Annotated in this window: 48 protein-coding genes and 3 pseudogenes (1 of these 51 running past the window's edge); 25 read left to right on the plus strand and 26 right to left on the minus strand. The window is 72.8% G+C overall.

All coding sequences use genetic code 11. From position 1 onward, the window contains the following. Positions 1-480 precede the first annotated feature (480 nt). The gene (locus tag ACIQVT_RS22935; RefSeq protein WP_403756880.1) at positions 481-1404 is read left to right on the plus strand and encodes a hypothetical protein; all 924 of its coding nucleotides are present in this window, start codon (positions 481-483) and stop codon (positions 1402-1404) included. On the opposite strand, the gene ACIQVT_RS22940 is transcribed toward ACIQVT_RS22935, so the two are convergent. Then, positions 1304-2650, minus strand: a complete 1347-nt coding sequence (locus ACIQVT_RS22940; protein WP_403756885.1) for a PLP-dependent aminotransferase family protein — start codon at positions 2648-2650, stop codon at positions 1304-1306. The genes ACIQVT_RS22935 and ACIQVT_RS22940 overlap by 101 nt on opposite strands. An 87-nt stretch (positions 2651-2737) precedes the next feature. Here ACIQVT_RS22940 and ACIQVT_RS22945 point away from each other — a divergent pair, with 87 nt between their 5' ends. The 5 genes and pseudogenes from ACIQVT_RS22945 (at position 2738) to metG (ending at position 10308) form a co-directional block, all read left to right on the plus strand. Continuing rightward, positions 2738-3520, plus strand: a complete 783-nt coding sequence (locus tag ACIQVT_RS22945) for an alpha/beta fold hydrolase (RefSeq protein WP_403756889.1) — start codon at positions 2738-2740, stop codon at positions 3518-3520. Positions 3521-3536: 16 nt separating this feature from the next. Continuing rightward, positions 3537-4492, plus strand: a pseudogene (locus ACIQVT_RS22950) (endonuclease/exonuclease/phosphatase family protein). Between the two features lie 34 nt (positions 4493-4526). Next, positions 4527-6470, plus strand: a complete 1944-nt coding sequence (locus ACIQVT_RS22955) for an FUSC family protein (protein WP_403756892.1) — start codon at positions 4527-4529, stop codon at positions 6468-6470. 88 nt (positions 6471-6558) lie between these two features. After that, on the plus strand, positions 6559-8448 hold the full coding sequence (locus tag ACIQVT_RS22960) for a VWA domain-containing protein (RefSeq protein ID WP_403756896.1): 1890 nt from the start codon (positions 6559-6561) through the stop codon (positions 8446-8448). Positions 8449-8586: 138 nt separating this feature from the next. Next, entirely contained in the window at positions 8587-10308 is a 1722-nt protein-coding gene (metG, locus tag ACIQVT_RS22965) for a methionine--tRNA ligase (RefSeq protein ID WP_403756899.1), read from the plus strand. Positions 10309-10377: 69 nt separating this feature from the next. Here metG and ACIQVT_RS22970 read toward each other — a convergent pair whose 3' ends face one another. After that, positions 10378-11721, minus strand: a complete 1344-nt coding sequence (locus ACIQVT_RS22970) for a polysaccharide lyase family 1 protein (RefSeq protein ID WP_403756904.1) — start codon at positions 11719-11721, stop codon at positions 10378-10380. Positions 11722-11892: 171 nt separating this feature from the next. Here ACIQVT_RS22970 and ACIQVT_RS22975 point away from each other — a divergent pair. After that, positions 11893-12558: pseudogene (locus ACIQVT_RS22975) on the plus strand (hypothetical protein); the annotation flags it as partial. A 228-nt stretch (positions 12559-12786) separates the two neighbouring features. Here ACIQVT_RS22975 and aspS read toward each other — a convergent pair. Beyond that, complete coding sequence (gene aspS / locus ACIQVT_RS22980; RefSeq protein ID WP_403756909.1) at positions 12787-14550, minus strand: aspartate--tRNA ligase; 1764 nt, start codon at positions 14548-14550, stop codon at positions 12787-12789. A gap of 174 nt (positions 14551-14724) precedes the next feature. On the opposite strand from aspS, the gene ACIQVT_RS22985 reads away from it, so the two are divergent. Continuing rightward, positions 14725-16878, plus strand: a complete 2154-nt coding sequence (locus ACIQVT_RS22985; protein ID WP_403756912.1) for a SpoIIE family protein phosphatase — start codon at positions 14725-14727, stop codon at positions 16876-16878. Here ACIQVT_RS22985 and ACIQVT_RS22990 read toward each other — a convergent pair. The 4 genes from ACIQVT_RS22990 to ACIQVT_RS23005 form a co-directional block, all read right to left on the minus strand. Then, on the minus strand, positions 16830-17894 hold the full coding sequence (locus ACIQVT_RS22990; RefSeq protein ID WP_403756916.1) for an AI-2E family transporter: 1065 nt from the start codon (positions 17892-17894) through the stop codon (positions 16830-16832). The genes ACIQVT_RS22985 and ACIQVT_RS22990 overlap by 49 nt on opposite strands. A 131-nt stretch (positions 17895-18025) precedes the next feature. Further along, positions 18026-18403, minus strand: a complete 378-nt coding sequence (locus ACIQVT_RS22995; protein ID WP_403756923.1) for a hypothetical protein — start codon at positions 18401-18403, stop codon at positions 18026-18028. Beyond that, positions 18403-19080, minus strand: coding sequence for a hypothetical protein (locus tag ACIQVT_RS23000; RefSeq protein ID WP_403756926.1), 678 nt, complete (start codon positions 19078-19080; stop codon positions 18403-18405). Before ACIQVT_RS23000 ends, ACIQVT_RS22995 begins: the two co-directional genes overlap by 1 nt. Then, positions 19071-19646, minus strand: coding sequence for an RNA polymerase sigma factor (locus tag ACIQVT_RS23005; RefSeq protein ID WP_403756932.1), 576 nt, complete (start codon positions 19644-19646; stop codon positions 19071-19073). The genes ACIQVT_RS23000 and ACIQVT_RS23005 overlap by 10 nt, the downstream gene beginning before the upstream one ends. Positions 19647-19800: 154 nt before the next feature. On the opposite strand from ACIQVT_RS23005, the gene ACIQVT_RS23010 reads away from it, so the two are divergent. From ACIQVT_RS23010 to ACIQVT_RS23030, 5 genes are all read left to right on the plus strand, one after another. Continuing rightward, positions 19801-20289: an Asp23/Gls24 family envelope stress response protein gene (locus ACIQVT_RS23010; RefSeq protein WP_403756939.1), complete on the plus strand. Its 489-nt coding sequence runs from the start codon at positions 19801-19803 to the stop codon at positions 20287-20289. A gap of 71 nt (positions 20290-20360) precedes the next feature. Continuing rightward, positions 20361-20531: a hypothetical protein gene (locus tag ACIQVT_RS23015; RefSeq protein WP_403757764.1), complete on the plus strand. Its 171-nt coding sequence runs from the start codon at positions 20361-20363 to the stop codon at positions 20529-20531. Continuing rightward, on the plus strand, positions 20528-20941 hold the full coding sequence (locus tag ACIQVT_RS23020; protein WP_403756943.1) for an Asp23/Gls24 family envelope stress response protein: 414 nt from the start codon (positions 20528-20530) through the stop codon (positions 20939-20941). Before ACIQVT_RS23015 ends, ACIQVT_RS23020 begins: the two co-directional genes overlap by 4 nt. Before the next feature lie 52 nt (positions 20942-20993). After that, complete coding sequence (locus tag ACIQVT_RS23025) at positions 20994-21683, plus strand: DUF6286 domain-containing protein (RefSeq protein WP_403756946.1); 690 nt, start codon at positions 20994-20996, stop codon at positions 21681-21683. 30 nt (positions 21684-21713) lie between these two features. Next, entirely contained in the window at positions 21714-22322 is a 609-nt protein-coding gene (locus ACIQVT_RS23030) for an alkaline shock response membrane anchor protein AmaP (protein WP_403756949.1), read from the plus strand. 153 nt (positions 22323-22475) lie between these two features. Here the strand turns inward: ACIQVT_RS23030 and ACIQVT_RS23035 are convergent, their stop codons facing one another. After that, positions 22476-23447 (minus strand): pirin family protein, encoded by a 972-nt coding sequence (locus tag ACIQVT_RS23035; protein WP_403756952.1) that lies wholly within the window; start codon positions 23445-23447, stop codon positions 22476-22478. Between the two features lie 104 nt (positions 23448-23551). Beyond that, complete coding sequence (locus ACIQVT_RS23040; protein ID WP_403756955.1) at positions 23552-24037, minus strand: SseB family protein; 486 nt, start codon at positions 24035-24037, stop codon at positions 23552-23554. Between the two features lie 287 nt (positions 24038-24324). On the opposite strand from ACIQVT_RS23040, the gene ACIQVT_RS23045 reads away from it, so the two are divergent. The 3 genes from ACIQVT_RS23045 to ACIQVT_RS23055 all read left to right on the plus strand — a co-directional run bounded on the left by ACIQVT_RS23045 (position 24325) and on the right by ACIQVT_RS23055 (position 27957). Beyond that, a complete protein-coding gene (locus tag ACIQVT_RS23045; RefSeq protein WP_403756958.1) occupies positions 24325-26151 on the plus strand; it encodes an acyl-CoA dehydrogenase in 1827 nt (608 codons plus the stop codon). A gap of 127 nt (positions 26152-26278) precedes the next feature. Then, on the plus strand, positions 26279-27577 hold the full coding sequence (locus ACIQVT_RS23050; protein ID WP_403756961.1) for a M18 family aminopeptidase: 1299 nt from the start codon (positions 26279-26281) through the stop codon (positions 27575-27577). A gap of 131 nt (positions 27578-27708) precedes the next feature. Next, complete coding sequence (locus ACIQVT_RS23055) at positions 27709-27957, plus strand: hypothetical protein (RefSeq protein WP_403756965.1); 249 nt, start codon at positions 27709-27711, stop codon at positions 27955-27957. On the opposite strand, the gene ACIQVT_RS23060 is transcribed toward ACIQVT_RS23055, so the two are convergent. The 3 genes from ACIQVT_RS23060 to ACIQVT_RS23070 form a co-directional block, all read right to left on the minus strand. Next, a complete protein-coding gene (locus ACIQVT_RS23060; RefSeq protein WP_403756968.1) occupies positions 27945-29792 on the minus strand; it encodes an NHL domain-containing thioredoxin family protein in 1848 nt (615 codons plus the stop codon). The two genes, ACIQVT_RS23055 and ACIQVT_RS23060, sit on opposite strands and share 13 nt — an antisense overlap. Positions 29793-29861: 69 nt before the next feature. Then, on the minus strand, positions 29862-30710 hold the full coding sequence (locus ACIQVT_RS23065) for a calcium-binding protein (RefSeq protein WP_403756972.1): 849 nt from the start codon (positions 30708-30710) through the stop codon (positions 29862-29864). A 208-nt stretch (positions 30711-30918) separates the two neighbouring features. Then, complete coding sequence (locus ACIQVT_RS23070; protein WP_403756976.1) at positions 30919-31305, minus strand: cupin domain-containing protein; 387 nt, start codon at positions 31303-31305, stop codon at positions 30919-30921. Positions 31306-31356: 51 nt separating this feature from the next. Between ACIQVT_RS23070 and ACIQVT_RS23075 the strand changes: the two genes are divergently transcribed. Together ACIQVT_RS23075 and ACIQVT_RS23080 are read left to right on the plus strand one after the other, a co-directional pair. Further along, positions 31357-32382 (plus strand): GlxA family transcriptional regulator, encoded by a 1026-nt coding sequence (locus ACIQVT_RS23075; protein ID WP_403756980.1) that lies wholly within the window; start codon positions 31357-31359, stop codon positions 32380-32382. Positions 32383-32446: 64 nt separating this feature from the next. After that, on the plus strand, positions 32447-32941 hold the full coding sequence (locus tag ACIQVT_RS23080) for an LURP-one-related/scramblase family protein (protein WP_403756984.1): 495 nt from the start codon (positions 32447-32449) through the stop codon (positions 32939-32941). Here the strand turns inward: ACIQVT_RS23080 and ACIQVT_RS23085 are convergent. Beyond that, a complete protein-coding gene (locus ACIQVT_RS23085; protein WP_403757715.1) occupies positions 32904-33779 on the minus strand; it encodes a carbon-nitrogen family hydrolase in 876 nt (291 codons plus the stop codon). The two genes, ACIQVT_RS23080 and ACIQVT_RS23085, sit on opposite strands and share 38 nt — an antisense overlap. A gap of 181 nt (positions 33780-33960) precedes the next feature. Between ACIQVT_RS23085 and ACIQVT_RS23090 the strand changes: the two genes are divergently transcribed. Next, positions 33961-34785: a maleylpyruvate isomerase family mycothiol-dependent enzyme gene (locus tag ACIQVT_RS23090; protein ID WP_403756987.1), complete on the plus strand. Its 825-nt coding sequence runs from the start codon at positions 33961-33963 to the stop codon at positions 34783-34785. Positions 34786-34922: 137 nt separating this feature from the next. Here ACIQVT_RS23090 and ACIQVT_RS23095 read toward each other — a convergent pair whose 3' ends face one another. Both ACIQVT_RS23095 and ACIQVT_RS23100 read right to left on the minus strand, forming a co-directional pair. Beyond that, positions 34923-36233, minus strand: coding sequence for a nitrate/nitrite transporter (locus ACIQVT_RS23095; RefSeq protein WP_403756990.1), 1311 nt, complete (start codon positions 36231-36233; stop codon positions 34923-34925). Beyond that, positions 36230-36904 (minus strand): GntR family transcriptional regulator, encoded by a 675-nt coding sequence (locus ACIQVT_RS23100; RefSeq protein ID WP_403756993.1) that lies wholly within the window; start codon positions 36902-36904, stop codon positions 36230-36232. Before ACIQVT_RS23100 ends, ACIQVT_RS23095 begins: the two co-directional genes overlap by 4 nt. 187 nt (positions 36905-37091) lie before the next feature. Here ACIQVT_RS23100 and ACIQVT_RS23105 point away from each other — a divergent pair, with 187 nt between their 5' ends. Next, a complete protein-coding gene (locus ACIQVT_RS23105) occupies positions 37092-37994 on the plus strand; it encodes a D-alanyl-D-alanine carboxypeptidase family protein (RefSeq protein ID WP_403756996.1) in 903 nt (300 codons plus the stop codon). A 161-nt stretch (positions 37995-38155) separates the two neighbouring features. Beyond that, a complete protein-coding gene (locus tag ACIQVT_RS23110) occupies positions 38156-39181 on the plus strand; it encodes a Bro-N domain-containing protein (protein ID WP_403756998.1) in 1026 nt (341 codons plus the stop codon). Between the two features lie 72 nt (positions 39182-39253). Here the strand turns inward: ACIQVT_RS23110 and ACIQVT_RS23115 are convergent, their stop codons facing one another. Genes ACIQVT_RS23115 through pdhA form a run of 3 tightly spaced genes read right to left on the minus strand, consistent with a single transcriptional unit; the run spans position 39254 to position 42837 of the window. Then, positions 39254-40639: a dihydrolipoamide acetyltransferase family protein gene (locus ACIQVT_RS23115; protein ID WP_403757001.1), complete on the minus strand. Its 1386-nt coding sequence runs from the start codon at positions 40637-40639 to the stop codon at positions 39254-39256. A gap of 10 nt (positions 40640-40649) precedes the next feature. Then, positions 40650-41627 (minus strand): alpha-ketoacid dehydrogenase subunit beta, encoded by a 978-nt coding sequence (locus ACIQVT_RS23120; protein ID WP_403757005.1) that lies wholly within the window; start codon positions 41625-41627, stop codon positions 40650-40652. A gap of 1 nt (position 41628) precedes the next feature. Further along, positions 41629-42837: a pyruvate dehydrogenase (acetyl-transferring) E1 component subunit alpha gene (gene pdhA, locus ACIQVT_RS23125; RefSeq protein WP_403757008.1), complete on the minus strand. Its 1209-nt coding sequence runs from the start codon at positions 42835-42837 to the stop codon at positions 41629-41631. Between the two features lie 563 nt (positions 42838-43400). Here pdhA and ACIQVT_RS23130 point away from each other — a divergent pair. Next, entirely contained in the window at positions 43401-44417 is a 1017-nt protein-coding gene (locus ACIQVT_RS23130; protein WP_403757011.1) for a phosphotransferase, read from the plus strand. 67 nt (positions 44418-44484) lie between these two features. Here ACIQVT_RS23130 and ACIQVT_RS23135 read toward each other — a convergent pair whose 3' ends face one another. Next, positions 44485-46122 carry a protein kinase gene (locus tag ACIQVT_RS23135; protein WP_403757014.1) on the minus strand — a complete coding sequence of 546 codons (1638 nt, stop codon included), beginning with the start codon at positions 46120-46122 and terminating at the stop codon, positions 44485-44487. 342 nt (positions 46123-46464) lie between these two features. Between ACIQVT_RS23135 and ACIQVT_RS23140 the strand changes: the two genes are divergently transcribed. Continuing rightward, positions 46465-48108 carry a protein kinase gene (locus tag ACIQVT_RS23140; protein ID WP_403757017.1) on the plus strand — a complete coding sequence of 548 codons (1644 nt, stop codon included), beginning with the start codon at positions 46465-46467 and terminating at the stop codon, positions 48106-48108. A gap of 117 nt (positions 48109-48225) precedes the next feature. Here ACIQVT_RS23140 and ACIQVT_RS23145 read toward each other — a convergent pair whose 3' ends face one another. Continuing rightward, positions 48226-48771 (minus strand): bacterial proteasome activator family protein, encoded by a 546-nt coding sequence (locus ACIQVT_RS23145; protein ID WP_403757020.1) that lies wholly within the window; start codon positions 48769-48771, stop codon positions 48226-48228. Positions 48772-48944: 173 nt separating this feature from the next. Here ACIQVT_RS23145 and ACIQVT_RS23150 point away from each other — a divergent pair, with 173 nt between their 5' ends. Continuing rightward, positions 48945-49667, plus strand: coding sequence for a hypothetical protein (locus tag ACIQVT_RS23150; protein ID WP_403757022.1), 723 nt, complete (start codon positions 48945-48947; stop codon positions 49665-49667). A 61-nt stretch (positions 49668-49728) separates the two neighbouring features. Here the strand turns inward: ACIQVT_RS23150 and ACIQVT_RS23155 are convergent, their stop codons facing one another. Beyond that, positions 49729-50709, minus strand: a complete 981-nt coding sequence (locus tag ACIQVT_RS23155) for an NAD(P)H-quinone oxidoreductase (RefSeq protein WP_403757026.1) — start codon at positions 50707-50709, stop codon at positions 49729-49731. A gap of 29 nt (positions 50710-50738) precedes the next feature. Continuing rightward, positions 50739-51434, minus strand: a pseudogene (locus ACIQVT_RS23160) (potassium channel family protein); the annotation flags it as partial. 21 nt (positions 51435-51455) lie between these two features. Between ACIQVT_RS23160 and ACIQVT_RS23165 the strand changes: the two are divergent. Beyond that, complete coding sequence (locus ACIQVT_RS23165; RefSeq protein ID WP_403757029.1) at positions 51456-53135, plus strand: recombinase family protein; 1680 nt, start codon at positions 51456-51458, stop codon at positions 53133-53135. A 147-nt stretch (positions 53136-53282) separates the two neighbouring features. Here the strand turns inward: ACIQVT_RS23165 and ACIQVT_RS23170 are convergent, their stop codons facing one another. The 4 genes from ACIQVT_RS23170 to ACIQVT_RS23185 form a co-directional block, all read right to left on the minus strand. Further along, positions 53283-54644 carry a replication initiator gene (locus tag ACIQVT_RS23170; RefSeq protein WP_403757720.1) on the minus strand — a complete coding sequence of 454 codons (1362 nt, stop codon included), beginning with the start codon at positions 54642-54644 and terminating at the stop codon, positions 53283-53285. Between the two features lie 298 nt (positions 54645-54942). Next, positions 54943-55140, minus strand: coding sequence for a hypothetical protein (locus ACIQVT_RS23175; protein ID WP_336113256.1), 198 nt, complete (start codon positions 55138-55140; stop codon positions 54943-54945). Next, positions 55137-56438, minus strand: coding sequence for an FtsK/SpoIIIE domain-containing protein (locus ACIQVT_RS23180; protein ID WP_403757032.1), 1302 nt, complete (start codon positions 56436-56438; stop codon positions 55137-55139). The genes ACIQVT_RS23175 and ACIQVT_RS23180 overlap by 4 nt, the downstream gene beginning before the upstream one ends. Continuing rightward, positions 56438-56667, minus strand: partial view of a hypothetical protein gene (locus ACIQVT_RS23185; protein ID WP_403757035.1) — the 3' portion only. The gene runs 115 nt beyond the window's last position; the window shows 230 of its 345 coding nt (coding positions 116-345); the start codon falls outside the window, past its right edge; its stop codon occupies positions 56438-56440. The genes ACIQVT_RS23180 and ACIQVT_RS23185 overlap by 1 nt, the downstream gene beginning before the upstream one ends.

A 56667-nucleotide genomic window follows, 5' to 3' on the forward strand; every position in this document is an offset into this window, starting at 1 on the left:
GGGGGGGTGGCCTTTTGGGGGGGGGGGGGGTTTTCCCCCTGGTTTTTCTCGGTTTACCCCCCCCCGGGGGGGGGGGGGGGGGGGGGCTGCGGGTGGGGGGGGGGGGGGGGGGGCCCGGGCGGGCGGGCGGGCCCCCCCCACTCCCCTGTGTCCCCCCTCACCGGACGGGCGTCCCGGGCCCGGCCGGCCTCACGACCCTGAGAAGCCGTACGGGCGGGAGCCGCCGGTGGTCCGGTACCGGCCGCGGTGGCCGTGCGGCTCCGGCACACGCGGACGGGCGTGGCGGATGCGGCGGGACCGTGGGCCGGCCGCCCGGCGCCGGGCGGCATGTACGCGTCGCACTCTCCTCCCAGGAAACACCCGTCCGGGCGAACCCTCCACCGCAGAGCGGGAGTCCCGGTTCCGCCGGACGGGTCGCGTCCGCACCCGAACGCAGTCGTCCGGCTCGCGCGCCACCGCCGGGGGCCGTTCGCTGGGAACGTGCCCCCACCCCTCCGGGCCGTCCTGTCGGCCGTGCTGATCGCCCTGTCGGCGCTCCTCGCGCCGTGCGGCGTGACGGCGGCCTGGGCTGCGTACGGGCTCGCCGACACCGGCCGGTACGTCACCGCCATGGCGCCGCTGGCCACCGACCCGGCGGTGCGCGAGGCCGTCGCGGACACGGTGGGCGACGGCCTCCTGCGCGCGGCGGACCAGCACCTGGACGTCCCCCCGGTGCCCGGCCCGGTACGCCCGTTCGTGCGCGACGCGGTGCGCTCCTTCACCCTGACCGGGGCCTACCGGGCGGCCTGGGACACCGGCAACCAGGTCACGCACGACGCCGTCCTGGACGCCCTGCGCGGGGCGGACGACCACGACGTCACCGTCGACCTGGCGCCCGTCACCGCCCAGGTCAAACGCCGGCTCACCGAGGAGCACATGCCGCTCGCCGAGCGCATCCCGGTGGAGCACACCGCGCTCGCCGTACTGCCGGCGGGCGAACTGACCGCTCTGCGCAAGGGGTTCCACGTGCTCGAGGTCGCCGGGTTCTGGCTGCCGGTCGCGGCCGTCGTCTTCGCCGCCGGCGGGATCGCCCTCGCCGTCCGCCGCCGTCGGGCCGTCACCGCGACCGCGCTGGGCACGGCCCTCGGCGGCGCCCTGCTCGCCGGCTGCCTCGCCGTCGGCCGCAGCCTGACCCTGGCCCGCCTGCCCGCCGACGTGCGCCGTCCGGCCGCGGGCGCCGTCTACGACGCCCTGACCGGCACCCTGCGCACCGCGGCCTGGCTGCTGCTCGGCCTCGGGCTCACGGTGGCCCTCACCGCCTGGCTCAGCCGCCGCCTGCGGCTGACGCGTCCCGCGCGACGCCGGCCAGGGTCGTCAGCGCCCGCGCCAACTCAGCCTCCGGCACCGAGGCGAGCCCGAGTCTGACGGCGTCCGGGGTGCGGCCGGCGCCCACCGCGAACGCCGTACCCGGGGTGACGGCGATGCCGTGCGCCCGCGCGGCGGCCGTGAAGGTCTCGGCACGCCACGGCGGGGGCAGCTCCCACCAGACGAAACAGGCGGCCGGGTCGGAGCGGACGGAGAAACCGGCCAGCCGCTCGGTGGCCAGCCGCCCGCGCCGCCGCGCGTCGCGCTGCTTGGCGGCCACCAGCCGGTCCACGGTCCCGTCGCCGAGCCACCGTACGGCCGCCTCCAGCGCGAACCCGCCCGCGCTCCAGCCGCCGGAGCGGACGGCGCGCGCGACCGCGTCGACCCGGTCGTCCGGTACGACGGTGAAACCCACGGTGAGTCCGGGCGCGACCCGCTTGGACAGGCTGTCGACGAGGTGGACGTGGTCCGGGGCGAGCGCGGCGAGCGGCGGGGCCCCGCCCGGGTGCAGGAAGGACCAGATCCGGTCCTCGACCACCGGTATCCCCAGACCGCGGACGGTCTCGGCGAGCTCCCGCAGCCGCCCGGGGCCCGTCGTCCGCGAGGTCGGGTTGTGCAGGGTGGGCTGGAGGTACAGCGCGGACAGCGGCGTCGCGCGGTGCGTGCCGGCGACCGCCCCGGGCAGCGGCCCCTCCTCGTCCGTGGCGAGCGGCACGAGGGTGAGGGCGAGGCGCGCCGCGATCTCCTTGACCAGCGGGTACGTCAGCGGCTCCACGCCGACCCGGCCGCCGGGCCGGACCAGCGAGGCGAGGGTGGCGGCGATCGCCTGGCGGGCGTTGCCGGTGAACAGGATCCGCTCCGGGCGGGCCCGCAGCCCGGTCCGGGCCAGCAGCGCGGCGACCGCGTCCCGGGCCTCCGGGGTGCCCACGGCGGCGGCCGGCCGCAGAGCCCGGCCGAGCGCGTCCGGCCGCAGCAGGGGCGCGAGGGCCGGCGCCAGCAGCTCCGACTGGCCGGGCACGGACGGGTAGGTGAGTTCCAGGTCGACGGAGGGGGACCCGACGGCCTCGGTCAGGGCGTGTCCGGGCTGCCGGTCCGGCGGGGCGGCCCGCACGAACGTGCCCCGCCCGACCTCGCCCACCACCAGTCCCCGGCGCACGAGTTCGGCGTACACCCGGCCCGCCGTCGACGGGGCGATGCCGCGGCGGCGCGCGAACGCCCGCTGCGGCGGCAGCCGTTGGCCCGGCCGCAGCCGGCCGCCCGTGATGTCCCGCGCGACCAGGTCGGCGATGCGCCGGTAGTCGTCCACAAGTCCCCCCGTCCGTCGGCCCCCGGCATTGCACCGAGGGCAATGATCTCATTGCACCGAGTCACGGCCCGGCCCTAGGGTCGGGACATGCCTCCCTTCCTCGTCCACGAGGACCAAGGTCCCGCGTCGTCCTCCCGGGTTCCCCTCGTCCTGATCCACGGACACCCCTTCGACCGCTCGATGTGGCAGCCGCAGCTGGCCGCGTTCGCCGCCGGCCGCCGGGTGATCGCCCCCGACCTGCGCGGCTACGGCGCCTCCCCCGTCACCCCCGGCCGGGTCCCGCTCTCCCGGCACGCCCAGGACATCGCCGGTCTCCTGGACCACCTCGGTGTGGACACCTTCGCCCTCGCCGGCCTGTCCATGGGCGGCCAGATCGTCATGGAGTGCGCCGGCCGGTTCGGCGACCGGATCCGCGGCCTGGTCCTCGCCGACACCTCCGCCGCCGCCGAGACCCCCGACGGCAAGCGGGCCCGCGAGGCCATGGCCGACCGGCTGCTCGCCGAGGGCATGCGGGGCTACGCCGAGGAGGTGCTGGAGAAGATGGTCGCCCCCTACGCCCGCCCCGAGGTCAAGGCGCACGTCCACCGCATGATGACGGCCACCTCCCCCGAGGGCGCCGCGGCGGCCCTGCGCGGCCGGGCCGAACGCCCCGACTACCGTGCCCTGCTGGCCGGGACGGCCGTGCCCGCCCTCGTCGTCGTCGGCGCCGACGACACCTACACGCCCGTCCCCGTCGCCGAGGACCTGCACGCCACGCTGCCCGACTCCGCCCTGCACGTCGTCGAGGGCGCCGCCCACCTGCCCAACCTGGAACGGCCCGAGGAGTTCAACCGGGCCCTGGCCGCCTTCCTGGCCCGCCTCGACGGGTGACCGTAGGCTCGGTCCCGTGACCCAGCACCGCGGCCGCGGACCCGGCGCCTGGTGTGCCGGTCTGCTGCTCGCGGGGGTGAGCGCGGTCGTCGGCTGCCGGATCGCCGACACCGACGGCATCCCCCCGTGCCCCAGCTGCTCGCCTTCCTGCCCTGGCTGCTCGCGCCCGCCGGACTGGCCCTGCTGTGCGCGCTGCTCACCCGCTGGTGGACGGGGCTGGTGTGGGCGCTCGCCGTCCTCGGCGCGCTCGCCTGGTACCGGGAGCCGTACGGCAGGACCGGCGAGCCCGGCGGCCCGGCCCTCGCCACCCTCCGCGTGCTGACCGCCGACGTCGAGTTCGGCCACGCCACCCCGGCCCTCGTCCGCGCCGTACGCGACCGGCACCCGGACATCGTCTTCGTCCAGGAGTGCGACGCCGGCTGCCGGACCGCGCTGGCACACGGCACCGGCACCCGCTACCCCTACCACCGGGCCGTCGAGGCGGACGGCTCCCGCGGCTCCCTCATCCTCAGCCGCCACCCGCTGACCCCGGCCCCCGGCGTCCACGGCACCCTGGGCATGCCCGGCGCGGTCGCCGACGTCCGCGGCCACGCCGTACGCCTCCAGCTCGCCCACCCGGTGCCACCGCTGCCGGGCCGGACCGGCCCGTGGCGCCGCGAACTCGGCCGGCTCCGCGCCTTCGCCGCCGCCGACCCCGGCACCCCCACCGTCCTCGCCGGCGACTTCAACGCCTCCCAGGACCACGCGGCCTTCCGGCACGTGCTGGACGCCGGCCTGACCGACGCCGCCCGCCTCACCGGACACGCCCGCGTCCCCAGCTGGCCGTCGCGCACCGCCTCCGTCATCGGCGCCCAGATCGACCACGCCCTGGTCAGCAGGGACTTCACCGCCACCGGCGCCCGCTTCCTGCCCCTCGCCGGCAGCGACCACCGCGCCCTCGTCGTGGACCTCACCCTGCACCGGCGCACCTGAACCGGAAGCGGACCGACCGGCCATAATGGGGCCCATGCCCCGAGAGTTCCCCATCGGCCTCACCCCTCCCGACTGGCTGGTCAGGAACCTCAGGCCCCAGCAGGCACCCCTCAACCTGCCCGCCCTCGCCCGCGCCGCCCTCGGCATGTCCCTCCCCCTCGCCGTGGGCCTCGCCGCCGGCCGGCCCGACTACGGCGCCCTGGCCTCCATGGGCGCCCTCTCCGGTGTCATCGGCGACACCGCCGACGCCTACCGCATGCGCATCCTCAACATCGCCGTCCCGCAGTTCTTCGGCGCGGCCGGCGTGGCCCTGGGCGCGCTGGCGCACGGCTACGGCTGGTACGCGGTCGCCGTCGTCACCGGCGTCGCCCTGGTCTCCGGCATGATCTCCACGATCGGCGCGGTCGCCTCCGTCTCCGGGCTGCTCCTCCTGCTGAACTGCGTGGTCGGCGCGGGCCTCCCGTTGCCCTCCCCCTGGTGGGTGGCCCCGGCCCTGATGACCGGTGGCGGCCTGCTGATCCTCCTCCTCGCCCTGCTGGCCTGGCCGCTGCGCGCCGGCGTCCCCGAACGCGCCGCGGTCGCCGCCGCCTATCGCGACGTCGCCGCCCTCCTCACCGCCGCCGGCACGGACCGTACCGAGGAGTACGAGGAGGCCCGCCGCACCGTCACCCAGTCCCTGAACCAGTCCTACGACCTGATCCTGGCCCGGCGCGCCCGCCAGCACGGCCGCAGCCCCGAACCGACCCGGCTCCTCGTCCAGTTGAACGCGATCGTCCCGCTGATCGAAGCCGCCCCCGCCGCCCACCTGGCGGGCCGCCCCCTGCCCCCGGAGATCCCCGCGGCCCTGCACCGGCTGGCGGACGCCGTCGAGACGGACCGGACACCCCCCGCCCCCCTCACCCTGCCCGTGCCCCTCACGGAGACGGCCCGCGCGGTCGACCACGCGCTGCGCCACACCGCCGAGGTCGTCGCCGCCCCCGACGTCGACCCGCGGGGCACCGACGACCGCCTCGGCCGCCCCGCCTCCCTGCGCGTCCGCACGGCACGCGCGGCACGCGACGTCGTCCTGTCCGCCAACTCCTGGCGCTACGGCCTACGCCTCGCCCTCTGCATCGGCATCGCCCAGGCCCTGGTCTCCCTCGTCCCCGTGCCCCGCTCCTACTGGGTCGCCCTGACCATCACCTTCGTCCTCAAGCCCGACTTCGGTTCGGTCTTCTCCCGCGCCCTGCTGCGCGCCCTCGGCACCGTGGCCGGCCTGGTCGTCGCCGCGGTCGTCCTCGCGGAAGTGCCCTTCGGCCGGTGGGACGTCGTGGCGCTCTTCCTCCTTGCCCCCCTGATCCCCGCCCTCACCCCCCGGGGCTACGGCTACCAGACCGCGGCCATCACCCCCGTGATCCTGCTCCTCTCCGACATCCTCAACCACCAGGGCACGGCCCTGCTGCTGCCCCGGCTGACCGACTCCCTGCTGGGCTGCGCCATCGCCCTGGTCGCCGGCTACCTCCTGTGGCCCGAGAGCTGGCACACCCGCGTCGGTGACCGCCTGGCCGACGCGGTCGCCGACACGGCCGCCTACGTCGAGGCGGCCTTCGGTCCCGCCCCCGACCCCGCCGCCCGCGCCCGCATGCGCCGGCGCCTCTACCGCGACCTGTCCGTCATCCGTACCGAGTTCCAGCGGGCCCTGACCGAACCCCCGCCCACCGGACGGCGCGCCGCCGCGTGGTGGCCGCTGGTCGTCGCCGTCGAACGCGTCGTGGACGCCACGACGGCGGCCCGCGTCCGCGTCCGGCACGGCGCCGCGGCCCCCTCGACCGTCGAGATCGCGCAGGTCACGCGGCAACTGCGCGAGCTGTCCGAGGGAGTACGCCGCGCGGAGACCCTGACCCCCGTCCGCACCGACCTCACCGGTCCCGCGGGCAGCGTCCTCGAACCCCTGCGCCAGGAGCTGGCCGCGGCCCGCTCCATCGCCTCCCCGCACTGACGCGAACCGGCCATCCGGGGCCGCTAACCTTACGTGTCCGTCCTGGCCAGTGATTGACGGGCTACAACTCACGCGAAGGGTTGCGCACATGGGCATTCTCACTCTCCTGCGGAACGCGTTCGGCCGCTCACGCAAGGCACGAGCCACCGAGGCGGAGGGTGCGGACCGGTCCCCCGAGCGCACCCCCGACCCCGCCGTCCCGGCCCCCGCCGACGAACACGAACTCGTGGCGGCGGCCTTCGACAAGGTGAAGGCCACCACCCCGGCACCCCCCGAACCGACGTCGGCCCCGGCCCCCACGGCGGTCACCGCGGGCACGGAGACGGCTCCGGCCAGGGATGCGGTCGTGGAGACGGCCCCGGCCGAGGCGGGGGTGCTGGACCTGGCCCCGGACGAGGAGGCGGTCCTGGACCTGACTCCGGGCGAGCCTGCGGTCACGGAGACGGCCCCGGCCGAGGCTGCGGCTCAGGAGACGCCCCCGGCCGAGGACGTGGTCGTGGAGACGACCCCGGCCGAGGAGGAAACGCGGGACACGGCCCCGGCCGGGGCTGCCGCCGAAGAGGTGCCCGCGGCCGAGGCCGGCACGGAGTCCGCCGAGCAGTCGGCCGAGCAGCCGGCGCCGACCGGGACCGAGCCTGAACCGCAGCCGGATGCCGAGCCGGCGAAGGCCGAGGCCGAGACGGCTCCCGAGCCCGAGCCCGAGACGGCTCCCGAGCCCGAGTCGAAGCCCGAGCCGGAGCCGGAGCCCCAGCCCGAGTCGAAGCCCGAGCCCGAGTCGGAGCCGGAGCCCGAGTCGGAGCCGGAGCCGGAGCCCGAGTCGGAGCCGGAAGTCGAGCCCTCGGCTGAGACCGAGCCCGAGTCGGAGCCGGAAGTCGAGCCCTCGGCTGGGACCGCGGCCGAGGACGCGGTCGGGGAGACGGCCCCTGCCGCAGAGGATGCGCAGGACAGCGCCCCGGCCCAGGCCCCCGCGGAGTCCGCCGAGCAGCCGGCCGAGCAGCCCGCCACGACCGAAGCCGAGCCGGAGCCCGCCCCGGAACCGGAGCCCGAGCCGGAGCCCGCCCCCGCCCCCGCCCCGGAGCCGAGCGAGAGCGAAAGCCCCGTCGAGCCGACGACGGCCGAGGCCGACCCCGTGGGAGAGCCGGAAGCGACGGCGACCGCGCCCGCCGGGACCACGACCGCGCAGGCCGCCTCCGGCGAGGCAGCCTCGCCGGAGGCACCCGCACCCGCACCCGCACCCGACGAGACCCGCGCGGGTGGTGCGGGTGTGATCACGGACGCCGAAGGCGAAGCCGAGACGACCCCCCAGCCCCACCCCGCCGTCCCCCTCGCCAGGCTCAGGCGCGCCGCCCCCGCGCTGACCACCGCTTACAAGGCCGCGACGGCCGCCCTCGCGAAGACCGGCCTCACCGGCACCCGGGCCACGCTCTACCTCGTGCTGGACCGCTCGGCGAGCATGCGTCCGTACTACAAGGACGGCTCCGCCCAGGCCCTGGCCGACCAGACGCTCGCGCTCGCCGCGCACCTGGACCCGGAGGCCACGGTCCACGTCGTCTTCTTCTCCACGGAGGTGGGCGGCACCACGGACCTCACCCTCACCCCGGACCACGAGACGCGGATCGACGACGTGCACGCGGGCCTCGGCCGCATGGGCCGTACCAGCTACCACGCCGCCGTGGACGCCGTACTCGCCCACTACGACGAGAACGCCGCCCCGGGCACCCCGGCCCTGGTCGTGTTCCAGACGGACGGCGCCCCGGACGCGAAGACCCCGGCGACCCAGTCCCTCACGCGGGCCGCGTCCGGCCACCCGGCCGTCTTCTTCTCCTTCGTGGCCTTCGGCGAGCACGACAACAAGGCGTTCGACTACCTGCGGAAGCTGAAGACCGGCAACACGTCGTTCTTCCACGCCGGCCCCACCCCCCGCGAGCTGACGGACACCGAGCTGTACGAGGGAGTACTGACCACCTGGCGCCCGTGACCGCCCGGTCACCGGCCACGCCGCCCCCGTGTCATCGGGCCGCCCCTTCCCACCCCGCAGAACGGGAAGCGGGCGGCCCACCCGTCTCGGCTACGATTTCAAGGTTCGTACAATCCCCCGACCTGGGAGCAGCCCGCGATGGCTCGACACCTCATCACCAGCGCCCTTCCGTACATCAACGGGATCAAGCACCTGGGCAACATGGTGGGGTCCATGCTCCCGGCGGACGTGTACGCCCGGTACCTCCGCCAGCGCGGGCACGACGTCCTGTACATCTGCGCGACCGACGAGCACGGCACCCCCGCCGAGCTGGCCGCGAAGGAGCGGGGCGTGCCGGTGGGCGAGTTCTGCGCGCAGGCGCACGACGCGCAGAAGGCGGTCTACGACGGGTTCGCGCTCGCGTTCGACTACTTCGGCCGCAGCTCCAGCCCGCAGAACGTGGAGATCACCCAGCACTTCGCGCGGAAGCTGAACGAGAACGGCTTCATCGAGGAGCGGGCGATCCGCCAGGTGTACTCCCCGGCCGACGGCCGCTTCCTCCCGGACCGCTATGTCGAGGGCACCTGCCCGCACTGCGGCTACGACAAGGCGCGCGGCGACCAGTGCGAGAACTGCACCCGTGTCCTGGACCCGACCGACCTGATCGAGCCGCGCTCGGCGATCTCCGGTTCCACGGACCTGGAGGTGCGCGAGACGAAGCACCTGTTCCTGCTCCAGTCCAAGCTCCAGCACGAGGTCGAGGCGTGGGTCGCCCGGCACGAGGACGACTGGCCGCAGCTCGCCTCCTCCATCGCCCGCAAGTGGCTGACCGAGGGCCTGCACGACCGCGCGATCACCCGTGACCTGGACTGGGGCGTCCCCGTGCCGGCGGACACCTGGCCGGAGCTGGCGGCCGAGGGCAAGGTGTTCTACGTCTGGTTCGACGCCCCGATCGAGTACATCGGCGCGACGAAGGAGTGGGCGGACGCCGCCCCCGCCGGGGAGACCCGGGACTGGAAGTCGTGGTGGTACGAGGCGGACGACACCGTCCGCTACACCGAGTTCATGGCGAAGGACAACGTCCCCTTCCACACCGTGATGTTCCCGGCCACCGAGCTGGGCGTGCGCGAGCCGTGGAAGAAGGTCGACTACGTCAAGGCGTTCAACTGGCTGACGTACTACGGCGGGAAGTTCTCCACGTCGCAGAAGCGGGGTGTCTTCACCGACCAGGCGCTGGACATCCTGCCCGCCGACTACTGGCGCTACTTCCTGATCGCCAACGCCCCCGAGTCGGACGACTCGTCCTTCACCTGGGAGCACTTCACCGCCACGGTGAACAAGGATCTGGCCGACACCCTCGGCAACTTCGTCAACCGCGTGCTGTCCTTCTCCCGGAAGCGTTTCGGTGACGACGTCCCGGCCGGTGGCGCCCCCGGCGCGGCGGAGGAGCGGCTCGGCGAGGAGATCGCCCGGCTGCTCGCCGAGTACGAGGAGCAGATGGAGGCCCTCCAGTTCCGCAAGGCGGCCGCGGCGCTGCGCGCCCTGTGGTCGGCGGGCAACTCCTACCTGGAGGAGAAGGCTCCCTGGCTGGAGATCAAGACGGACAAGGACGCCGCGGCCCTGACCCTGCGCACGGCGATGAACCTCATCCACCTGTACGCGGTGGTGTCGGAGCCGCTGATCCCGGCCAGCGCGGCGGTGATGCGCAAGGCCTTCGACCTGCCGGACGACACCGCCGCGTGGGTCACCGCCGACGAGGCGAAGGCCCTGGCCGCCGTCCCGGCCGGCACCTCCTTCACCGTCCCGCCGGTCCTGTTCGCCAAGCTGACGGACGAGGACCTGGCGACGTACAAGGAGCGTTTCGGCGGCGACGAGGGCTGATCGCGCCGCGCCGAGGCCCGCGGAGGGCGCCGAGCCGCCGGCTCGGCGCCCTCTCGCACGTCGTGCGGGTTACTTCAGCACGCCCGCCCCCGTCGTGGTCGCCAGTTCCGTCGGGAGGTTCTTCGCCGAGGTCTCCAGGCCCGCGGTGAGCGTCGGGGTCCAGTTCACGGTCGTGCGGATCTTCTTCGACGACGCGGCGTTGTGCGCGGCGACCAGGTCGGTGGCCGTGCCGTTGACGAGGTTGCCGCTGCCCGCGACCGAGCCGGTGCCGTCGCCGCTGAGGAGCCCCGCGACCTTGCCGCCGGCCGGGACCGTCCAGTAGTTGGCCTCGGCGACGACCTGGGCCTTCGCGCGGGAGTTGATGCTGTACAGGGGCGCGTAGCCGTCGACGGTCGTCGTGTCGTACACGTTGTCGTAGACGTGGATCTGGCCTATGCGGGCGAGCGGGGCGCGCTGCACGATGCCCTTCCACACGTTGTGGTGGAGGGAGACCCGCAGCTTGCCGGTGCTGTCCTTGTCGCTGGAGCCGATGAGCATCGTCTTGTCGTGGTCGGTGAACCGGTTGCGCTCGACGGTCACCAGGTCGGAGCCGTTGGTGATGTCGAGGGCGCCGTCGTGGATCTGGTACTCGCGGCCGAAGTACTTGGGGTTGGCCCGGTCGAGGTGGGGCGCGTCGGTGAACGTGTTGTGGTCCGCCCAGACGTGCGTGGCGCCGCGCAGGGTGACCGAGTCGTACTGCGAGTTCCAGTTGCCGTCGTCGCCGTCGGTCGGGTCCCACTGCGGGAAGCAGTCCTCGGTGGCGGAGAAGGCCAGGTTGCGGATGATGACGTTGTCGACGCCCTTCACCTGGAGGCTGCCGCCGGTGATCCCGGCGCCGGTGCCGGGCACGCCCACGATCGTGGTGTCGGCGGGCACCTTGAGGACGATGTTCTTCGCCTGCTTGTCCTGGGCGGCCGCACGGGCCTTCTCCTGGGTGCCGGCGGGCAGCTTGCCGCGGCCGTAGGTGGCGGGGTCGTACGCCTTGAGGTAGGCCGACAGCGAGTAGCCGGTGCCGGCGGCGTAGTCGGCGCAGGTCAGCTTCTTGCCGCTGTCGTCGGTGTTGGCGTCGATGGTGCCCTTGACCTTGATGACGCGGGGCGTGGTGTCGGACGCGGAGCCGAGCGCCTTCACGAGCTGGGCGCGGGTACTGACGGTGAAGGTGTGCGCGGCGTCGGCCTTCGCGCCGCCGGTGGTCCCCGTGCCGGCGGCGGCCCAGCCGTCCTCGGCGGGGAGCGTCCGGTGGTACAGGTCGACGGCGTCGGCGTTCGCGGTCATCACGAACACCCCGGCGCCGACACCGGCGGCCACGACGGCGGCGGACACGGCGAGGGTGCGCCGTCCGCGGAGGGACCGGCGGTGGGAGGGAGCTGCCACGGAGGAGTCCTTACGGGTGTGCTGAAGGAGTCTTACGTTCCCTCAGTGGCCGCCGCGCGGCGGAAGGTTGCCGCCGAGCGCCGCACTTCTTTCGGGTGATCCGCGGCTTCCGGCGGCCCCGCGGTGCCGGAAGCCGCGTGTGGGTGCCGGGAAGCCGGAAATGATCTCTCCGTGGACATCCCCGAACCCCATCACCGCCTCCTCGCGGACGTCGTCCCGGCGGGCGGGCCGTACCGGCTGGTGCTCGCCGGCGGATACGCGCTCCAGGCGCACGGGCTGCTGCGGCGCCCGCACGCCGATCTCGACCTGGCCACGGAGGGTCCCGGGGCCATGGCGGACATCGCCGCCGCCGTGGTCGCGGCGCTGGAGGCGCGGGGACGGCAGGTGCGGACCGGCGCGGGCACCGCGCGCACCGCGCGGCTGACCGTCACGGACCCGGTGAGCGGCGGGGAGTGCGTGCTGGGGCTGCACAAGGAGGTGTTCTGGCAGCCGCCGGAACTGACCGGGTACGGCCCGGCGCTCTCGCTGGAGGACGCGGTCGGTACGAAGATCCGCGCGCTGTACGACCGGGGCGCGGCCGTCGACCTGGTGGACGCGCGGGCGGCGGCGGCCCGGTTCTCCCTGCGGCGCCTGGAGGAACTGGGGCGCCGGCACGCCCACGACTCCTTCGACCTGCCCACCCTCCAGTCCCGGCTGACCGGCACGGAGTTCTTCGCCGACGCCGACTTCCGCCGCCTCGGGCTGGACGGGGAGCGGATCGACGCGCTGCGCGCCTGGGCCCAGCGCTGGTCCGACGACATCGCCGAGCGGCTGCTGGAGGACGGTGCCTCCCCCGACGCCATGGCCGGGGACGGCGACGGCGACGGCGACGGCGACGGCGACGGCGACGGCGACGGCGATGACGAGGGCGGCAATGACGGCGACGGCGGCGACGGGGAGGCCCGTCCGGGCAGCCGCGTCTGACGGTGCGGCCCGCCGGGGGTCACCGGATCCGGAGACGGCCGTGCGCGCCGGCCGTCCCGAACGGACAGGGACGATCGGCGCGCACGGGCGGGGCGGCGGGACCTACTTCGGCTGCGGCTTCCTGATGTCCAGGTGCAGCTCGCGCAGGCGGGTCTCCTCCAGCTCGGTCGGGGCGCCCATCATCAGGTCCTGGGCGTTGCCGTTGAGCGGGAAGGCGATCGTCTCGCGGATGTTGGGCTCGTCCGCGAGGAGCATGACGATACGGTCCACGCCCGGGGCGATGCCGCCGTGCGGCGGGGCGCCGAAGCGGAACGCGCGGAGCATGCCCGCGAACTCGCGCTCGGTGGTCTCGTGGTCGTAGCCCGCGATCTCGAAGGCCTTCAGCATGATGTCCGGCTCGTGGTTGCGGATGGCGCCGGAGGACAGCTCGACGCCGTTGCACACGATGTCGTACTGCCAGGCCAGGATATCCAGCGGGTCCTGGTTCTCCAGCGCGTCCATGCCGCCCTGCGGCATGGAGAACGGGTTGTGGGAGAAGTCGATCCGGCCGGTGTCCTCGTCCTTCTCGAACATCGGGAAGTCGACGATCCAGCAGAAGCGGAAGACGTCCTCCTCGAAGTGGCCGGCCCGCTTGGCGGCCTCGACGCGGACCGCGCCCATGATCTTGGAGACCTCGTCGAACTCGCCGGCGCCGAAGAAGACGGCGTGGCCGGGGGCGAGGGAGAGCCGCTTGGTCAGCTCCGCGACGTTCTCCTCGGTGAGGAACTTCGCGATCGGGCCGGACAGCGTGCCGTCCTCACCGACGCGGACCCAGGCCAGGCCCTTGGCGCCGAGGGTCACGGCGAAGTCGCCGAGCTGGTCGAAGAACCTGCGGGGCTGGTCCTGGACCGCCGGCACCGGCAGGGCGCGCACGTGCTTGCCGGCGAACGCCTTGAACTCCGAGCCCGCGAAGACGTCGGTGATGTCGGCCAGCTCCAGCTTGGCGCGCAGGTCCGGCTTGTCGGAGCCGTACTTGAGCATCGCCTCGCGGAACGGGATGCGCGGGAACGGGGAGGTGACGTGGCGGCCGCCGCCAAACTCCTCGAACAGCTCGGTCATGAGCTTCTCGATCGGCTGGAAGACGTCCTCCTGCTCGACGAAGCTCATCTCGACGTCGAGCTGGTAGAACTCGCCCGGCGAGCGGTCGGCGCGGGCGTCCTCGTCGCGGAAGCAGGGCGCGATCTGGAAGTAGCGGTCGAAGCCGGAGATCATCAGCAGCTGCTTGAACTGCTGCGGGGCCTGCGGCAGGGCGTAGAACCGGCCCGGGTGCAGCCGGGAGGGGACCACGAAGTCACGGGCGCCCTCGGGGGAGGTGGCCGTCAGGATCGGGGTGGCCATCTCGTTGAAGCCGAGCGCCGTCATCTTCTGGCGGATCGCGCCGATGACCGCCGTGCGCAGCATGATGTTGCGGTGCATGCGCTCGCGGCGCAGGTCCAGGAAGCGGTACTCCAGGCGCCGCTCCTCGTTGACCCCGTCCTCGGTGTTGATGGTGAAGGGCAGCGGCTGGGCCGCGCCGAGCAGCTCGACCTCGGCGACCTCGACCTCGACCTCGCCGGTCGGCAGGTCGGGGTTCACGTTCTCGGCGCCGCGGGAGACGACCCGGCCGTCGACGCGGACCGTGGACTCCTTGGAGATGCTGTCCAGGGCCTCGTACGCGGGGGTGCCGGGGCGGGCGACGAGCTGGGTGATGCCGTAGTGGTCGCGCAGATCGATGAAGAGGATGCCGCCCAGGTCGCGCCGATTGTGCAGCCAGCCGCTCAGCCGGACGTCGGTGCCGACGTCAGAGGCGCGGAGCTGGCCGCAGGTGTGGGACCTGTACCGATGCATCGTCGTTCATCGTCCTTCGTGGTGGGGTTCCTCCCGCCGGCTCTCCCACCGGCGGGAACGGGCACGGGGCCCGGACCCGTCAAGGGTACCGGGCAGGCCGATACCGGCTCCCCACCATTACCGTCCGTGCGGCTACAGTGGCACTTACGGTTCATCTCTCCCTAAAGTAGGGCAATGCGCACAGGCGAGCCCCTCCCGTCCGTCGAGGACGTCCTCGCCGCCCTCGCGACCGGGATGTGGCACTGGGACACGGCGACCGGGCTGGTCACCGTCGACGCGGAGGCGGCGCGGCTGCTCGGTCTGCCCGCGAAGCGGACCACCCTCACCGAGGCCCAGACCCGGGCCCGGCTGCACCCGGTCGACTGGAACGAGATCACCGGCGTGGTGCCGCTGGCGGCCGCCGAGGGCACCCTCGCCGAGGTCCGGATCCGGATCATGGACGAGCAGGGCGACGTCCTGCGGGTCGTCCGCAGCCGGTCCAAGCCGTCCTTCGACCCCGAGCGGCGGGCCTACGAGCTGATCGGCACCCTTCAGGAGGTGACCGAGCCGATCCCGGGCACGGCGGCGGCCCGCAGCGCGGTCACCGGCGACTGGCGGCGCTCCCGGGAGGCGTTCCTGCTGGACGCGGGCCGGGCGCTGGCCGAGGCCCGCTCCACGGAGGAGGTGCTCCGGGTGGTGGCCGGTCTGTCGATGCCCGGATTCACCCCGGACGGACTCATCCTGTTCGGCGTCGAGGGCGACCGGCTGACCATCACCGGCCAGCACGGACACCAGCCCGGCGACATGGGCCCCTTCGCGTACATGCCGCTGACCACCGACTACCCGGCGACCGAGGTGGTCCGCACCGGCCGCGCGGTCTACCTGTCCTCCCCCGAGGAGTACCGGGCGCGCTACCCGGCCACCTGGCCGCTGGCCCGGCACTTCGCCCGCCGGTCCTGGGCGTTCCTGCCGCTGACCGTGGCCGGGCGCACCATGGGCACCTGGATGGCGGGCTTCACCTATCCGGTGGCGTTCACCCCCGACGAGCGGGCCGTGCTGGCCACGGTGGCCCGGATGCTCGCCCAGGCCCTGTCCCGGGCCGGCACCGCCGAGTCCGAGCGGGAGCTGACCGACGGCCTCCAGCGCTCCATGCTGCCCTCGCTCGGCCCCGAGATCCCGGGCATGCGGGTGGCCGCCCGCTACATCCCGACCGGCGGCGGACTCCAGGTCGGCGGCGACTGGTACGACATGATCCCGTTGCCCTCGGGCCGGTTCGCGCTGGTCATCGGCGACGTGCAGGGCCACGACGTCCGGGCGGCCGGGCTCATGGGCCAACTGCGCATCGCGCTGCGCGCCTACGCCGCCGAGGGACACCGCCCGGACGCGGTCCTCACCCGCGCCTCCCGCTTCCTGCACGGCATCACCCATGACGAGGAGATGACCGACCTGCGGTTCGCGACCTGCCTGTACGGCGAGGTCGACCCGGCGACCGGCATGCTGGAGATCGCCCGCGCCGGGCACCCGCACCCGGTGATCCGGATGGCCGACGGCACCGTCATGCTGCGGCCCACGGCGGGCGGGCTGCCGCTCGGCATCGACCCGGACGCCGACTACCCGACGACCCGGTTCGCCCTCGAACCCGGCGAGACGCTGATGCTGTGCACCGACGGGCTGATCGAGACCGGCGGCCACGACATGGCCAGCGGCTGGCGCCGGCTGCGGGCGATCCTGGAGGAACACCAGGACGACCCGGAGACGCTGGCCGACGCGCTGGTGCAGGGCGTGCACGGGCCGTCCTCCCACCACACCACCGGCCCGCTGGCCGACCGCCGCGAGGACGACATCGCGCTGCTGCTGCTCTGCCGGCCCGGGCAGGACGGCGGCTGCGGCGCCGCCTCCGTCCCGGGCACGGCCGTACGGCCCAAGGTGCGGCGCACGCTGCTGTCCGTGGGCCAGGACGAGCCCGAGCGGATCGCCGAGGCCCGCCAGTACCTGCGCGACCTGCTGCACGACTGGGCTTCGGCCGAACAGGTGGACTCGGCGGTGCTGCTGGTCTCCGAGATGGTCACCAACGTGCTGGTGCACACCGACGCCGACGCGCTGCTGCTCGCCGAGCTCACGGGCGAGGGCGGCGGACGTCGGCTGCGGGTGGAGGTCTACGACACCGGTGACGACCTGCCGCACAAGCGCCGCCCCGGCGAACTGGCCTCCTCCGGCCGCGGACTGATGCTGGTCGAGCTCCTCGCGGACGCCTGGGGGGTCGACCCGCGGGGCGAGGGCAAGAGCATCTGGTTCGTCCTCTACGAGCCGCCGGACGCGCCGGCGGACGGCCCGGACCCGGCCGGGTGACGCTCCCGCAGCTCCCGTACGACCCCGAAGGCCGCCGCGGTCAGCGGAACGGCGAGCAGCATGCCCAGGACGCCCGCGACGGAGGCGCCCGCGGTGATCGCCAGCAGCACCACGGCCGGGTGCATCTGCACGGTGCGGCTCTGGATCACCGGCTGGAGCACGTGCCCCTCCAGCAGCTGCACGGCGAGCACCACCCCGAGGACCCACAGCGCGATGACGAACCCCCGGTCGGCGAGGGCGACCAGCACGGCCACCGCACCGGAGACGAACGCCCCCAGATAGGGGACGTAGGCGCCGACGAAGACGAGCGCGCCCAGCCCGACGGCGCCGGGCACCTTCAGCACCAGCAGGCCGACGGTGATGCACAGGGCGTCGATGAGGGCGATGAGGGTGGTCCCGCGCATGAACCCCTCGACCGCGGCGAAGGCGCGCCGGCCGATGGCCTCCACCGTGTCGGCGGTGCCGCCGGGTGCGAGGGACCTGGCGGCGGCGACGGCCCGGTCGGAGTCGCGCAGGAAGAAGAAGACCAGCAGCAGGGCGAGCACGGCCATGGCGACGGTCTCGCCGACGACACCGACCCCGCTGATGACGTTGGAGACGGCGCTGGAGCCGAACTTCCCCAGCAGCGTGCGCGCGTTGCCGGAGAGGTCACCGAGCCGGGCCCCGCCGGTCCCGAAGTGCCGCGCGACCCCGTGGGCGGCGTTCCGCAGCGAGGCGGCGATCTGCCCACCGGTGTCGATCAGCGCGGTGACGATGATGTACAGGGCGCCGCCGACGACCGCGACCACGGCGACGCAGGTCAGCCCGGCCGCGACCGACGGCTGCACCCCGGACCGCACCAGCCGCCGGTACAGCGGCCCGAGCAGCGCGGTCCCGAGCAGGGCGAGCAGCACCGGCGTGACGGCCGTGCGCAGCTCCCCGCACAGCCGCACCCCGACCCAGCCCACGGCGGCGGCGAGCAGCAGCACGGCGCACCAGGCGGCGAACCGCCGGACGGCCTCGGGCAACAGGAGCACACCCCCACCCGACCACAGACCCCGGCACCTGTCCTACGACGCGGGGCCGGGCGGGTGAGCCCGCGGGAACGATGACTCCGCCGGCACGGTGTCCGCCGGCCGGGACCGCCGTGCGGAGCACGACCCGACGCTCATGCCACCTCGCGCCGGGGTCCGACACGGGTCACCGTGACCGCGACCGTGACCCGCTGCGCGGCACCGAGGGCGGCGAGGTGGGAGCTGACGGCCGCCGCCACGCGGTCGTGGACGTCCCGGGCGATGTCCAGCGGCCGCCGGCCCTCGTCCAGGACGCAGCGCACCTCGATGTGCCATCCCGAACCGTCCGGCGCCGGATCGGCGCGGACACCCGCCTCGGGCGACGTGCGGGGAGGCGTGGTGTCCGTCCGGGTGGGGGTGGCGGCTGCCGCGAGGCGGTGGGCGAGGCGGGGGTGCAGTCCGGCCACGCCGGGGGTCGCGAGGGCCGCCTCGGCCGCCACGCCGGGAAGCCTGTTCGGGTGGACGGCGGTCATCACGCACCCCCGCCGGCCGGGAGACCGGGACCGGGGGGCGGCTCCGGCTCCGGCTCGAGGACGTCGAACACGGTGATGTCGACGGCCGTCACGGCGAGCCCCAGGTCCTGTCCGGCCGAGTCGAGGACCGATCGGCGTACCTGGTGGACCCGGCAGGGCAGCGGGCGGTCGAGAGCGGCGGCCAGCGTCATGGTCACCCGCACGCCGGTGCCTTCGCCCTCGGGTACGAGCCGGCAGGTCGCGGACCTGGCACCGGGGACGGTGTCAGCGGCCTGCCGCAACACCCTCGCGGCGGCGCTCTCGGCGATCCGCAGGTCGCGGTCCGGGTCGGCCAGGGGCAGCAGCCGACCGAGCCGCACCTCCGCCCTGACGATGTCCATGACATGGCCGACCAGTGCGTGCAGGCCCCGGGTGCCCTCGGCGCGCAGCCCCCGGGTGGCCGCGTTCACCGGGGCCAGTCCCTCGACGGCCTCGTGGCAATGAGGGCAGGAGACGGTGTGCGGGTCCGCGGCCGGCGGCGCGTCCCGCGCCTGCTCCCAGACCCGGCTGAGCAGGCGGCCGCAGGGCAGCACCTCGTCACCGGCGAACGGGGGCATGTCCTCGACGGCCGGGCCGGTGCGGGATCCGTCCGCCTCGGGGGCCCGGGAGAGCCGTGCGTTCGGATCGTCTAGCGCCATGGGCTCATCGCCTCCTGCAAGGATCGGCGCGCCCGGTACAGTCTGCCGCGCACCGTCTGTTCGCTGCTCCGTGTCACCTGGGCGATCTCCCGGTAGGACAGGCCCTGCACCTCGCGCAGGATCCAGCAGATCCGCTGCCCGGCGTCCAGCTCGAAGAGCGCCCGGGACAGGGCGGTGGTGGCCGCTTCCTGCTCGGCGGTCCGGGCGGGCTGGCTCCAGGCGTTCCCCGCCTCGGGCTCGGCGACGCTGTCCAAGGGCAGGGGGGGTGGCCGGTGGCGGCGCACGGTCAGACAGCGGTTGACGGTGATCCGGTACATCCAGGTGTGGAACTCCGCGTCGTGGCGGTACTCCGGCAGTCGCCGCCAGGCGCTGACGAAGGCGTCCTGAACGGCCTCCTCGGCGTCCTGGGGATTGCCGAGCAGGTGGCCGGCCAGGGCCAGGAGGGGCCGGCCGTGCCGCCGGACGAGAACGGCGAAGGAGTCCTCGTCCCCTTCGGCCGCGCGTACGGCCAGCAGCCGGTCCGGCAGGTCGCATCGCAGCCATGGAGCAACAGTGCGTTCGGTCATGACGCTCCCACGCAGGCTCGGACGGACGGGTACCCCTCGGCCAGACGTGTGATGCACATCACACATCTGGAACGTGAGGACCGTGCCGCCCCGCGTGTCCAACCTTTCGACGGACGCCGCACCGGCGTCCGGCCGACCGATCGAGGCGACCGCCATGACGGAAAACATCACCAGCGTCGGCGGGGGCGGCGGGTCCGATGCGGGCGTGAGCGCGCTCAAGGGCCGTACCGGGGCCGGGGCTCCGGCCGAGACACGGGGGAGGACCACCATCGCGGACGGTGTGGTGGCCAAGATCGCGGGCATGGCCGCCCGCGAGACACCCGGGATCCACAACCTCGGGGCGGGCATGTCCCGCACCTTCGGGGCGATGCGGGAACGCGTCCCCGGCGGAAGCGGAAGCGCAGCCGTCACACGAGGGGTGAAGGTCGAGGTCGGCGAGCGCCAGGCCGCCGTGGACCTGGACGTCGTCGTCGAGTACGGCGTCTCCATCGTCGACGTCGCCGGTGACGTACGCACCAACGTGATCGGCGCCGTGGAACGGATGACGGGACTCGAGGTCGTCGAGGTGAACATCGCCGTCGACGACGTCCACCTTCCCGACGAGAGGGAAGAAGCCGAACCGGAAGAGGGCCGCGTGAGGTGATCCACCGCCGCGCCCCGAGGGCGCGGGTCATCGCGGGAACGGTGACGTACGTTCGCGAGACGGGTGAGTGCATGATGAACGCAGCAACCACAGGCCTGGTGGGCGGCATGGCCCTGGGCTTCGCCGGCTACTTCGGCGGCTTCTGGGCCTTTCTGCTGGTTCTGGTCCTGGGGACGGCCGGCCTGATCGTCGGCCTCGCCGTGCAGGGCGACCTCGACCTCCGGACACGGAGACAGCGGTGAGGACCAGGCCCGGTTCCCCATCCGTCGGCGAGGGGTCCGGCCCGCCGGAACGGGCCGCCGGTCTGCCGCCCCCGGCCGAACGGGGCGCCACCGTCATCCCGGGCAGGGTGGTCGCCCGCGTCGCCGTCCAGGCCGCACGCACGGCCCAGTCGCGGCGCGCCGCCGTACCACCCGACCGGGGCGCGCCCATGACGCCGAGCGCCTCCGCCGCCGTCGGTGCCGGATCGGTGCGCGTGCATCTCACCATGGACCTGCCCTATCCCACCGACATCCCCGGTGTCTGCGAGCGGATCCAGCAGGACGTCGCCGAACGAGTGGCCCGGCTGACCGGTTTCCGGGTGGCGGAGGTCACCCTCACCGTGCGGCGGCTGCTGACCGCCGCCGACGCGGGCCGGGGGCGGGTCCGGTGAGAGGCCGCGCAGCCCGGGTCGCCGGGTGCGCCGTGCAGGAAGGGGCTCCGTGATGACACCCGACCCGGGTCCTCCCGGCCCCGGCTCCGACCCTTCCGCGCATCGGGCCACGGTTCCGTCGGCGAAGTCGGCGAAGGAGCCCGTTCCGCCCGAACGCGACGCGCCCGCCGAGAACCCGACCACCGGTGAGCACGGCGGAGGGCGCCGGACCCACCGGCCGTGGTCCGCGCGCCGCGTCCCGGCCGCGCTGGTCGCCTCGGCGATCCTCGTGGCGGCGGCCGCCGCGCTGGTCGACGTCATCGCCGTACGGGTGGGACGCCCGGCGGCGGCCTGGCGACGGCAGCTGGCCGACGAACTGGCCACACGCTCCGTGGACGACGTCTGGATGCTGGCGGGAGCCTCCGTGGCCGCCGCGCTCGGCGTCTGGCTGATCGTCCTGGCCCTCACCCCGGGGCTCCGCCACTGGCTTCCCCTGCGCTCCCCCGCGCCCGGCGTACGGGCCTCCCTGGACCGCGACGGCGCGGCCGAGCTGCTGCGCGACGCCGCCCTGCGGGTGCCCGGCGTCGGCAAGGCCCGCATCCGGGTGCGCCGCCATCGCGTCAGAGCCCGCGCGGACGTCCGCTTCCGCGACCTCGGGCAGGTGAAGGACGACCTCACCGCCGTCCTCGGCGAGGAACGTGACCGGCTGGCCCTCGCCCGCCCTCCCCGCATCGTCGTACGGGTGCGGCGACGCACCGACTGACCGAGAACCCGCAGACCGGGAGCCCGCACCATGACGCCGCGACACGTACTCAACCGCAGTCTGCTGGCCCTCGCCGGACTGGTCCTGCTCGGCGGCGGACTGCTCGTGCTCTTCGCCGGACTCGACCTCTACCGGCGGCACGATCTGCGCCCGCCCGGCGGCTGGCCCCTGACCACCGCGGGCGACGTCCTGCTCGGCTCGGCCGACCGAGCCCGCTGGAGCAGCCAGGGCTGGTGGTGGTGGCCCGCGGTCATCGCCGCACTCGCCCTCGTCGCCCTGCTCGCCCTGTGGTGGCTGCTGATCCAGCTGCGCAGACGCCACCCCGGAGCACTGTCCGTCGGCGGCTCACCCCCGCGGGAAGGCGTCGAACTGCGCGACCGCGCGCTGAGCGACGCGATCGCGACCGAGACCGGCGCCCTGCCGGAGTCCGAGCACGCGGCCGTACGCGTCACCGGCCGGTCCACCCACCCCCGAGCCCACGTCCGGCTCACCCTCACCCCGCAGGCCGCACCCGGTGCCGCTCTCGGTGCCCTCTGCGAAGGTCCGCTCCGCACCGCCCGTCGGTCCACCGGCCTGCCCGGCATGCCCACCGAGGTCCGCCTACAGGTCGCGTCCCGCAAACCGCACCGCGCGGAATGAGGAGACCGGACGTTCCTCGTGTCCGCGTTCCCTCGACGAACGAACGCACCGCCGGTCACCGCGCAGGGCCGGGCCACCGTAGCGCGGCCACCATCACCGCGGGTCGATGACCTGGCCCGTCAACACGGGGGGGTGACCCCGCCGAGGAGAGCCCTACAGCCCGCCCTCCGTCATGCCGTGCACCGCCGGGACGGTGCCCAGACGGCCCTTCTGGAAGTCCTCGAAGGCCTGCTGGAGCTCCTCACGGGTGTTCATGACGAACGGGCCGTAGTGCGCCATGGGTTCACGGATCGGCCGGCCACCGAGGAGGACGACCTCGAGGTCGGGGGTGTGGGAGTCCTGCCGCTCGTCCGCGCGGACGGTCAGCGAGGACCCGGCGCCGAAGACGGCCGTCTGGCCCATGTGGACCGGGCGGCGCTCCGCACCGACGGTGCCGCGACCCGCGAGGACGTAGGCCAGGCCGTTGAACTCCTCCTGCCAGGGCAGGCTGATCTCCGCGCCCGGCGCGAGGGTCGCGTGGACCATCGTGATCGGGGTGTGGGTGATGCCGGGACCGGCGTGCCCGTCCAGCTCACCGGCGATGACCCGCAGCAGCGCGCCGCCGTCGTGGGAGGTGAGCAGCTGGACGGAACCGCCCCGGATGTCCTGGTAGCGCGGGGCCATCATCTTGTCCCGGGCGGGGAGGTTCACCCACAGCTGGAGGCCGTGGAAGAGACCGCCGGACACGACGAGGGACTCCGGCGGCGCCTCGATGTGCAGCAGGCCCGAGCCCGCCGTCATCCACTGGGTGTCGCCGTTGGTGATGGTGCCGCCGCCGCCCTGGCTGTCCTGGTGGTCGAAGATCCCGTCGATGATGTACGTGACCGTCTCGAAGCCGCGGTGCGGGTGCCAGGGGGTGCCCTTCGGCTCGCCCGGCGCGTACTCCACCTCACCCATCTGGTCCATCATGATGAACGGGTCGAGATGGCGGTAGTTGATCCCCGCGAACGCCCTGCGCACCGGGAAGCCCTCGCCCTCGAAACCGCTCGGCGCGGTCGTGACGGCGAGCACGGGACGTGCCACAGCGTCGGCGGGAGTGGTCACACGGGGCAGCGTCAACGGGTTCTCGACAGTCACTGCAGGCATGGGTACCTCCTTGGTACGCCCACTTTAGTTGACTATTGAACTTCTCGCTGCCCGCAACAAGGAAGACCCGGAGGACATTCCCTCCGGGTCTTCCTGTCACCCGATCAGCCGCCGTACATCCGGCGCATCGCGAAGTCCACCATCTGCTCGACGGCCTTGGCGTCGAAGACCATCCGGTGCTCGCCCTCCATGTCCAGGACGAAGCCGTAACCGGTGGGCAGCAGGTCGATCACCTCGGCGCCGGTGATGACGAAGTACTTCGACTCCTTGCCCGCGTACCGGCGCAGCTCCTTGAGGGAGGTGAACATCGGGATCACCGGCTGCTGGGTGTTGTGCAGGGCCAGGAAGCCGGGGGTGTCGCCGCGCGGGCAGTACACCTTCGAGGTGGCGAAGACCTGCTGGAAGTCCTCGGCGGCGAGCTGGCCCGTGGTGAAGGCGCGCACCGCGTCCGCGAGCGAGGGCGGGGACGGCTCCGGGTAGAGCGGCGGCTGCTGGCCGTACCCGCCCGCACCGCCCGGCATCTGCTGCTGCGGCGGGGCGTACTGCTGCTGGGCAGTGCCCCCGTCCATCGGCTGGCCGTATCCGTACATGCGCGCAAGCGTACCGAGCGGCGGGGCCGGGGAGGGCGCCGTCCGGGGCGGGGCGGCGCCGCGGGGCCCGCGCGGGGCGCATACCGGGCGGTCGCCCGTCTTCGGCCGGCTCCCGGGCCGGCGGACGGCCCTGTTCAGGACCGGCGCGGGGTAGACCCTTCTCACACTTGGGCGGACAGGGGTTGCTTCTTATTACCGACGGGTAGCATCATCGTAGCTACTTGTTGGTACGTGAACTAGGTGCGAGGAGTCAGTGCCTCGCCGATCTCTCTACGGAGCCAGTCGCCATGGGGCACTACAAGTCGAATCTCCGCGACATCGAGTTCAACCTCTTCGAGGTACTGGGGCGCGACAAGGTGTACGGCACCGGCCCGTTCGAGGAGATGGACGTCGAGACCGCCAAGAGCGTCCTGGAGGAGCTGACCCGCCTCTCCGAGAACGAGCTGGCCGAGTCCTTCACCGACGCGGACCGCAACCCGCCCGTCTTCGACCCGGAGACCAACACCGCGCCCGTACCCGCGTCGTTCAGGAAGAGCTACCAGGCCTTCATGGACTCCGAGTACTGGCGGCTCGGCCTGCCCGAGGAGATCGGCGGCACCACCTCGCCCCGCTCCCTCATCTGGGCCTACGCCGAGCTGATCCTGGGCGCCAACCCGGCCGTGTGGATGTACTCCTCGGGCCCCGCGTTCGCCGGCATCCTCTTCGAGGAGGGCAACGAGGTCCAGAAGCACATCGCCAAGATCGCCGTGGAGAAGCAGTGGGGCTCCACCATGGTGCTCACCGAGCCCGACGCGGGCTCCGACGTGGGCGCCGGCCGCACCAGGGCGGTCCAGCAGGAGGACGGCTCCTGGCACATCGAGGGCGTGAAGCGCTTCATCACCTCCGGTGAGCACGACATGTCGGAGAACATCCTCCACTACGTCCTCGCCCGCCCCGAGGGCGCCGGCCCCGGCACCAAGGGCCTGTCCCTCTTCCTCGTCCCGAAGTACCTCTTCGACTTCGAGACCGGCGAACTCGGCGAGCGCAACGGCGCCTACGCCACCAACGTCGAGCACAAGATGGGCCTGAAGGCCTCCAACACGTGCGAGATGACCTTCGGCGACAAGCACCCCGCCAAGGGCTGGCTGATCGGCGACAAGCACGACGGCATCCGCCAGATGTTCCGCATCATCGAGTTCGCCCGCATGATGGTCGGCACGAAGGCGATCTCCACGCTCTCCACCGGCTACCTCAACGCGCTGGAGTACGCCAAGGAGCGCGTGCAGGGCCCGGACCTGGCCAACTTCATGGACAAGACCGCGCCCAAGGTCACCATCACCCACCACCCCGACGTGCGCCGCTCGCTGATGACGCAGAAGGCGTACGCGGAGGGCATGCGCGCCCTCGTGCTCCACACCGCCTCGGTGCAGGACGCGATCCAGGTCAAGGAGGCGAACGGCGAGGACGCCACCGCCGAGCACGCCCTGAACGACCTGCTGCTGCCCATCGTCAAGGGTTACGGCTCCGAGAAGGGCTACGAGCAGCTCGCCCAGTCGCTCCAGACCTTCGGCGGCTCCGGCTTCCTCCAGGAGTACCCGATCGAGCAGTACATCCGGGACTCCAAGATCGACACCCTGTACGAGGGCACCACCGCGATCCAGGGCCAGGACTTCTTCTTCCGGAAGATCGTCCGCAACCAGGGCACCGCGCTGAACTCGCTCGCCGAGGACATCAAGAAGTTCCTCGCGCTCGGCACCGGCGGCGAGGACTTGGCCGGCGCCCGCGAGCACCTGGCCAAGGCCGCGGTGGAGCTGGAGGCGATCGTCGGCCTGATGCTGACCGACCTCGCCGCCACCGAGCAGGACACCAAGAACATCTACAAGGTGGGCCTGAACACCACCCGCCTGCTGATGGCCTCCGGTGACGTCGTCGTCGGTTACCTGCTGCTGAGGGGCGCCGCCATCGCCGCCGAGAAGCTGGCCACGGCCTCGGCGAAGGACAAGGCGTTCTACACCGGCAAGATCGCCGCGGCGAAGTTCTTCGCGGCGAACGTCCTGCCGGGCGTCACGCTGGCCCGCAAGGTCGCCGCCGGCGTCGAGCTGGACCTGATGGAGCTGGACGAGGCCGCCTTCTAGGCCGCCGGGGCACCGGACCGGGCCGCCCACGGCGCAAACCGGAAACCGGCGTCCGTTTCCGTCGATTGCCCGCACGGGCCCGCTCTCCCCCCGGGAGCGGGCCCGTGCACGTCGTTAAGGTGAACCCATGAGCGCAGCAGCCCGCTTCGACCGCGGCCACACCGACGACCTGATGACCTTCCTGGCGGCGAGCCCCACGCCGTACCACGCCGTCGCGAACACCGCCGAGCGGCTGGAGAAGGCAGGCTTCCGGCAGGTCGCGGAGACGGACGCCTGGGACGGCACGCACGGCGGCCGGTACGTGCTGCGCGGCGGCGCGATCGTGGCCTGGTACGTCCCCGAGGGCGCCGAGCCGCACACCCCGTTCCACATCATCGGCGCGCACACCGACTCCCCCAGCCTGCGCGTCAAGCCCCGCCCCGACAGCGGGGCGCACGGCTGGCGCCAGGTCGCCGTGGAGATCTACGGCGGCCCGCTGCTGAACTCCTGGCTCGACCGCGACCTGGGCCTGGCCGGCCGGCTCACCCTGCGCGACGGCTCCTCGGTCCTCGTCGACGTGGACCGGCCGCTGCTGCGGGTGCCGCAGCTCGCCATCCACCTGGACCGCTCGGTCTCCGCCGAGGGGCTCAAGCTGGACAAGCAGCGCCACCTCCAGCCGGTGTGGGGCCTCGGCGGCGAGGTCCGCGACGGCGACCTGATCGCCTTCCTGGAGCAGGAGGCCGGGCTCGCGGCGGGCTCGGTGGCCGGCTGGGACCTGATGGCGCACCCGGTGGAACCGCCCGCCTACCTCGGCCGGGACCGGGAGCTGGTCGCCGGCCCGCGCATGGACAACCTGCTGTCCGTGCACGCCGGCGTGGCCGCGCTGACCGCCGTCACCGCCGCGGACACCCCGCCCGCCCACATCCCCGTGCTGGCCGCCTTCGACCACGAGGAGAACGGCTCCCAGTCGGACACCGGCGCCGACGGCCCGCTGCTCGGATCGGTGCTGGAACGCTCGGTGTTCGCCCGCGGCGGTACGTACGAGGACCGGGCCCGCGCCTTCGCCGGCACGGTCTGTCTGTCCTCCGACACGGGCCACGCCGTGCACCCCAACTACGCCGAGCGGCACGACCCGACGCACCACCCGCGGGTCAACGGCGGCCCCATCCTCAAGGTCAACGTGAACAACCGCTACGCCACGGACGGTTCGGGCCGCGCGGTGTTCGCCGCGGCCTGCGAGAGGGCGGACGTGCCCTTCCAGAGCTTCGTCTCCAACAACTCCATGCCGTGCGGCACCACCATCGGCCCCATCACCGCCGCCCGGCACGGCATCCGCACCGTCGACATCGGCGTCGCGATCCTCTCCATGCACAGCGTGCGCGAACTGTGCGGCGCCGACGACCCGTTCCTCCTCGCCAACGCCCTCACCGCCTTCCTGGAGAGCTGACCCCGCGGCCCCGGCCGGCTCCCGTACACCCCTCGGACGTACGGGAGTTCGCCGGCGCGGCCTAGTCGGGCCCACGCCGGGTACCCGCACGGCACCGGAGATTCCGGAACCGGAAGGGGAGGCGAGGTCCCATGGGTCTCGGCGGATGCATCATCCTCATCGCCATAGGCGCCATCCTGACGTTCGCGACCGACTGGCACATGCACGGCGTCAACGTCACCGTGGTCGGGCTGATCCTGATGGCCGTGGGTCTGATCGGGGTGGCGACGTTCAGCGGCATCGCCCGGCGCCGTCGCGTCGTGGTGCCGACGGCACCGGTGGTGGAGGAGGAGCCCCACCACCACCGCGTCGACGGCTACTCCGACGGCTACGGCGTCTGACGCACCGCCTCCTGCTCGTCCGGGTCCGTCAGGACGAGCGGCAGGCGGTCCGTACCTCCGACCGCGGGCCGGACCGGGACGTCCCGGTCCCGCCGGTGGAGATGGCAGGCGGGATGCGCGGCGGCTCCGGGCCCGGTGTCGTCGCAGCAGGCCGCCATCGCCCTCACGTGCAGGACACCCTCCGGCACGGCCGGGTCCAGTTCGAGCTCCCGGAAGAGGTCCGTGCCGGCACCCGCGCCCTTGAGCAGCAGCTCGGGCGGGGTGGCGGAGACGAGCAACCGGGTGGCGGGCCCGTGACCCGTCTCGAGCCTCCGGCCCGCGGGGATCGGGAGGACCACGTCCAGGCGGAGACGGCCGGGGGCCACCTCCGTCGCGGTTCCCCGGGCGCGCCGGGCGGTCGGATCCCCCCGCGGGACCTCCTCCGGCAGCGGCACCCGGGTCAGCCGGTGCCGCGCCGACTCCACGACCACGAGGTCCGGTCCGGCGACGACCACGTCGGCCGGCTCCCGCAGACCGGTGGCGAGCGTGGTGACCTCGCCGGTGGCCGGGTCGTAGCGGCGCAGGGCGTCGTTGTACGTGTCGGCGACGGCGACCGAGCCGTCCGGCAGGACGGCGACCCCCAGCGGGTGCTGGAGAAGCGCCCGCTCGCCGGGGCCGTCCCGGTGACCGAAGTCGAACAGTCCCGACCCGACGGCCGTACGCACCCGCCCGGCGTGGTCCACCCAGCGCAGGGCGCTCGTCTCGGCGTCGGCGACCCACAGCCGCTCCGCGGTGGCGGCGAGCCCGGACGGCTGGGCGAACCAGGCCTCGGCGGCGGGTCCGTCCACCAGGCCCTCGTCGCGGGTGCCCGCCGCCACGGCGACCGTGCCGGCGACCGGGTCGTACGTCCACAGCTGGTGGACGCCCGCCATGGCGATCCACACCCGGCCGGCGAACACCGCCACGTCCCACGGTGAGGACAGGTCCACCTCCCGGGCCGCCCCCGAGGTCGCCGCCCCCCGCCACCACTGCCTGCCGGTGCCCGCCAGGGTGGTCACCTCGCCCGTGGCCGGGTCCAGGCGGCGCAGGGCGTGGTTGACGGTGTCGGCGACCACCACCGTGCCGTCGTCCAGCAGCGCCAACCCCTGCGGCTCGTCGAACGACGCCTCCCGCGGACCGCCGTCGGCGAACCCGCGCGCACCGGAACCGATCCGGCGCACGACGCTCCCGGCGTCCTCGGCCAGCTCCACCAGTTGGTGCCGGGCGGTGTCGCTGACCAGGAAGGTGCCCGACGGCAGCACCAGCGCCTTGCCGGGGAAGCGCAGCGCGGTCCGCTCCGGCTCCGGCGCCACGTAGGGGCGGTCACCGCGGCGCAGGGTGCCCTTCGCCCCGTGCTCGGCCACCAGCTCCTCCACCAGCCGGCCGATGGCGGGGGCGTGCCCCTCCCCCGAGTACTGGGCGACGACGTACCCCTCGGGGTCGACGACGGCCAGCGTCGGCCAGGCCCGCACCGCGTACTGCTGCCAGGTCGTCAGCTCCGGGTCGTCCAGCACCGGGTGCGTCACGCCGTACCGCTCGACCGCGTCGACGACCGCCCGGTGCTCGCCCTCGTGCGGGAACTTCGGCGAGTGCACCCCGACCACCACGAGCGTGTCCCGGTGCCGGTCCTCCAGGTCCCGCAGCTCGTCCAGGACGTGCAGGCAGTTGACGCAGCAGGAGGTCCAGAAGTCGACGACCACGACCCGGCCGCGGAGGTCGGCGAGTCTCAGGTCCTTGCCGCCGGTGTTGATCCAGCCGCCCCCGCCGGTCAGCTCGGGGGCGCGGACGCGGACGCGTCGGGGTGCGGAAGCGGTCATGGCCCCCAGGGTGTCACCCGACGCCGACGACCGGTCCGGGCCTGTGGACGACTCCGGGCCGTCCGGCCGTCAACCCTGGTGGACCACGTCACGGCCGGGTCCGCCGGAGAGCGTGTCCCGGCCGGGACCGCCGTACAGCCGGTCGTTCCCGCTGTTGCCGTAGAGCCTGTCGCTCCCGGCGCCGCCGTACAGGGCGTCGGCGCCCCTGCCGCCGTACAGGGTGTCGGCGCCGGCCCCGCCGTGGACGGTGTCGTCCCCGTCGTCGCCGGAGAGGTCCTGGCTGCCGGCCCCGCCGCGCAGCACGTCGTCTCCCTTGCCGCCCCTCGCGATGACCAGGTCGCCGTCGGCGTGGACCGTGTCGTCGCCGTCCCCGCCGAAGGCCAGCCCCGCCTCGCCGACCGTGAGGGTGTCGTCGCCCGCGTCGCCCGAGACGTCGTTGCCGTCGAGGCGCCCGCTGTCGGTGAGCCTGTCGTCGCCGGGGCCCAGGGAGATCCGGGCGAAGCGATACACCTGGCCGGTCCTGTTCGCGTAGGTGACGGTGTCGTCGCGGTCGCCCAGGTCCATGGTGAGGGCGGCGTAGGGGTCCTGGCTCTCCTCGGCGGTGACGGCGCAGGAGACCTTGGTGCGATCGGCGGCGTCCGGGTACGCGCAGCCGTTGCCCGCGCCGATCGGGACGACGTCGTCGATCACATAGGTGATGCCGTCGCCGGTGCGGGACGCGGTCACGGCCGCCTTGTTGGTCTGGCCGGGCGCGGCGGTGTAGGCGAGCTGCCAGCCGTACCGGTTGACCTCGGCGGTGGCCGTGGCGACGGCCGCGGTGGCGCTGCCGGCCAGGGCGCACGGCACGGCGAGGACGGCCGTGCCGAGGGCCAGGGCGAGGGCGCGCGCGGGACGGTGGCGGGCGGGTCGAACGGACATGGCGGACCTCCGGGAGGAACGGGTCCGGCGTTGTCGCCGGCTTCCGTCCGGTCCGACCCGCGGGCCCGTCCGCCGGTTGGCCTCCCGTCACGGAAAAGCGGGAAGTTCACCGGGGCGTCGCCCGGTGTACCGGCGGATTCCGGCGCCCGGTCGGACGAGGCCCGGGTCCGCTGGGGCCCGCCCGGCGGCATCGGCCCGTGAGGCGCCGTCAGGTGAGCGCGTGGCCCGTGGTCGCGTCCACGTGGCCGGGCACGTCCTCGTGCCGGTCGCCGACGGTGAGGGTGCCGGTGGGCTCGAACACCAGGATCTCGGTCGGCACGGGCGCGTACGGCTTGTGTTCGGTGCCGCGCGGGACGGTGAACACCGAGCCCCGGGGCAGGACCACGGTGCGCTCACCGGCGGGTTCGCGCAGACCGATGTGCAGTTCGCCGGTGAGGACCAGGAAGAACTCGTCGGTGTGGTCGTGGACGTGCCAGACGTGCTCGCCCTCCACCTTCGCCACGCGCACGTCGTAGTCGTTGACGGTCGTGACGATGCGGGGGCTCCAGCGCGCGGTGAAGGAGGCGAGGGCCGTTTCCAGGGAGATCGGTCGCATGCGCTCATCGTGCGGGTGACGGGGCCGTCCCACGAGTGCTAGGAATCGCACATGCCGCAACGATCCTCGCATGCACCGCACAGAGTCGTCGTGATCGTCGACGAGGGCACGAACCCCTTCGAGGTCGGCGTCGCCACCGAGCTGTTCGGGCTGCCCCGGCCGGAGCTGGGCCGGCGGCAGCCGCTCTACGAGGTGACCCTGTGCGCGCCCACGCGCGAGGTACGGATGAACCACGGCTTCTTCACCATGAGCGGCCTGCCGGGACCGGAGGCGGTGGACGGGGCGGACACCCTGGTGGTCCCCGGCCGCCCGGACAATGTCGTACCGCGCGGCCCCGACGTCCTGGCCGCGATCCGGCGCGCGCACGCGCGTGGCGCCCGTGTCGTCGGCTTCTGCACCGGGACCTTCGCGCTCGCCGAGGCGGGCCTGCTGGACGGCCGCCGCGCCACCACGCACTGGATGTGGGCGGACGCCTTCCGGGAACTGCATCCGGCGGTGCTGCTGGAACCCGACGTGCTCTTCGTGGACGACGGTGACGTCCTCACCGCCGCGGGCAGCGCCGCCGCGCTCGACCTCGGCCTGCACATCTGGCGAAGCGATCACGGTGCGGAGACGGCCAACGCCGTCTCCCGCCGCCTCGTCTTCGCCGCGCACCGGGACGGTGGGCAGCGGCAGTTCGTGGAGCGGCCGGTGCCGGAGGTGCCCGACGCGTCGCTCGGTCCGCTGCTGGCCTGGGCCCAGGAACGGCTGGGTGAATCGCTGACCGTCGCGGCTCTCGCCGCCCGCGCGGCCGTCTCCCCGGCCACCCTGCACCGGCGCTTCCGCGACCAGTTGGGGACGACCCCGCTGGCCTGGCTCACCGGGGAGCGCGTGGCGCTGGCCTGCCGGCTGATCGAACGGGGCGAGGAGCGGCTGGACGTCGTGGCGGCACGCAGCGGCCTGGGTACGGCGGCCAACCTGCGGGCACGACTGCGGCGGGAGACGGGGCTGAGCCCCTCGGCGTACCGGAGACGGTTCGGCGGGGGGCCGGCCGGAGGGGCGGTGGAGGGAACCGTGGAGGGGTCGGCCGTCGGGTGACCCGGAGCGGACCGGCGGGTACGGCGCTGTGACGATCGGCCGAGGCCGGGGAAGCATGACCTGTATGAGATTCCTCGTGCGCGACCGGATCCTCGGCATCGGTGACGACTGGTGGATCGAGGACGAGCAGGGCCGGAAGGTGTTCCTCGTCGACGGCAAGGCGATGCGCCTGCGGGACACCTTCGAGCTGAAGGACGCCCAGGGACGCATCCTGATCGACATCCACCAGAAGATGTTCGCCCTGCGCGACACGATGGTGATCGAACGGGACGGCGAGGCCCTGGCCAGGATCAGGCGCAAGCGGCTGTCCCTGCTGCGCAACCACTACCGGGTCTCCCTGGTGGACGGCACCGAACTCGACGTCAGCGGCAAGATCCTGGACCGCGAGTTCGCCGTCGAGTACGACGGCGAACTCCTCGCGGTGATCTCCCGCCGCTGGCTGACCGTGCGCGACACCTACGGCGTCGACGTCGTACGGGACGACGCCGACCCGGCGCTGTTGATCGCGGTGGCGGTGTGCGTCATCCACCTCTCGGAGAAGGAGGGGGAGGAGGACTGAATCGGCGGCGGGGCCAGACCTGGCGCGGGGGTGCCTGAAGACCGAGGACGCGGTCCTTCAGCGCCGGGAACTGCTCGCGGGTGGTGGACACCTTCGCCGGGTCGAGGTCGACGGTGAGGACCTCCTCGTCCGGTCCCGCCTCGGCGAGCACCTCGCCCCAGGGATCGACCACGATCGAGTGTCCCGCCTGCGGAACCCCGGCGTGGGTCCCGGCCGTTGCGCAGGCGAGCACGAACGCCTGGTTCTCCACCGCCCGTGCCCGGGCCAGCAGCGTCCAGTGCCCGCGCCGCCGCTCGGGCCAGCCCGCCGAGACCACCAGCGTCTCGGCGCCGGCGTCGACCAGTGCGCGGAAGAGTTCGGGGAAACGGAGGTCGTAGCAGGTCGCCACGCCGATCGTGGTCCCGGGCAGCCGGACCGTCACCAGCTCCCGGCCCGCGCCCATCAGTACGGCCTCGCCCTTGTCGAAGCCGAAGCGGTGGATCTTGCGGTAGGACGCGGCCAGTTCGCCGGAGGGGGAGAAGACGAGGGAGGTGTTGTACAGGGTGCCGTCCCCCGCGCCGGGACCGCCGCCGGACACGTCCCGTTCGGGGATGGACCCGGCGTGCAGCCACACGCCCGCGTCCCGCGCCGCCTCGGCCATCGCCCGGTACGTCGGCCCCTGGAGCGGCTCGGCCTCGCGACCGAAGTCGTCGTAGGCGAAGGCGCCGGTGGTCCACAGTTCCGGCAGGACGACGAGGTCCGCACCGGCCTGCTCCCGCACCAGCGCGGCGGCCCGCAGGCGGCGGGCGTCGACCGATTCGTCCTCGTCCACGGCGATCTGGATCAACGAGGCGCGCACACTACCACCGTCCTGGCCGTTCGAGTCGTCCACACAGGCCTACGATCGTCACACGAAAGCACTGCCGAGGTGTCTCCGCGCAGCGTAACTTAGCGTCAAGACACCCGCCGAAGCGAAAGCCGCCCGCTGGCAACGCCGCCGCAAACCGCCCGTGTACCGACCGCCGAGGGGTCCCGTTCCCGTGAGTCTGCATCCCACCCTCCAGCCCTACGCCGACGCCTGGACGCACTCCATCGAAGCGATATCCGAGATGGTGCAGTCGCTCGTCGAGGGCGAGTGGAACCGGCGGACCCCCTGCCCCGGCTGGTCGGTCCGGGACATCGTGTCGCACGTCATCGGCCTCGACTGCGAGCTGCTCGGCGACCCGCGCCCCATCCACGCCCTGCCGCGCGACCTCTTCCACGTCGCCACCGAGCACCAGCGCTACATGGAGATGCAGGTCGACGTCCGCCGTCATCACACGGCACCGGAGATGACGTCCGAGCTGGAGTACACCGTCATCCGCCGCAACCGCCAGCTGCGCAACGAGTCCCGCGACCCCGGCACCAAGGTGCGCGGCCCGCTGGGCACCGAGGTCACCCTGGAACATGCCTACCGCGTTCGCGCGTTCGACGTGTGGGTGCACGAGCAGGACCTGCGTACGGCCCTGGGCCGCCCCGGCAACCTGGACTCGCCGGGCGCGTACGTCACCCGGGACGTCCTGCTGGACGCGCTGCCCAAGGTGGTCGCCAAGGACGCGGCGGCGCCGCGCAGCTCGGCGATCGTGTTCGACGTGCACGGCCCGGTCGAGTTCCTGCGCACCGTCCGCGTGGACATCCAGGGCCGCGGCACCGTGGAGACGGTCCCGGCCCTGGGCCCCGCCGCCACGCTCACCCTGGACTGGGAGACCTACGTCCGCCTGGCCTGCGGCCGGGTGTCCCCCCAGGCGGTGGCGGACCGGGTCAAGACCGAGGGCGACCAGGACCTGGCGGCAGCCATCCTCGCCAACTTCACGGTCACCCCGTAACCGCCTCCACCAGGGGCCCCTTGACGAGCAGCCACCCGCGACCGCGATAGGCCCCCGACGGAAAACCGCCCCCACCAGGCGCCCCGGCCTCCCGGCCGACCGGAAGCGGGTGGTGCGCGGGTGGGCCGACCACCGCCTCACGCCGCAGGCACGTGCACCGTCTCCACCCGGCTGGCCACCAACCGCTCCCGCTCCCGCCGCACCGCCCGCCCCCGCAACCGCAGGATCTGACCGACCCCCAGCGCCTGGAGCACGAACACCGCGGAGAAGGCCACGGTGTAGTCGTCCCCGGTGGCGTCCAGCAGCACACCGATCGCGAACAGGGTCGTCATGGAGGCGATGAACCCGCCCATGTTGGTGATGCCGGACGCGGTGCCCTGCCGCTCGGGCGGGTTGGCGGGCCGGGCGAAGTCGAAGCCGAGCATCGACGCCGGCCCGCACGCGCCGAGCACCGCGCACAGCACCACGAGCAGCCACATCGGCGCGTGCGCGCCGGGGTAGGCGAGCGTGCCCGCCCACAGCAGCGCCGTCGCGCCCACCGTGCCGAGCGCGAGCGGCAGCCGGGCCGCGTGGTGCCGGGCGACGACCTGGCCGTAGACCAGGCCGATCACCATGTTCGACAGGACGACGAGGGTGAGCAGTTCGCCGGCCGTGGCCCGGCTGAGCCCCTGCGCCTGCACCAGGAACGGCAGCCCCCACAGGAGCAGGAACACCATCGCCGGGAACTGGGTGGTGAAGTGCACCCACATCCCGAGCCGGGTGCCCGGCTCCCGCCAGGCCGCGGCGATCTGGCTCCGGACGTACACCGATCCCCGCTGCGGTGACGGTTCCGGTTCGTGCCCCTCGGGGTGGTCCTTCAGGAACAGCAGGGTAAGGACGAGGACGACCACACCGGCGAGGGCACTGCCCGCGAACGCCCGGGTCCAGCCGATGCCGTGCAGCAGCCGGGCGAGCACGAGGGTGGAGACCAGGTTGCCCGCCATGCCGACGAGCCCCGCGAGCTGGGCGACCAGGGGGCCTCGCCGCGCCGGGAACCAGCGGGTGCCGAGCCGCAGCACGCTGATGAAGGTCATCGCGTCGCCGCAGCCGAGCAGGGCCCGGGAGGCGAGCGCGGTGCCGTACGAGGGGGAGAAGGCGAAGCCGAGCTGCCCGGCGGTGAACAGCACCGCGCCGATGCTCAGCACCTTCCGGGTGCCGAGCCGGTCGACCAGCAGGCCGACGGGTATCTGCATGCCCGCGTAGACCAGCAGCTGGAGGATGGAGAACGTGGACAGGGCGGAGGCGTTCACGTGGAAGCGGTCGGCCGCGTCGAGTCCGGCGACGCCCAGCGACGTACGGAAGATGACGGCCACGAAGTACACGGCCACGCCTATGGACCACACGGCGACGGCGCCGCGGCCGCCCGGCGGATCACCCGGAAGGGTGGCGCTGCGCGCGGGAGCGCTCATCGCACCTCACCCCGCGCCAGGTGCGAGAACCAGCCCACGTGCCGGTGGACGACCGCGACGGCGGCCTCCGCGTCCCCGGCACGCAGCGCGTCGAGGATCTCCTCGTGCTCGGCGAGGGTCTTGGCGATCCGGTCGGGGTGCGAGTGCATGACGGCGACGCCCATCCGCAGCTGGCGGTCGCGTAGCTGGTCGTAGAGGCGGGAGAGGATCTCGTTGCCGCCGCTGCGCACGATCTCGGCGTGGAAGCACCGGTCGGTGACCGCGGCGGCGGCCAGGTCGCCGGCGGCGGCCTGCGCCTTCTGCCGGGCCAGCAGTTCCGTCAGCCGCTCCAGCAGACCCGGCGGGGCGGGTACGGCCTTGCGGGCCGCGTGCTCCTCGACCAGCAGCCGGGTCTCCACCACATCGGTGATCTCCTGCGCGGAGACGGGCAGCACGAGGGCGCCCTTCTTGGGGTAGAGGCGGATCAGGCCCTCGGCCTCCAGCCGCAGCAGTGCCTCCCGGACGGGGGTGCGGGAGACCCCCACGGCCTCGGCCAGCTCGCCCTCGGTGAGGAGGGTGCCGCCCTCGTAGTGGCGGTCGAGCACACCCTGCTTGACGTGGGCGTACACGCGGTCGGCAGCGGGGGGCGGCTTCAGTGACTGGGGCGCGGACTGCTCGACGGCCGTGTTCATGCCGACAGCATAGATACAACACGTACGCAAGCAGGAGAGCCGTCCATCATGCGGACGCGAGGAACGCCGTTCGCAGCGACCGCACAACCTTCTGTGCTACTTACGTGTCACACATGTGCGGCCCGCTCCGTTGTCACCACAACTCGGCCGCACACCAAGGGCATTCAAGACATTCGGGGTATTCATTTTGATTACCGGCATTCAGGGCATCCGCCTCCGCAGAGCCGCCGTCGTCGTCGTCAGCTCCGGGGCGCTGCTCGCCACCGGTGCCCTCACCGCGGCGCCCGCGCAGGCCGTCACGACGCCCTCGATCGTGGCGAAGGGCGGGTACGTGATGAACAACACCACCGGCTCGTCGCTCTACACCAAGGCAGCCGACACCCAGCGGTCCACCGGCTCCACCACCAAGATCATGACCGCCAAGGTCGTGCTCGCGCAGTCGAACCTCAACCTCGACTCCAAGATCACGATCAAGAAGATCTACAGCGACTACGTCGTCAAGAACAACGCCTCGCAGGCGCACCTGATCGTCGGCGACAAGGTCACCGTCCGCCAGCTGCTGTACGGCCTGATGCTGCCGTCCGGCTGCGACGCCGCCTACGCGCTCGCGGACAAGTACGGTTCCGGCTCCACCGTCGACGCGCGGGTGAAGTCGTTCATCGGCAAGATGAACACCGCCGCCAAGAACCTGGGCCTGAAGAACACCCACTTCGACTCCTTCGACGGCATCGGCAACGGCAAGAACTACTCGACGCCGCGCGACCTGACGAAGATCGCCAGCAGCGCGATGAAGAGCTCCACCTTCCGCACGATCGTCAAGACCAAGTCGTACATCGCCAAGACGGTCACCAAGACCGGCAGCATCCGCACGATGAACGCCTGGAAGAACACCAACGGGCTGCTGAGCAGCTACAGCGGCACCATCGGCGTGAAGACCGGCTCCGGCCCGGAGGCCAAGTACTGCCTGGTCTTCGCCGCCACCCGGAACGGCAGGACGATCATCGGCACCGTCCTCGCCTCCACGTCCATCACCCAGCGTGAGACGGACGCGAAGAAGCTCCTCACCTACGGCTTCGCCAAGCTCGGCTGACGCCGGCGGAACAGCGAAGGGCCCGTCGCGGGAACGCGGCGGGCCCTTCGCCGTACCCGGCCAGCGATATGGCTGCTTTTCACTCGCAATCGTGAACATCCCGCTTTCCGCTGGCATATTCCATTTCATCCGCTCTACGTTCCGCAGCGGAGGTGGTTCACATGAACGAACCCAGGAAGCAGTCCGGGTCCGACTCGGCGGCACGGCGCGAGGCGATCGACGTCAGCGACTTCGTGTACGCCGCGACGGGCGCCCGCGTACGCCGGCTGACCATGCCGGACGGGAGCCACTGGTTCCCGGCGGTGGACGTGTGCAAGGAGCTGGGGCACACCAACTCGCGGCAGGCACTCGCGGACCATGTCCCGGAGAGTCACCGAGAGATTCTCGAGACCGTAACTGGAGCTTACGGTCTCAGCATTCCCGCAGGCAGGGAGTGGCGCCGAGACCTGAACATCATCTCTCTCCAAGGTCTCATCCTGCTCGTCCAGGCCTGCACCAAGCCCGCCTGCGCCCCCTTCAAGCAGTGGGTCGCGGAGGTCGTCGAGACCGTGCAGCGGGAGGGGTCCTTCACGCTGCGGAAGGCCGAGGTGCAGCCGGCCGGGCCGGGGGCGCCCGTCGCGTACGCCATGCCCGAGCAGATCGCGGAGGCCATCGTCCGGCTGGAGGCGCACAACCTCCAGCTGGACGAGGGACTCGCGACCGGGCAGCGCGAGTCGATCACCCTCCAGAAGGAGACGCTCGACGTCCAGAAGGAGACGCTGACCGTCCAGCGGGAGGCACTGGACGTCCAGCGGGAGACGCTCGCGACGCAGAAGGCCACCGTCGCCGTGCTCCAGGCCATGGTCCGGGCGATGGAACGCATCGCCGACCGGCTCGACGCCCTCGTCCTGGCGCGTCCCGCCCCCGACAGCCCTCCCGCCGCGCCGGCCACCACGGAGTCCGTCCTGGCCGACTGGCGCCGGCGGCTGTCGGTGACGGAGGACGTGTGGACGGTGGCCGTGGTGATCGCCCCGATCCTGGTGGAGAAGGGCGAGCTGCGGGAGCCGCTGGAGTCCCTCGCGGCCCGTACGGGGCTCACGGTGCGCCACGTCAACGCGTGCCTGCGGCTGCTGCGCACGCACGCCTGCATCCGCTCACGGGGCGGCGGCGAGGGCGGCGCTCCGGTGTACGTGCTGAACCAGGCATGAAGAACGGGGGACGGTCGCAAACCGAAGTTGCGGCCGTCCCCCGTCGGCGTGGACCTTACCCGCCGGAGGCCCTCACGCCCAAGTGATCAGCCGCTTGGGCTGCTCCAGGACGGCCGCGACATCGGCCAGCACCTTGGAGCCCAGCTCCCCGTCCACCAGGCGGTGGTCGAAGCTCAGCGCCAGTGTGGTGACCTGGCGGGGCTTGACCTTGCCCTTGTGGACCCACGGCTGGAGCTTGATCGCGCCGACCGCGAGGATGGCCGACTCGCCCGGGTTGAGGATCGGCGTGCCGGTGTCGACGCCGAACACGCCGACGTTGGTGATGGTCACCGTGCCGCCCTGCATGGCGGCGGGCGAGGTCTTGCCCTCGCGGGCCGTCGCCACCAGCTCGCCCAGCGCCTCGGCCAGTTCCGGGAGCGTCTTGTCGTGCGCGTCCTTGATGTTCGGGACGATCAGCCCGCGGGGGGTGGCCGCGGCGATGCCCAGGTTGACGTAGTGCTTGCGCACGATCTCCTGGGCGGCCTCGTCCCAGGACGCGTTGACGTCGGGATTGCGTTTGATCGCGACGAGCAGGGCCTTGGCGATCAGCAGCAGCGGGTTGACCCGCAGCCCCTGCATCTCCTTGTCCTGCTTCAGCTCCTCGACCAGCTTCATCGTGCGCGTCACGTCCACCGTCACGAACTCGGTGACGTGCGGCGCGGTGAACGCCGAGCCCACCATCGCCTGCGCGGTGACCTTGCGGACACCCTTGACCGGCACCCGGGTCTCGCGCGCGGTGTCGTACGACGCCACGGGCGCCGCCGCGGGAGCGGTGGCGGCCGGTGCCGCCGGGGCCGCGGGCTCGGCGGTGCGCGGGGCGGCCGCCGCGTGGACGTCCTCCCGCGTGATGACGCCGTCCGCGCCGGACGGGGTGACGGTGGCGAGGTCGACGCCCAGGTCCTTGGCGAGCTTGCGGACCGGGGGCTTGGCCAGCGGACGGGTGCGGTCCGCGACCGCGCCGTGGCCGTTCAGCTCCGACTGGACCGCCTGGGCGGCCCGGGCCGCCGCCGGGACGGTGACCTCGGGGCCCTTGCGGGGGCGGCGCTTGGTGGAGGAGGCGGCCACGCCGTAGCCGACGAGAACCGGCTGGCGGCCCTCCGGCTTCGGCTCCTCCGCCGGCTGGGCGGGCGCCTCGGCCGGGGCCTCGGGCGCGGCGGCGCCCGCCACGGCCACCGCGATGATGGACGTGCCCACGTCCACCGTGGTGCCCTCGGGGAAGTGCAGGGCGCGGACCACCCCGTCGTAGGGGATGGGCAGCTCCACCGCGGCCTTGGCGGTCTCGACCTCGCAGACCACCTGGCCGTCGGTGACCGTGTCACCCGGCTGCACGTACCACTTGAGGATCTCGGCCTCGGTGAGTCCCTCGCCCACGTCGGGCATCTTGAACTCGCGTACGGACGCTTCCGTCATCGTCGTCACGACCCTCTCCTCAGTACGCCAGCGAGCGGTCGACGGCGTCGAGCACGCGGTCCAGGTCGGGCAGGTACTCCTCCTCCAGGCGGGCCGGCGGGTAGGGGGCGTGGTAGCCGCCGACCCGCAGGACGGGTGCCTCCAGGTGGTAGAAGCAGCGTTCGGTGATCCGCGCGGCGATCTCCGCGCCGGAGCCGAAGAACACCGGTGCCTCGTGGACGACGACGAGGCGGCGGGTCTTCTCCACCGAGGCCTGGACGGCGTCGAAGTCGAGGGGGCTGACCGAGCGCAGGTCCAGGACCTCGAGGGACTTGCCCTCCTCGGCCGCCGCGTCCGCGGCCTCCCGGCACAGCTTCACCATCGGGCCGTACGCGGCGAGGGTGAGGTCCGTGCCCTCGCGGACCACGCGGGCCCGGTGCAGCGGGGCCGGGATGGCCTCGGGGTCGACCTCCCCTTTGTCCCAATAACGCCGCTTGGGCTCGAAGTAGATGACCGGGTCGTCGCTCTGGATGGCTTGCTGCATCATCCAGTACGCGTCGGAGGAGTTGGACGGGCTGACCACCTTCAACCCGGCCACGTGCGCGAACAGGGCCTCGGGCGACTCGGAGTGGTGCTCGACCGCGCCGATGCCGCCGCCGTAGGGGATGCGGATGACGACCGGCAGCTTGACCTTGCCCAGCGAGCGGGCGTGCATCTTGGCGAGCTGGGTGACGATCTGGTCGTAGGCGGGGAAGACGAAGCCGTCGAACTGGATCTCCACCACCGGGCGGTAGCCGCGCAGGGCGAGGCCGATCGCGGTGCCGACGATGCCGGACTCGGCCAGCGGGGTGTCGATGACCCGGCTCTCGCCGAAGTCCTTCTGGAGGCCGTCCGTCACCCGGAAGACACCGCCGAGCTTGCCGACGTCCTCACCCATGACGAGGACCTTGGGGTCCGCGTCCAGGGCGCGGCGCAGCGACTCGTTGATGGCCTTGGCCATCGCCATCTTCTCGGCCATGTCAGTGACCCCCTTCTTCCGCGAACGACGCCTGGTAGGCGGCGAACTGGGCGCGCTCCTCGTCGACGAGCGCGTGCCCGTCCGCGTACGCGTTCTCGAAGATGGCGAAGTGGTCCGGGTCGGGCATCGCGCGGACCGCTTCGCGCACTCGTCTGCCCAACGCCTCGGACTCGGTCTCGAGTTCCGCGAAGAACGCCTCGTCCGTGTGGTTCGCGGCCTCCAGGTACCGGCGCAGGCGCAGGATCGGGTCCTTGGCCTCCCAGGCCAGCCGCTCCTCGTCGCCCCGGTAGCGGGTGGGGTCGTCGGAGGTGGTGTGGGCGCCCATCCGGTAGGTGTACGCCTCGACCAGGGTCGGGCCCTCGCCGTTGCGGGCCCGCTCCAGCGCCCACTTGGTGACCGCGAGACAGGCGAGCACGTCGTTGCCGTCGACGCGGACGCCGGGGAAGCCGTAGCCCTGGGCGCGCTGGTAGAGCGGGACGCGGGTCTGGCGCTCGGTGGGCTCGGAGATCGCCCACTGGTTGTTCTGGCAGAAGAACACCACGGGGGCGTTGTAGACCGCGGAGAAGGTGAACGATTCGGCCACGTCGCCCTGGCTGGAGGCGCCGTCACCGAAGTAGGCGATGACCGCCGAGTCCGCGCCGTCCTTGGTGATGCCCATCGCGTAGCCGGTGGCGTGCAGCGCCTGGGAACCGATGACGATCGTGTACAGGTGGAAGTTGTTGCTGTTCGGGTCCCAGCCGCCGTTGTTCACGCCGCGGAACATGCCGAGCAGATTGGTGGGGTCGACGCCGCGGCACCAGGCGACGCCGTGCTCCCGGTAGGTCGGGAAGACGTAGTCGTCCTCGCGGGTGGCCCGGCCGGAGCCGATCTGGGCGGCCTCCTGGCCCAGCAGGGAGGCCCACAGACCCAGCTCTCCCTGGCGCTGGAGGGCCGTGGCCTCGGCGTCGAAGCGGCGGGTGAGCACCATGTCGCGGTACAGGCCGCGCAGCTCGTCGGGGGTGATGCCGGCGACGTAGGCGTCGTACCGGGCGTCCTTGACCCGCTCGCCCTCGGGGGTCAGGAGCTGCACCAGCTCGGGTTCGGTGCTCTTGCCGGCGGTGCTTCGGGTGGTGCGCTTGGTGCCGGCGGCCCCGGTCGTGTCGCCGGCCGTCCCGGCCTTGCCTGCGGCGGTGCGTCGCGGCTTGCGCGCGGCACTGCTCTCCACGGTCACGTGTGCTCCTCCGTCGTTCCGGCCCCCGGGGTTGCCGGTAGGCCAGTGCGGCTCACCTGTTCCGACCACCGGGCACGGGGTGGGTGCCACTCGGCCGGGAACAGGCGTGACAGGTGCCCCGGCGAGCGCCCTGCGACCAACACGTTACCCAGTGCTTCACATTTCTGTGAAACCCCCTTTGACCTGCAATTTTGCTTGGATTTCCAAGTAAATCCAGGGGACGGGGAAGCGTGCTGGTCACAGCCTTGCGGCAGTCCGGAGCACCCGCACGTTATCCCGCGCACCCAGGTCACGGGAAGAGTCGTCTGTGACACTGCCCTCGCACATGAAACGGGACAAGTCAGGATTCCTCCCGTGACCGCGCCGTCCCCTGCCGCCCGTGGCGCGTGACGGAGAGCCGTCCCGCCGGGTCCGGCCCGGCCCCGGGTGTCCGCCGTCCGACGGAAAATCCCCGCGCATGACCGAAAGCGACCGTCGGCGACTGTCTGTGACAACGCGCAGCTCACAGGGGCTGCCGGTGGCCTACCATCTGCCGCGTGCCGCGCTCATGTGTACCACCCCTGATGTCCCACGCGCCCCCTCTGCGAACCCTGCTGCGCCTCTACGGCGCGGGCACCGCCCTCACCTGTGAGCCGGTCGACCAGGGGCTGCTGAACCGCGGCTACCGGCTGTGCACCACACGCGGCCGCTACTTCCTCAAGCACCACTTCGATCCGGACACCGCCGACCCGGCCGCCATCGAACGCCGGCACCGGGCCACCCAGCGCCTGGCCGACCTCGGGGTCCCCGTCGCCCCGCCGCTCGCCCACCGCGAGGGCCGCACCGTCGCCGTCGTCGGCGGCCACGCCTACGCCCTGCACCCCTGGATCGACGGCGGGCACCGCCACGGCGGCCAGCTCACCCACGGGCAGAGCGCGTGCCTGGGGGCGCTCCTGGGGGCCGTCCACGCCTGCCTGGAACGCGTGATGCCGCCCAAGGGGCGCACCCGCCCGGCGACGAGCCCCCATCCGGTGCGCAGCGCCGACCCGGCCGACACCTTCGCCCTCATCGACGCCCTGCTCGACCGGGTGCGCCGGCACCGCCCCGCCGACGCCTTCGACGGCCTGGCCCGGCACCGGCTGCTGGAGCGCCGCGCCCTGCTGGAGCAGCACGCCGGCCGGCGGCCGCCGCGCGGCGGCTCGGTGGGCTGGGTGCACGGCGACTTCCACCCGTTCAACCTGCTCTACAAGGACGACACCCCGGCGGCCATCGTGGACTGGGACCGGCTGGGCGTGCAGCCGCGCGCGGAGGAGGCGGTGCGCGCCGCGGTCATCTTCTTCGTCCGCCCCGGGGGGACGCTGGACCTGCCGAAGGTGCGTGCCTACGCGCGCGCGTACCGGCGGGCCGCCGGTGCCCCGTCCGCGGAGCTCGCGGCGGCCGCGCACCGGGTGTGGTGGGAGCGGCTGAACGACTTCTGGATGCTGCGCTGGCACTACGAACGCGGCGACACGCGCGCGGACTCGCAGTTCCCGGCCGCGTCGGCGCTCGCGGTGTGGTGGACCCGCGAGTACGACGCGGTGTGCGACGCGTTCGTGCGGTGAACCGGACGGGCGGCCGGGCGGCCGGTCACCCCTCGGCGGCCGGCGTGCCGGTCGCCGTCGGTGTCCTTCAACCGCCGGTGGTGTCGCCCGTGGTGCCGCCGTCCGTCGTGGTGCCCGCGGTGGCGCCGCCGTCGTCGGTGCCCGCGTCCGTGCCCGCGTCGGTGGTGCCGGCGTCCGTGCCCGCGTCGGTGGTGCCGGCGTCCGTGCCGCCGTTGGTCGGGTCCGTGGGCTGCGACTGCGAGGTCTGCGGGTCCGACGGCTCGGCGCTCGGGGTGGAGCCGGTCGGCTGCGACGGGGTGTACGACGGCGTGGTCGCCGGCGGCCAGCCGTTCCCGGTGCCGGTGCCGGTGTCCGAGCCGGTGTGCGTGGAGGGGCCCGAGGGCTGCTCCGCGTCGTCGTCGGACGGGGTCGCGGAGGGCTTCTCGTGCTTGGTGCTCTTGGAGTGCGTGCTCGACGGCTTGGTGTCGGTGCCCGTGCCGCCGCCGCCGGCGCCCTTCAGCGCCAGCGCCACGCCCGCCGCGATGGCGACGACCGCGAGTACGGCGAGGATCCACATCTTGCCGCGTCCGCTGCCCTTGTTGCCGTGCCCCTCGAAGCCGCCGTCGTCCCCGCTGCCGTAGCCGGTCGGCAGGATCGGCTGCGGGATCTGCGCGGTGCCCGAGGCGTCCATCGGGTGCGGCATGACGGTGGTGCCGGCGAAGCCGCCCGCCGGGGTCTGGCGGGCGTCGTGCGCCGCCACCGGGCCGGTGTTCCAGGTGCCGCTGTGCGCGCCCTGGTCGTACAGCATCTGGAGGCCGTACTGGACCAGGCCGCGCATCTCCTCGGCCGTCTGGAACCGGTCGTCGGGGTCCTTGGCGAGGGAGCGCATGACCAGGCCGTCCAGCTCCGGCGGGCAGGTCCCGTCCGCCACCTGCGACGGCGGCACCGGGATGTCCTGGACGTGCTGGTAGACCACCGACAGCGGGGTCTCACCGGTGAACGGGGGCCGCAGCGAGAGCAGTTCGTACAGCAGGCAGCCGGTGGCGTACAGGTCGGAGCGGTGGTCGACGGCCTTGCCGAGCGCCTGCTCCGGGGAGAGGTACTGCGGAGTGCCCATGACCATGCCGGTCTGCGTCATCGTCGTGGACGCGCCGTGCAGGGCCCGGGCGATGCCGAAGTCCATCACCTTCACGGCGCCGCTGTGGGTGATGATGACGTTCGCCGGCTTGATGTCGCGGTGCACGATGCCGTGCTGGTGCGAGTAGGCGAGCGCCTCCAGCACCCCGGAGACGATCATCAGGGCCTGCTCGGGGCCCGGCGCCTCGGCGTTCAGCAGCAGGTCGCGGATGGTGCGGCCCTCGACCAGCTCCATGACGATGTACGGCACGGACTGGCCGCCCACGCTGTCCTCGCCGGAGTCGTACACGGCGACGATCGCGTGGTGGTTGAGGCCGGCCACGGACTGGGCCTCACGGGTGAAGCGGGCCTTGGAGACCGGGTCCTCGGCCAGGTCCGCGCGGAGCAGCTTGACCGCGACGGTACGGCCCAGGCGGACGTCCTCCGCGGCGAACACCTCGGCCATGCCGCCCCGGCCCAGCCGGTGCGTGAGCCGGTACCGGCCGTCGCCGACGAGCCCTCCGTTGCCCCACATCTCCGGCGCGTCCGACATGCCGCCGCCAGTCGCCTCGGGGTCGGACGGGCCCTGAGAGCGCTGCTGCTGTGCCATCAGTCCTCGCCGTCGTTTCTGCCCGCGGTGCGCGCGGTGTTGTCACGGTCTCCGTCGGCCACGCTACAGCCTCCGCGGGGGCCACCGGTCCGGAACCGCAACCGGGACGGGTCCGCGACGGACCGGTCATGAAACCCGTAGCACGCGCTGTCGTGCAAATTCCGTGTGCCTGCCGTAGGGCACCGGTAACGCTTGCGCGACGCTTCTTGCGCGTACGGTCACGGAACGGGCACCGAGCTTGACGTGCCGGTGCCCTGGGGCAGACTTGGCCGGGAATGACACATTCGATCAAGGCCTGTCTCGCCGGTGACGGCGCCGGCGGCCGGTGGGGGACGCGGGAACATGAGCCAGGACGGCGCACACGGCCGGTACGCGGGGCAGGCGCTGGCCGGAGGCCGCTACCAGCTGCGCGACCTGCTGGGTGAGGGCGGCATGGCCTCGGTGCACCTCGCGTACGACGCCGTGCTGGACCGCCAGGTGGCCATCAAGACGCTCCACACCGACCTCGGCCGGGAACCGGCCTTCCGCGAGCGGTTCCGCCGCGAGGCGCAGGCCGTGGCCAAGCTCACCCACACCAACATCGTCTCCGTCTTCGACACGGGCGAGGACGAACTGAACGGCATGGCGACGCCGTACATCGTCATGGAGTACGTCGAGGGCCGCCCGCTCGGCTCGGTCCTCGCCGAGGACATCCAGCGGCACGGCGCGATGCCCGCCGACAAGGCGCTGAAGGTCACCGCCGACGTGCTCGCCGCGCTGGAGATCAGTCACGAGAAGGGGCTGGTCCACCGCGACATCAAGCCGGGCAACGTGATGATGACCGGGCGCGGCGTGGTCAAGGTCATGGACTTCGGCATCGCCCGCGCCATGCAGTCCGGCGTCACCTCGATGACCCAGACCGGCATGGTCGTCGGCACCCCCCAGTACCTCTCGCCCGAGCAGGCCCTCGGCCGCGGGGTGGACGCCCGCGCCGACCTCTACTCCGTCGGCATCATGCTGTTCCAGCTGGTGACCGGGCGGCTGCCGTTCGACGCGGACTCGCCGCTGGCGATCGCCTACGCGCACGTGCAGGAGGAGCCGGTGCCGCCCTCCTCCGTCAACCGCGCGCTGCCCCCGGCGGTGGACGCGCTCGTCGCCCGCGCCCTGAAGAAGAACCCGAACGAGCGCTTCCCGACCGCCGAGTCCATGCGCGACGAGTGCCTGCGCGTCGCCGCGTCCCTCCAGGCGGCGGCGCCGAACATCGTGGCGGGCGCCGCACCGGCACAGAGCGGGTCGGGCGTCGCCTCCGCGGTGTTCCCGCCGGTCGACCGGACGGCCCAGGCGCCGCACGGCCCGGTGCAGACGCCGTACCCGCACACACAGTCCCCGGCCCAGAACCCCTACGGCCACCCGGCGCCCGCCGCGGGGTACGGCTACCCCCAGCAGGGCGGCTACCAGACGCCCCCGGTGGGCTACGGCCCGCAGACCGCGCCGACCCCACCGCCGTACACGGGCGCCCCGCAGACCGGCCCCTACCCCGCCGATGCCGGGCGGGGCAGGCGCCGCAGGCCGCTGGTGATCGGCTCGGTGACGGTGGTGGCCCTCGCGGTCGTCGGGCTGGTCGTCGCGCTCACGCTGAAGAACGCCGGCGACGACATCAAGGGCGTGACCGGCGGTTCGAGCGCCTCGGCGTCCGCCTCGCACCGGACCGGTTACCGCGGGCCGGACACCACACGGCAGATCGACAAGTCGGAGTGCACGGAACCGCAGGAGTCGTACAGCGACCCGAAGAAGGTCCAGATGCCCAACTTCCGGTACAAGGACATCGGCTCCGTGAAGCGGTGCCTCCAGGCCGCGGGCTGGAAGTGGAGCATCGACCACGAGGACGACGCCACCTGGGGCGACGGGACCGTGCTGAAGCAGTTCCCCGAGCACGGCACCGACGTCAGCCCGCACGACGTGGGCACCATCGAGCTGAGCGTGTCGACCGGCAACCCGCCGCAGTGACGCCGTACCGGGCGCGGCGGGTCCGCGCCCGGACGCGGTGAGGGCCCGGCGGATGTCCGCCGGGCCCCTCGGATGTCGTGACCTCGTGACCTTGTGACTTCGTGGTGGGGCCGGTGCCTACAGGTACGGTCCGCCCGTGTGCGCGCCGCCGCGCTGCTCGTCACCCAGCCCGTCGGGGCCGGACACGCCCGGCGGGAGGGCGCGACGCATCTGCTCCAGCTGGGCCCGCGCGGCCATCTGCTGGGCGAACAGCGTCGTCTGGATCCCGTGGAAGAGACCCTCCAGCCAGCCCACCAGCTGCGCCTGTGCGATCCGCAGTTCCGCGTCGCTCGGGGTGACCTCGTCGGTGAACGGCAGGGAGAGCCGTTCCAGCTCCTCGACCAGCTCCGGCGCCAGACCGTCCTCCAGTTCCTTCACCGAGCTGGCGTGGATCTCCTTCAGCCGCACCCGGCTGGCCTCGTCGAGAGGGGCCGCGCGCACCTCCTCCAGGAGCTGCTTGATCATGCTGCCGATCCGCATCACCTTGGCCGGCTGTTCCACCATCTCCGTCACCGGGGTCTCGCGGGAGTCCTCGCCCCCGCCGCCACCGAGCGCCATCCCGTCCTGCCCCACGACGAGGATCTGGGGATTCTCCGGCGACCGTTCGTTCCTCGGCATCTCCATACGACCATTGTCGCGCACCTCACCACCGCGTCACCGTGCTGCCCCCCGTGTGGCCCATCGCCCGGCCGGCCCCGACGGCGCAACCCGGAGTGCCGCGTCGGCCGCCGGGTGTGAGGCTGGTCCCCGTCGGGTTTCCATCGGTCACGGCACCTGGGCTCCGGGAGGTCACCGACGTGACTCCATGCCTGCGACGGGCGTTCCGCCGCGTCCCGCTGCTGCTGCTCGTCCTCACGGCGGCGGCCCCGCCGGCGCACGGCGTCGCCGTCGCCGCCGGTCACGGCGCCCCGCCCGCCCACGCCGCCCGGCGGGGCCCCGTCCACCCGTCCGCCACGGGGCACCGGGAGGCGTCCACCGGGGACGGTCCGGGCCACGGCCGGCCGGGGCAGGGCCTGCCCGGGTCCGCCACCGCCTCGGTCACCGCCGACGCGCACGGGGTGCGCCACCCGGATCCGCCCGCCGCCGATCCTCCGGCTGCCGGCGTTCCCGCGCCGTCCGACTCGGCGTCGGCGTCGGTCCGCCCCTCGGTCTCCGCCCGCCCCGCCGCGGAGCCGTCCCGGGCGGGCAGCCGGGCCGGTGAGGGACGGCTGCGGCCGGGACGGCCGGACGGGCCCGCCGCCGAGGTGGAGGGTGACGATCCCGACCCCGACGCCGAGGCCGTGCGGGCGGAGGAGTCGGCGGACGTGCCGGACGGGACACCGACGGTCTCACCGCCGCCGGAGGAGGCCGGGCTCGACCCGGCGGCGCCTGTGCTGCGGCCCGCCGCCGACGAGGGGGTCCAGCAGGGCGAGGGTCCCACGGAGCCGGTCCTGCGGATCCTGCCGCTGGGCAGCGGCCTGGTCCTCATCGGCCTGGGCCTGGCACTGGCCCTCCTCGGCCTGAGACTCCGCAGGACCTGACCCCGGCTCCGCCGGCCGGTCCCGCGCCGCCGGCGCCGGTTCAGGCCGGCGCCGGTTCCCGCTACGGCGCGACCAGGAGGACCTTGCCGATGTGGCCGCTCGCCTCCACCAGGCGGTGCGCCTCGGAAGCCCGCGGCATCGGCACCTCACGGTCGACGACCGGACGGACATGGCCGTCGGCGAGCAGCGGCCACACGTGCTCGCGCACGGCGGCGACGATGGTCGCCTTCTCGTCCAGCGGGCGGGCGCGCAGCGAGGTCGCGCTGACCGCGGCACGCTTGGCGAGGAGCGCGCCGATGTTCAGCTCGCCCTTGGTGCCGCCCTGCATGCCGATGATCACCAGGCGCCCGTTGACGGCGAGTGCCTGGATGTTGCGGTCCAGGTACTTGGCGCCCATGTTGTCGAGGATGACGTCGGCGCCCGCGCCGCCGGTGGCCTCCCGGACCTCGGCGACGAAGTCCTGCTCGCGGTAGTTGATCAGTACGTCGGCGCCGAGCTCGGCGCAGAAGTCCAGCTTCTCCTTCGTACCGGCCGTCACCGCGACCCGGGCACCGAGGGACTTGGCGAGCTGGATCGCCATGGTGCCGATGCCGCTGGAGCCGCCGTGCACCAGCAGTGTCTCGTCGGGGCGCAGGTGGGCGACCATGAACACGTTGGACCAGACCGTGCAGGCCACCTCGGGCAGCGCCGCGGCCTGCCGGAGGTCGACGCCCTGGGGCACGGGCAGCAGCTGCCCCGCCGGTACGGCGACCTTCTCGGCGTAACCGCCGCCGGCGAGCAGCGCGCACACCTCGTCGCCGACGGACCAGCCGGAGACGCCGGGGCCGAGTGCGGCGATCCGGCCGGAGCACTCCAGGCCGGGGTAGACGGAGGCGCCGGGCGGCGGGTCGTAGAAGCCCTGCCGTTGCATGATGTCGGCACGGTTGACGGCGCTGGCCACCACCTCGACCAGCACCTCGCCCTCGCCGGGCACCGGATCGGGGACCTCCGCCCACACGAGGGACTCGGGACCGCCGGGTTCGGGAATCGTGATCGCATGCATGCCGGTGACGCTACCCCCCGCGGGCCTCGTCACCCGTGCGGGAGCGGCCGGGTGTCCGGGGCGGTCCGGGCGCCGGGCGTGACCCTGACGATGGTGATGAGCCGGTCGGTCAGCTGGAGGGTGCCGAGCGACGGATCGTCGTAGCCGAGCACGCGGTGTCCGCGGACGACGCTGACCACGAGGTCGGCCGTCTCGCGCGGTGTCCTGCCCACCTCGTCCCGGACGACCGGCCGTTCGACGATGTCCAGCCCGCTGCCCTGCTGGATCAGGTCCTCCATCACCATGCCGGCGGCGGGACTGAGCACGGAGAGCCCGAGCAGGCGGCCGGCCGCGCTGGCGCTGGTGATGACCGCGTCCGCCCCGGACTGCTTGAGCAGCGGGGCGTTCTCCTCCTCGCGCACCGCGGCCACGATCTTGGCGCCGCGGTTGAGCTGGCGAGCGGTCAGCGTGACGAGGACGGAGGTGTCGTCACGCTGCGGGGCGATGATGATCTGCCGGGCCCGGTGCACCTCGGCCCGCCTGAGCACGTCACTGCGGGTGGCGTCGCCCACGACGCCGGCGTAGCCCTCCGCGGTGGCCGCGTCGACCGCCTTCGCGCTGGGGTCGACGACGACCACCTGCTCCTTCCTCAGTCCCGTCGCGCAGACGGTCTGGACGGCCGACCGTCCCTTCGTGCCGAAGCCGACGACGACGGTGTGGTCGCGCAAGGTGGACCTCCAGCGGTTTTCTGAAAGTACCCTTAGACCATGAACAACGACCTTGTGCAGCGAGCCCGTTGGGGCGACTTAGCGGGGCAGAACTGGGCTGGACTCGTCCGTTTGTCCTTCGAGGTCGACGAGGGTCCCGGTACTGCTGAGAACGACGCTAGCGACACCACGGTTGCCAGGCCCGCGTTCCGGCCCATGACCGGCCGGGACATCAGGAGTCGTGACGAGCAGGAGAAAGACAACAAGCGCTTCGTCGACTCGCGCGGTGGCCGGTACGTCTACACGTACGAGGAGCCGGACACGAGCGCGTGGAAGCGCAAGCGCGTCCGGCTGCCGAACGGCGAGATCGGGTACCGCGTCATCCGCCCTGTCTTCGAGGGCGCGTTGGAGGACCTCAAGCGGGGAGTGGCCCCGAACGGCGAGCGGTTGGACGGCTTGATCGTCTACGACATCGACCGACTGACGCGCGACAACCGGCACCTTGAGGACGCGATCGAGGTCGTGGAGAACTTCGGGCGCCCGATCATCGACATCACGGGCACCCTCGATCTCCTCACGGACAACGGCCGCACGGTCGCACGGATCGTGACCGCGACGAACAACAAGCAGTCCGCCGACACGGCGCGCCGGGTCGCCCGCAAACACAGTGCTCTTCAGCAGGCCGGGATCCCCACGGGCGGCACAAGGCCTTTCGGGTGGCAGGACGACAAGCGCACGCTGGACCCCGACGAGGTGGAGTGGCTTCGACGGATGGTCGACTGGTTGCTTTCGGGCAAGCCGATCTCGGCCGTCATCAAGAAGCTGAACGAGGCCGGCGTGAAGACATCGACCGGCCGCACCTGGTCTCACGCGGGACTCAAGGCCGTGATCCGTAACCCCCGACTGTGCGGGTACCGCTCGCGCCAGGTCATGGACGTCGACCCAGTCACGGGAACGACCAACAAACGGGTCGAGATCGTCTTGGACGACCATGGGAAGCCGGTGATCGGGCAGTGGGAACCCGCAATCACCGTCGAGGAGTGGGAAGCCGTCACGGAACTGCTCGGTTCTAATCCCGCTCCGGGGCAGGGCTTCAACGCGCGCAAGTCCCTGCTGCGGGGCACCCTGCGGTGTGACCGGAACGGCTGTGGTGCGCAGCTTCGGATCTCCAAGGCGGAGAAGCGCCTCAAGAAGCCAGAGGGGTACTTCTACTACACGTGCCCAAGCAGCGGCAGCGCCTACGCGGGGTGCGGGGGCACGAGGATTCCCGGCCCGGAAACGGACAAGGCCGTATCCATGATGGTGATCGCCAAGCACCAGGAGGAGGCCGCCAAGCGGGAGGCCAGTCCCGCGCCCACGACGTGGGATGGGGAGGAGAAGCTGACTCGCGTCCTCGAAGACATCGAGGACCTGAAGCAGGCCCGGAAGTCGCGGATCATCACAGCGGAGACGTACTTTTCGCAGCTCGCGGAGCACGAGGCCGAGAAGCGGCGTCTCACGACGGAGCGGAACCGATTCCTACGGCACAGGCACTCCGCACAGAGTGAGCCCGTTGATCTCGCCGATACGTGGGATGACCTGCTGCTCAGTGAGAAGCGCGCGTACATCGAGGACACCTTAATCGCCGTCCTTGTCGGACCTGCCGTCGGACGTGGGAAGCCGGTGCGTGAGCGGCTGACTCCGGTGTGGAGGCCGAAGGGGGATCAGTCGTGGGCTGAGTCCGAGGATGGTTCGAAGTGACCTCGGGCTGAGGCGGAGCGAGACGCGGGGCGACGGGCAGACCCAGGATCGTGTTCGCCCGTCGCCAGTCGTCGTCAGACCAGGCAGGTGCGTTCCGTGCCTGTTCACGGGCCCAAGCCCAGTCGTCGTCTCCTTCTAACGGGAGTCTCAAACGGACCTCCCATCGGGGGGCGTCAGGGCGTCGGAGGCAGCTTCCCGGTTGCGCGCGATGTCTTCAGCGATCCCAGCGGCGATGAGGAAGGCGCCGGGGGTGTGACCGGAGCCGACGTAGCGCCAGTGCCGTTCGGTGACCGTGTCGGGGATCTCGACGTGCCCCATGTGGTGACCACGTTGGGCGCGCAGTGCTGCGTAGGTAGTGGAGTAGGCGCGCGACTTGGTGAGGATGTGTCCCCGGTAGCCGAGGGTGTGGGCCCAGGCATGCAGGCGGAGGGGTGTGTACTCGGGTAGGCCGCCGAGGCGCCAGCAGGTCCGCATGAGAATTCGGGTGTGTTCGCTGACGGGTGCCGACTCGATATCGGCCCAGGTCGAGAGCCGGTAGTCAGTGCCAGCGCCTATGTCGCTTGCGCCTTTGGTGACGTACTTGGCGACGTACGCGGCGACCGCGTCATCGTCGGGGCCGTCATCGTCGGGCCGTAGGGGCCGGGCGTCGGTCTGTGCGCCCCAGCGTAGGTTCAACTCACCCACGGCAGGGCTGTAGGGCGTACGGACCAGTACCCGCCGAGCGGAGGAGCGTACAGCGTCGATGAGGAGTTCGGCCGTGCCCCAGGTCGGAGGTTCGTCGCCGGGTCCGGTCGGGCCGTCGAGGCGGACGACGGCATGGACGTGGACGGCCGCCCGCCGCTGATATTCGGCGACGCGGGCGAAGGACAGCCGGGCGTACCGGGCGAAGCGGGACTGCACCAGGCCGACCGATGATGCGAGGCGCCGCCGAACGTCGATGACGAAGCGGTCCCAGAGCTTGGAGGCGTGTGCGTGCCACAGGACGTGGGCGGTGTAGTCGTAGCAGGCGAGGCAGAGCGGTTGGCCGACACTCGGTGCGTCGGGCGCGTGGACGAGGCCGCAACCGAGAGGACGGCCGTGTTCGCAGGTGCCGCCATCACGACGGGGACGGCACAGCTCCGATGACCGGTGCACCGGGCCGAACGACGGAGCGGTGAGGGTGACGAACAGCCGGGGGCGGTAGCGGACGTCATTGGGGACGTTCTTGCCGCCGAGGAGGCCGGCACGGACGAGGTGGTAGGTGTCTCCGGCGTGGAGGCGGGAGCAGGCCGGGCAGATGGTTGCCCGGCGGTTGCGGCAGCGGACGAGGAGGCGTTCGCCGGGCTCGTCGCGGGTGTCGTAGTGATGGAGGATCTCGCCGGTCGTGCCGTCCACTGTGGTGGTGGAGCCGGAGAGGTGGACTGGGTGGGAGCAGCCGCCGGTAGCGGTGATCTGCTCCAGTAGGCGAGGGAACTTCGGGTCTTGTGCGAGACGGATTGCGTCGCGGTCTACTTCCGGGAGCTGACGCAGGCGCGCTGCGCCGTCGAGGGCGGCGCGCCGGTCAGCCGGAGTGAAGTCCGGGGTGATGGTGGTGACCTTCCGGGATGGGCCGCCGAGGCGGCAGGGGTATGGACGGCTGGTGGTGCGGGGTGGGTCATGGGGATCACCTCCGGGTCGTCGGGGGCGGGTTGGTGGTCAGCGGATGGTTCCGGTGCCCCGGCAGACGCGGCAGCGGCGCGTACGTCCGGTCCAGGTCCTGCGGGCTCCGTCGCCCTTGCAGTGGGGGCACCTCACGCGAGGCATGGGCATGGCTTTGTGTCCCTTCGGGTCAGTGGTGGGCGAAGCCGCTGATGAGCCAAGTCACGAGCCCGTGGATGGTGAAGACCACCGGGGTCTGGCCGAGGTAGAGGCCGAAGAGGCCGACGCAGACCGCTTCCCAGGCACGCACGTCGCGGGAGCGGACGAGGAGAACGGTGATGATCCCGAAGATCACCGAGAACGTGAACGCCGTACCTTCGCTGATCACTTGTCGTCTCCTTCCGACACCTCAAGGGCGCCGTTCAGGGCGGGTAGTTCCGGGGCCGTCGCGGCGTACTTCCGCGCCGTGGAGACGGCTTCCTCGGTCGGAGTGAGGTGGGAGCGGGCGCGGCTCCAACCGCCGTCAGGGCCGGTGCAAACGGCCACGCCGCGTTCCTCTGCCGTGATCGACTGGGCAACCGCTACCGCGTCCTTGTTCAGGTCACCCAGGGTCATTTCGGCCGTGCCGGGGTCGTTGACGCGGTGGCAGATCCGGCCGCCGAGCTGGGCTCGCAGCGCGGTGACGCCGGAGCCGAGGTCGGAACCCACGCGTTGGCCGGCGACGACCAGGTGCAGGCCGAGCGCTGCCCCGAGCTGCCCGATCCGGAGCAGGAGGGTGGAGCACTGTTCGGCTTCCGCCTTGCTCTCACGCGTGCCGTCCGACAGGTACAGTTCGGCGATCTCGTCCACGATCACGACCACCGGAACCGGCCGGATCTTGTCGGGCAGTTCCCAGATGGAGCGGACCCCGGCCGACCGGCAGGCGCTCATGCGGTCCTGCATGTCGACCACAAGCGCGGAGAGCACAGCGACCGCTTCGCGTCGGCAGGTGGCCAGCGCGCTCAGCCTGTCGACGAACAGGCCCAGTTCCATACCGCCCTTGCAGTCGATGCCGACCAAGGCGACCGACTGTGGGGCGAGCTGGGTGATCAGCCGGGCCAGCAGCGTGGACTTACCCGAGCGGGTGGCACCGGCGATGAGCCAGTGGGGCACGAGCCGCAGGTTCATCACCCAGGCGCCGCCGCTCTCCAGGACCCCGATGAGCGCCGACAGCAGCTCGGCCGGAGCAGACGCTAAGCCGGGCCTCTGAAGCGGATCGGTGGCCGTCGCCGTCAGCAGGACGAGCCCGCGTTCGGGCGAGGTGACCCGGACCGCGTGAACCTTCCACGCGTGGACGAACGCGTCAGCGGCCTTCAGGAAGGTTGTCGGAGTCTGACCCGCGTGCAGTCGCACCAGCACCGTCAGCCCCATGCGGGTCGCCCGCGGGAACGCAATCCGCGGAGCCACCGGCCGCAGCGGGTCACCCTTAACGACCAGGTCACCGAGCAGCCCGCGCGGCGGACGCTTGGCTACAGCGAGGTCGTTGAGCTGCGCGACCTTGCGCCAGGTGAACACGACCCGGCAAGCGGTAGCCGGGTAACCGATCAGGTACCAGTGCCAGACGGGGCGGTGCCGGCGGACCAGGTCACCGACGACGAGCACCCACGCCAGTACTGCGAGACCAAGGGCGAGCAGGAGCGGTCCCATCAGGCGTCACCGCCCTTGGCGTGCGCCGGACCGGTCACGGGGGTGATCGCGTCGGCGCGGAAGCTGACGCCGTGCCGGTCCCCCATCGACCACATGAACGCTGTCAGACCGGTGACCTTGACGATCTGCCCTTCCTCAATGCCCTTCGGCTGACCGCTCACGGCGATCTCGATCACGGAGATCCGCCGTCCGTCCTGCCGCACGGTGACCGCCACGGTCCACACCGGGT

The sequence above is a fragment of the Streptomyces sp. NPDC100445 genome (assembly GCF_044759735.1).
In the GTDB taxonomy this organism is placed as follows: domain Bacteria; phylum Actinomycetota; class Actinomycetes; order Streptomycetales; family Streptomycetaceae; genus Streptomyces.

Bases quoted from the DNA above. Each gene is read 5' to 3' on its own strand.
- ACIQVT_RS22945 (WP_403756889.1), top strand. From the start codon at position 2,738: ATGCCTCCCTTCCTCGTCCACGAGGACCAAGGTCCCGCGTCGTCCTCC.
- ACIQVT_RS22955 (WP_403756892.1), top strand. From the start codon at position 4,527: ATGCCCCGAGAGTTCCCCATCGGCCTCACCCCTCCCGACTGGCTGGTC.
- ACIQVT_RS22960 (WP_403756896.1), top strand. From the start codon at position 6,559: ATGGGCATTCTCACTCTCCTGCGGAACGCGTTCGGCCGCTCACGCAAG.
- metG (WP_403756899.1), top strand. From the start codon at position 8,587: ATGGCTCGACACCTCATCACCAGCGCCCTTCCGTACATCAACGGGATC.
- aspS (WP_403756909.1), bottom strand. From the start codon at position 14,550: ATGCATCGGTACAGGTCCCACACCTGCGGCCAGCTCCGCGCCTCTGAC.
- ACIQVT_RS22985 (WP_403756912.1), top strand. From the start codon at position 14,725: ATGCGCACAGGCGAGCCCCTCCCGTCCGTCGAGGACGTCCTCGCCGCC.
- ACIQVT_RS22995 (WP_403756923.1), bottom strand. From the start codon at position 18,403: ATGACCGCCGTCCACCCGAACAGGCTTCCCGGCGTGGCGGCCGAGGCG.
- ACIQVT_RS23000 (WP_403756926.1), bottom strand. From the start codon at position 19,080: ATGGCGCTAGACGATCCGAACGCACGGCTCTCCCGGGCCCCCGAGGCG.
- ACIQVT_RS23005 (WP_403756932.1), bottom strand. From the start codon at position 19,646: ATGACCGAACGCACTGTTGCTCCATGGCTGCGATGCGACCTGCCGGAC.
- ACIQVT_RS23010 (WP_403756939.1), top strand. From the start codon at position 19,801: ATGACGGAAAACATCACCAGCGTCGGCGGGGGCGGCGGGTCCGATGCG.
- ACIQVT_RS23015 (WP_403757764.1), top strand. From the start codon at position 20,361: ATGATGAACGCAGCAACCACAGGCCTGGTGGGCGGCATGGCCCTGGGC.
- ACIQVT_RS23025 (WP_403756946.1), top strand. From the start codon at position 20,994: ATGACACCCGACCCGGGTCCTCCCGGCCCCGGCTCCGACCCTTCCGCG.
- ACIQVT_RS23030 (WP_403756949.1), top strand. From the start codon at position 21,714: ATGACGCCGCGACACGTACTCAACCGCAGTCTGCTGGCCCTCGCCGGA.
- ACIQVT_RS23035 (WP_403756952.1), bottom strand. From the start codon at position 23,447: ATGCCTGCAGTGACTGTCGAGAACCCGTTGACGCTGCCCCGTGTGACC.
- ACIQVT_RS23040 (WP_403756955.1), bottom strand. From the start codon at position 24,037: ATGTACGGATACGGCCAGCCGATGGACGGGGGCACTGCCCAGCAGCAG.
- ACIQVT_RS23045 (WP_403756958.1), top strand. From the start codon at position 24,325: ATGGGGCACTACAAGTCGAATCTCCGCGACATCGAGTTCAACCTCTTC.
- ACIQVT_RS23050 (WP_403756961.1), top strand. From the start codon at position 26,279: ATGAGCGCAGCAGCCCGCTTCGACCGCGGCCACACCGACGACCTGATG.
- ACIQVT_RS23055 (WP_403756965.1), top strand. From the start codon at position 27,709: ATGGGTCTCGGCGGATGCATCATCCTCATCGCCATAGGCGCCATCCTG.
- ACIQVT_RS23060 (WP_403756968.1), bottom strand. From the start codon at position 29,792: ATGACCGCTTCCGCACCCCGACGCGTCCGCGTCCGCGCCCCCGAGCTG.
- ACIQVT_RS23065 (WP_403756972.1), bottom strand. From the start codon at position 30,710: ATGTCCGTTCGACCCGCCCGCCACCGTCCCGCGCGCGCCCTCGCCCTG.
- ACIQVT_RS23070 (WP_403756976.1), bottom strand. From the start codon at position 31,305: ATGCGACCGATCTCCCTGGAAACGGCCCTCGCCTCCTTCACCGCGCGC.
- ACIQVT_RS23075 (WP_403756980.1), top strand. From the start codon at position 31,357: ATGCCGCAACGATCCTCGCATGCACCGCACAGAGTCGTCGTGATCGTC.
- ACIQVT_RS23080 (WP_403756984.1), top strand. From the start codon at position 32,447: ATGAGATTCCTCGTGCGCGACCGGATCCTCGGCATCGGTGACGACTGG.
- ACIQVT_RS23095 (WP_403756990.1), bottom strand. From the start codon at position 36,233: ATGAGCGCTCCCGCGCGCAGCGCCACCCTTCCGGGTGATCCGCCGGGC.
- ACIQVT_RS23100 (WP_403756993.1), bottom strand. From the start codon at position 36,904: ATGAACACGGCCGTCGAGCAGTCCGCGCCCCAGTCACTGAAGCCGCCC.
- ACIQVT_RS23110 (WP_403756998.1), top strand. From the start codon at position 38,156: ATGAACGAACCCAGGAAGCAGTCCGGGTCCGACTCGGCGGCACGGCGC.
- ACIQVT_RS23120 (WP_403757005.1), bottom strand. From the start codon at position 41,627: ATGGCCGAGAAGATGGCGATGGCCAAGGCCATCAACGAGTCGCTGCGC.
- ACIQVT_RS23130 (WP_403757011.1), top strand. From the start codon at position 43,401: ATGTCCCACGCGCCCCCTCTGCGAACCCTGCTGCGCCTCTACGGCGCG.
- ACIQVT_RS23135 (WP_403757014.1), bottom strand. From the start codon at position 46,122: ATGGCACAGCAGCAGCGCTCTCAGGGCCCGTCCGACCCCGAGGCGACT.
- ACIQVT_RS23140 (WP_403757017.1), top strand. From the start codon at position 46,465: ATGAGCCAGGACGGCGCACACGGCCGGTACGCGGGGCAGGCGCTGGCC.
- ACIQVT_RS23145 (WP_403757020.1), bottom strand. From the start codon at position 48,771: ATGGAGATGCCGAGGAACGAACGGTCGCCGGAGAATCCCCAGATCCTC.
- ACIQVT_RS23155 (WP_403757026.1), bottom strand. From the start codon at position 50,709: ATGCATGCGATCACGATTCCCGAACCCGGCGGTCCCGAGTCCCTCGTG.
- ACIQVT_RS23165 (WP_403757029.1), top strand. From the start codon at position 51,456: ATGAACAACGACCTTGTGCAGCGAGCCCGTTGGGGCGACTTAGCGGGG.
- ACIQVT_RS23180 (WP_403757032.1), bottom strand. From the start codon at position 56,438: ATGGGACCGCTCCTGCTCGCCCTTGGTCTCGCAGTACTGGCGTGGGTG.